Genomic DNA, 43799 nt, shown 5'->3' with positions numbered 1-43799 from the left:
TTGTTGAGAAAGGCACTCTTCAACTGGGCATCAAGGGTCTTGTACAACTCACGACGCGCCGCAAAGAAATCCCGGCTGTTCAAATGACCGTGGAGACTGAACGAGCGTTGATGCAATTCCTCCAGCGCACGCAAGGTACCTTCCACCTGCCTCAGTCCTTGACCCAGCATCACCGTGCTGACCCCCATCGACAGGCTCGCGCTCCCCAGCAACCCGGCAATCTCGCCTTGGTAATCGGCCATGAAGTTGGCCTCTTCCTCGCTAAGCCCCGCCAGCGCATCGCGCACCTGCGCAGCGGCGTCCATCAGCTGGGCTTCTTCGCGGGTACACGCCGTTCCGTTGTCCGGGTCGCCGAGGATGAACAGTTCACCCGCCTTGAAGTCCTGGGCGAAGGTCGGGTTGAGCCGTTGCAGGCGAGCTGGCAGGTAGGGGTTGCCCAACTGCGCCAGTACCTGCGGGCCGGACATGCTGCGGGGGACGATGTAGAAGCCCGGCTCCAGCGTGCCGGGGGTGGCGGTCATGACGGGCATGGAGCGGCTTGCAGGTGCAAAACCCGAGGCTGGCCCCGATGGCAACGCGGTACGGATGTGCCCCACCTGCTCGGCGACCTTGGCTGGGGCCGGGGCACTGGCAACACGCGTTGCAACCAACGGTGCAACCAGGCGGTTGCTGCCGGGCGGGCAACCGCACTGGATCAACACGTCATCCACCGCCATGGGTCGGCCATCAATCGTCCAGCCCGTTTCACCTTCAGCGATTTCCCCGGACACGCCGCATAACGGGCACGGCGTGGTGGCATCCCCCAGGCGCAAATGGGGAACGCCACTCTGGGTGGAATGAGACTGGCTGCTCAAGCAGGTGGCGCCGCTGGTGGTCTGGTCGCCGTGCTGCCCTGCACCGCGGCCATTGATGTTCATGCGATGGACCGACATGGGGAGATTCCTTGGGCAAATGGAGCCCGGAACCTAGCACGGCAGCATTGGCATTCCGCGCAGCCCGCTTGGAAAGGGAAAAACCCTACAAACTTTTCAGACCCAATCTGCAACCAGCACCACCACAGCGGTAAAAACACCCGGCTGACCTATGCTTCAACCGGTCATTCAAGCGCCGTGGAGCCCACATGAAACCCAGCCTCTTGTGCGGCGCGCTGCTGACGTTGCTGCTCTGCAGCAGCGTCCAGGCCGATTCCTGGCATCTGGCCAGGGATGAAGATGGCATCCGGGTGTATCTGGATGACGTTGCAGGCTCGCACTACCAGCGCTTTCGCGGCGTGGCGCTGATCAAGGCCAGTGTGCGAACCCTGAGCGATCTGCAGGAAAACCTGCGGGTGGCGTGCAAATGGCTCTACGGCTGCGCTTCGATGCGTCTGCTGGAGGTCGAGGGTGATAGCACCTGGGTCTACCTGACCACCGACCTGCCCTGGCCGGCCAGCCCCCGCGACATAGTGATCCGGGTGCAAACCGAGCGCACCGACGACGGCGGGATGGTCCGCCGACTCAGCGCCGAGGCTGATAAAGCCGAACAGGTGCCGGGGCTGATTCGCGTCACCCAGCTCAAGGGCCAGTGGATCCTGGTGCCCAAAGGCGACCAATTGACCGAAGTGACCTACCAGTTGGAGGCCGAGCCTGCCGGCGACATCCCGTCATGGCTGGCCAACCAGTTCGTGATCGACGCACCGATGGTGTCGCTGCGCACCTTGCGGGCAGTTGCCGAGCGTCAGGGGGTGCGTGAACAGCACACCGACCTTGGCGAACTCAAACCTCATGCGCCTCAAGCAACCCCGCCAACACCCCTGCCAGTTCCTTGACCATCGGGTCGGCCGTGGGCCGATGGACGATGACGATTTCATAACTGTCGATCTCCGGCAGCCCATTCTGTTGCCCCAGCACCACATGCTCGCGAGTGGCCGCACGCGGGGGCAGCAGGCTGATGCCCATGCCATCGGCTACTGCGGCCTGGATGCCGCTCAGGCTCGAGCTGGTAAAGCTGATGCGCCAGCGCCTGCCCATGCTCTCGATGGCGTTGATCATGTCATCGCGGTAAAGGCCACGGGGCGGGAAGGTCACCAGCGGGATCGGGTCCAGGTCGATCGAAGGGATGCTGGCGCTGTCAATCCATTGCAGTTCTTCCGGCCAGCAGGCCACGCCTTCACGACTGTTGCGCCGCTGTTTGAGCAGTACCAGGTCGAGTTCGCCGTTGTCGTAGCTCTGGCTCAGGTCACGGCACAGGCCACTGGTGACCTCCAGCTTGATCTGCTGGTACTTGCGATTGAACGCCGACAAGGCATTGGTAGTGCGCCCGCCGACAAAATCCTCGGGCACTCCCAGTCGCACCGTCACCCCTACCGTGGCGCCCGCCAGCGCCTCGAGCATCTGGTCGTTCAGCGCGAGCATATGCCGGGCATAGCCCAGTAGCGTCTGGCCAGCATCCGTGGGCAACACGTCACGGTTACCACGCACCAGCAAGCGGTGGCCGACCATGTCTTCCAGGCGCCGGACCTTCTGGCTCACCGTCGATTGAGTGGAGTGCAGCCGGGCCGCCGCTGTTGTAAAGCTGCCGCAGTCCGCCACCACGACAATAGCGCGTAACAAGTCCAGGTCGAACAAGGACCTATTCGGTTTTACACTGATATTCATACGAATATTTAACTTCTAAATGGGTGACTCGATTTCTATCATGCGCCCATTCATAGAACAACACACGGAGGCCGCCGAATGCGCCTGGAACACCTCAACATTTTCTTCGCCATGCTGCTGGCCATGCTCACTTCGCTCACGGCCAACGCCGAAGGTGGCGTGCTCGAAAACCAACTGCGCGAAGCTGCCGAGCGTGGCAATGCCACACAGGTAAAAAACCTGCTCGACCAGGGCGTCAACATCGAGGCCCGCGACAAACAGGGCCGCACCCCGCTGCTGCTCGCCACCCACGGTAACCAGATAGAGGCGGCCAAGGTGTTGATCGAAGCCGGCGCCGACGTCAATGCCAAGGACACCATCGACGATAGCCCGTACCTGTACGCCGGTGCCCGTGGCCTCAAGCAGATCCTGCAACTGACCCTGAGCCACGGTGCCGACCTCAAGAGCACCAACCGCTACGGCGGCACGGCACTGATCCCGGCGGCCGAGCGCGGGCATGTCGAGACGGTCCGTACGCTGATCGAGGCCGGCGTCGATGTGAACCATATCAACCGCCTGCACTGGACCGCGCTGATGGAGGCCATCGTACTCGGCGATGGCGGCGCCCGGCATGTCGAGATCGTCGAGTTGCTGGTCAAGGCCGGGGCCGACGTGAACATTGCCGACAAGGATGGCGTGACCCCGCTGGCCCATGCGCGCCAGCGCGGGTACACGGCGATGGAAAAGATACTGCTGGCGGCGGGCGCCCGCGCCTGATCGGCGGGCACCACCCCCTGGAGCGCTAGTCCTGGCGAGGCTGGCGCTCCACCGCCACTGGCGGCGTCGCCTCCTCGTCGCTGTTCACCGAGCGGCGAAAGCCCTTGATCGACTCGCCCAGGTCGGCACCCAGGGTTTTCAAGCGTTTACTGCCGAACACCAACAGCACCACCACCAACAGAACCGCCCAGTGCTTCCAGTCGAACACACCCATGATCCACCCTCCTTCACTTACTCGATGGCTTCGTAGGGCAGGCCCACGTAGTTTTCGGCGATGTTGACCAGACCGGCGTGAGAGTTGAAGAAGTACTCGCGGTCGGCCTGTTGCATCTTGTGGTCCCAGGCGTCCTTGTGCTCGCCAAAGTCATGCAGCAGGTTGGTCATGAACCAGCTGAAGCGCTCACCCTTCCACACCCGGCGCAAGGCCAGTTCCGAGTACTTTTCGAGCAAGTCGGTGCGTCCCTCGCCATATACCTTGACCAGGATCCGGTACAGGTAGCACACGTCGGAGGCCGCCAGGTTCAGGCCCTTGGCACCGGTAGGCGGAACGATATGCGCGGCATCGCCCACCAGGAACAGCTTGCCGTACTGCATCGGCTCCACCACGTAGCTGCGCAGTGGCGCGATGCTTTTTTCCAACGACGGCCCGGTAACCAGTCGCTCACCGACTTCCTCGGGCAAACGCGCCTTGAGCTCATCCCAGAAGCGCTCATCGGACCAGTCATCGACATGGTCGGTCAGCGGCACTTGCAGGTAGTAGCGGCTGCGGGTCAGCGAGCGCTGGCTGCACAGCACGAAGCCACGGTCGTGATGGGCATAGATCAGTTCATGATTGACCGGCGGGGTGTCCGACAGCAGGCCGAGCCAGCCGAAGGGATAGACACGCTCGTAATGGGTCAGCACCGACTCGGGAATGCTCTTGCGCGCGACACCGTGGAAACCGTCGCAGCCGGCAATGTAGTCGCAATCGATGCGGTGGGTCTGGCCGTCTTTCTCGTAGGTGACGTAGGGCTGCTCACCCTTCATTTCATGGGGTTGGACGTTGTTGGCCGAATAGATGATCGGTGCGCCGCAGGCTTCGCGGGCCTGCATCAGGTCACGGGTGACTTCGGTCTGGCCGTAGACCATCACCGTCTTGCCTTCGGTGAGAGCCTTGAGGTCGACGCGGATGCGCTTGCCGCCGACCAGCAGTTCGACGCCGTCGTGTACCAGGCCTTCGGCGTCCATGCGCTCGGAGACACCGGCTTCGCGCAGCAGATCGACCGTGCCCTGCTCGAGCACCCCGGCACGGATGCGGCCCAGCACGTAGTCCGGGGTCTGGCGTTCGAGAATCACGGTGTCGATACCGGCCTTGTGCAGCAACTGGCCGAGTAACAACCCGGAAGGGCCTGCACCGATAATGGCTACCTGAGTCTTCATTGTTCTTGTCTCGCGTGGGGGCTCCACACGCCGCCTGGGCAGCACCTTGGAGCTTTTGTTGTTATTGACCCCTGCATTTTTGCTGACAAAAACCGCCAGAAAAGGTGATATTGCTCCGGTTAATTGCACTTTTGAACAATCAGTTCGATTATCGAACAACGCTAAGCTACCCGGCAGGTTGCCCACAATGACAAGATCCAGCCTTCCCAGAATCCCCGTGTTCAAGCTGTACGGTGAAAACCAGGCCTGGCCGACTCCCGATCTGCTGCACTGCGAATCCATCCCCAAGCGCAGCAGCCTGCACCATTGGGAGATCAAACCGCACCGTCACGCCGACCTGTTCCAGTTGCTGTATGTGCGTCGCGGCCACGCCCGGCTGGAGATCGAAGGCAAGCGCAGCGATGTGCATGAGGCGGCGATCCAGGTGATCCCGCCAATGACCGTACATGGCTTTCAGTTTTCCGCCGACATCGATGGCTACGTACTCACCCTCGGTGCCCCGCTGGTGGCGCAACTGGAGGCCCAACTGGGCGCGCCCCTGACCGTCCTGGCTTCGATCGGCTGCTACCCGCTGGGCCGCGACCGCCAGGCCCTGCACACCTTGATCCATGTGTTGCACCAGGAGTACGAAGGCAGCGCCCCGGCACGCGATCTACTGCTGCACTCACTGATTACCAGCCTGATGGTATGGATCAGCCGCCAACGCCAGCACAACACACACCCGGGTAACCGCGACGAGCGCAACCAGCAATTACTGGGGCGCTACATCAAATTGGTGGAGCAGCATTACCGCGAGCACCTGTCGGTGGAGCACTTCGCCCACCGCCTGGGTATCTCCAGCGTGCACCTGAACATCCTCTGTCGCGAGCTTGCCGGGCAGACCGCTTTGCAAATCATCCACCAGCGCCTGCTGCTCGAAGCACGGCGCAACCTGATCTACACCAACATGAGCATCAGCCAGCTTTCCGACAGCCTGGGCTTCAGCGACCCCACCTATTTCTCGCGATTCTTCAGGCGACTGTGCGGGCAGACGCCCAACGCCTTCCGCCAGTCTGCACTGTAGGAGCGGGCTTGCCCCGCGCACAGCAGGTACCACCGGCACAATCCAGGTGCTATTGCCTGATTTGGAGTAGCCGCTGCCGAGGTACGAGGCTGCGATCGACTGCCAGGCAGTCGCCTATCTCGCGCTTCATCGGATTGAAAAGATTGCGGCCGCTTCGCGCCCGATCGCAGCCTGACGGCAGCGGCTGCACAGTGCTTGGCATCACCGCCAGATCCCAAACCCATCACAAAGGGCGCCAAAGCCAAGGGAATTACAATACTGGGTGACCAGGTATTCTACGGTAGGAGCGAGCTTGCCCCGCGATAGCAATCCGACTGCCACACCGCTATCGCGGAGCAAGTCGAGACCTCGCACCGCCGCGCCTGCCGAGACTTTTATTCACCCCGCTGAATTTTCTTAATAAATCCCGCCAAGTAAAACCCATTTAAAAACCTAACCTATTGATATTTAAAGCAATTAAACCTGGCACACATCTTGAGAGGGTCCCGAGCGAATCACACATAACAATAAGGCTGACCTCTCATGCTCAAACACTCTCCCCGCCACCTCACCGCCGGCCTGCTCCTGACCACCTGCGCCTTGCACGCCCACGCTTCCGAAGGCGGTATCTCCTCCTGGCCCAATGGCATCGAAATCTACGGCATGGGCATCCTCCCGCCCCCAGGCACCTACGGCCAACTGTTCGCCGGCAACTACCTGGCCGACACTCTGCGCGACAACAGCGGTGACAAGGCCGCCGACATCGACCTGCGCGTTACAACCCTCGCCCCTCGCTTCGTCTGGGTCACCGAGCAGAAGGTGTTCGGCGGCGACCTGGGTTTTCACGCCCTGTTGCCGCTGAACGATATGCGCCTGAACGTCAAGAACGGCCCTCATGACCACAAGCGCGGCATCGGCGATGCTCACCTGGGCCCGGTGATCGGTTTTCACCCCAGCGAAAAATTGCACATCGCGACCGGCGTCGATTTCGTCCTGCCCACCGCCAGCGAATACGACGAAGACGACCTGATCAACCTGGGCAACAATTACTACACCGTGCAAGCCGTACTGGCCATGACCTACCTGGACCCCGACGGCCTGAATGCCGACATCCGCCTGATGCACGACTACAACTTCGAGAACCGCGCCACAAACTATCAGTCCGGGCGCGAGCTGCACGCCGACTACACCCTCGGCTGGGGCCTTGGCAATGGTTGGGTGCTGGGCGTTGGCGGGCATGCCTACCAGCAGATCAGCGACGATAAATGCAGCGCCAGCGACTGCGACGCCGCCGCCCTGGTCGATGCCAGCGACGGCAACCGCGGACGCTCGTTCTCCATCGGCCCTGCCGTGCAGTACAGCAGCAAGCAGGGCTGGATGTTCAGCGCCAAATGGCAGGATGAGTCCGGGGTGCGCAACCGCGCCGAAGGTCAGACCTACTGGTTCAAGTTCACCACTGCGCTCTGACCCAGCGCCCGGTCAGCTGCCCTTGAGCCGGTAGCTGACCTGGGCACGGCTCATGCCGAGCATCTGCGCAGCGGCGGTGACATTGCCACCGGAGCGCTCCAGTGCCAGTTGCACCAGGCGCCGCTCGATCTCCTCCAGCGACGTACCCAGCACCCGCTGCTGGCCGCTGAAAAACGCCTGCAGGCTGGCCAGTTCCGGCGCCCCGCCATCGGCCGATTGCGCCGCGTCGCCCTCGCAGGCCGGCATCGGCGCAGACGGCACCTTGCCCATGGCCAAGCGCCCTTCCGTGGTCAGGCCTATGGCTGCCTCCATCAACGGTGCACCGGCTTCGGCCAGGTGCACCACGTCCATCACTTCGCCGTCACTGGCCGCGATCACGCCACGCTCGACCAGGTTCTGCAATTCGCGAATGTTGCCGGGAAAACGGTAGGTCAGCAGCGCATTGACCAGGCGCATGCTGAAGCCCGCCAACTGGCGGCCATGACGCTGGCTGAAGGTGCGCAGGAAATAGCTCATCAGCAGCGGGATGTCTTCGCGCCGCTCACGCAACGGCGGCAAGTGAATGGGAAACACGTTCAGACGGTAGAACAGGTCTTCGCGGAAGCGCCCCGCCTCCACCTCACGGCGCAGGTCCAGGTTGGTGGCGGCAATCACCCGTACATCCACCTGGATCGGCGCACTGCCGCCCACGCGCTCGATCTCGCCTTCTTGCAGGGCGCGCAGGATCTTGCTTTGCGCATGCAGGCTCAAGGTGCCGATTTCATCGAGGAACAGCGTGCCGCCGTGGGCCCGTTCAAAGCGCCCTGGCCGCGAACGTTCGGCCCCGGTGTAGGCACCACGCTCGACCCCGAACAACTCGGCCTCCACCAGGTTCTCCGGCAGGGTCGCGCAATTGAGCGCCACCATCGGGATGTGCTGACGACTGCTGGCCTGATGCAAGGTACGGGCGAACAACTCCTTGCCCACTCCCGACTCACCGGTAAGCAACACCGTGGCCTGGGTTGGCGCTACCCGTTGGAGCAACTGGCTGGCCGCCACGAAACTTGCCGAGATCCCCACCAGCGGCTTGCCGTCGGCAGGCACTTCAAGCTCCGCCACCGGTGTTTCGACACCGCTGTGATAGGCGCTGCGGCTGAGAAAGTCCCCCGGGTCCAGGTAAGCCAGGTCGATGTCGATATCGTCCCACTGCTCGGCAGGCTTGCCGACGATCCGGCAGGCGCCGTGGCCCATGGCCCGGCACTGGTGCTCGCGAAACACTACCAGGCGTCCGAGCAACGAGGAGGCATAGCCGCTGGCGTAGCCGATCTCCATCCAGCACGCCGGCTCCCCGCCCAGGCCGTAGGCGGCGATGTGCTCATCGACCTCCAGGGAGTTGTGCCAGAGAAACTCGGAATAGAAATGACCAATGCTCGAATCGATCTCGAAGCGCACTACCTCGACATTGACCATGCCCTCGAGCATGTGCAGCCGCGGGCCTGCGCTGTAGAGGCTAGCGTGATCGCCCTCGGGCCATTGCTCGCTGACCTGGGCGGCATCGCGGGCTCCGGCTTGCCAGCCAATGCGGGTGAGCAGGCCACGGGCCTTGTCCAGGCCCAGGGCGTCGATCAGCTCGCGGCGAATGGCACCAAAGGCCGAGCCTTGCAGCAGCATCATGCGCTGGCCGCACAGCCAGATGCTGCCGTCCTGGGGCGCAAAGGCCACCGACTCGGCCAGTTGCTCAGCCGAAGGCAGGCCTGTGCTGCCAAATTGATTGGTGCGATCGACGATCAGGCGCTTGTGACGGCCGAGCAGCTGCTTGAAAAACGCTTCGTCCACGGGCCGACCCGATTTGCCAGGTGTTGTAGGAGTCATAGGCAATAAGTGCAAGGCAGAAGGTAAGGCCTTCAGTATGCCCCCCGCCCCGGCCGGGTCAATCGGCAGTCAGTCGCGGGGCGCCTTCAACGCGGGTAAACGTCCGATAACCGCACAGATTCTTCCCCCTTCACCCGCGTTGCGGAGCTTTCTGCAAATGCCGGATTCTCTGCATAAATTTTCGCACCCCAGCGACTGCCACCGTGCTAATGAATGTTCAATCACACACTTAACACACTGTTTTTATTGGTTTTTTAGCAATTAACACGAGCTGGCACGATAGTTGTTAAGGGCTGTTCATCGCAATGTCACAACAAAAGAGAGAAGCCGATGACACCCTCCCGCCCTGCCTACCAGAACCTTCATCTGCAGCCCTTGGCCGGCCAGTGGCGCGCCGGCAGTGCCGAGCGCTCGCTGACGGTGACCGACCCTTTCAACCAGCAGGCCTTGCTGCTCATTCCCCTGGCCAACCGCGATGACCTCGACGCCGCCTACCGTGGCGCCCGGCAGGTACAGGCCGAGTGGGCCGCGCAGGCGCCCGCCGCCCGCAGCCAGGTGATGCTGGCAGCGGCGCGCATTTTTGATGAGCGCCGCGAAGAGATCATCGACTGGATCATCCGCGAGTCCGGCAGCACCCGGATCAAGGCCCAGATCGAATGGGGCGCCGCCCGCGCCATCATCCTCGAATCGGCCAGCCTGCCCAGCCGCGTACATGGGCGCATCGTCGCCTCGAACATTCCCGGCAAGGAAAGCCGCGTGTACCGCAAGCCCCTGGGCGTAATCGGGGTGATCAGCCCGTGGAACTTCCCCCTGCACCTGACCGCCCGCTCCCTGGCCCCTGCCCTGGCCCTGGGCAACACCGTGGTGGTCAAGCCGGCCAGCGACACGCCGGTCACTGGCGGCCTGCTGCTGGCGCGCATTTTCGAGGAAGCCGGGTTACCGGCAGGTGCCCTGAACGTGGTGGTCGGTGCCGGTGCCGAGATCGGTGACGCCTTCGTCGAGCACCCGGTGCCGGCGTTCATTTCTTTCACAGGCTCCACCCAGGTGGGCCGCAACATCGGCCGTATCGCCAGCGGTGGCGAACACCTCAAGCACCTGGCCCTTGAGCTGGGCGGCAACAGCCCGTTCGTGGTGCTGGCCGATGCCGACCTTGAGCAAGCGGTCAATGCCGCCGTGGTGGGCAAGTTCCTGCACCAGGGGCAGATCTGCATGGCGGTCAACCGCATCATTGTCGAGCAACCGCTGCTGGCGGCCTTCACCGAGCGTTTCGTCGAGCGGGTCAAGGCCCTGCCCTGTGGCGACCCGAGCCTGCCCGGCACGGTGATCGGCCCGGTCATCAACGAACGGCAACTGGCCGGCCTGCAAGACAAGATCGCCACCGCCCAGGCTGAGGGCGCCCAACTGCTGACCGGTGGCCTGGCCCAAGGCAACGTGTTGCCCCCCCATGTGTTCGGCAACGTCACCGCCGACATGGACATTGCCCACGAAGAAATCTTCGGCCCGCTGGTGGGTATCCAGGCTGCACGCGATGCCGAGCATGCCCTGGAACTGGCCAACCGCAGCGAGTACGGGCTGTCGAGCGCGGTGTTCACTGCCAGCCTCGAACGGGGCGTGCAGTTCGCCCAGCGGATCCAGGCCGGCATGACCCATATCAACGACATCCCGGTCAACGACGAGCCCAACGCCCCGTTCGGTGGCGAGAAAAACTCAGGGCTTGGGCGCTTCAACGGCGACTGGGCCATCGAGGAGTTCACCACCGACCACTGGATCACCGTGCAGCACCGTCCACGGGCCTACCCATTCTGATTGCCTTGCCCCAACCCCATAACAATAAGGAGTCCGCTATGTCCCTACTGCCCAACCACCCGGCTGTGCGACGGACCGTCAATGCCTGCCTTGCCCTGCCCCTGATCCTGCTTGCCGGCAGCGCCGCCGCCAGTGGCGACGGTGCATTCAAAAGCGGCGAGGACGTCTACGCCAAAGTCTGCGGCCACTGCCACGAAGGCCAGGTCGGCCCGCAGATCAAGGGCCGGCAACTGCCGCCAGCCTACATCAGCGCCATCGTGCGCAATGGCTTTCGCGCCATGCCGGCATTCCCGGCCTCGTTCATCGACGACAACGCCCTGCAACAAGTGGGCGAGTACCTGGCCAAGTCCCCTGCCCCTGCAGCCAAACCGTGAGGGCCCGCCCATGATGACTATCGAACGTCGCGCATTGCTCAAGGGCATGGCCGTGGGTGGGGTGGCCGGCATCGCCATGGCCAGCTCCGGCCTGGGCCTGGCCAACACCGTGCTGGGCCGTTCCACTTCGGGCCAGGTGCCCACGCGGGTGCTGGTCAGTCCCGAGGTGGCCGGCTCGGCATTTGTCCAGGGTATCCAGGCCAGCCCGATTGCACCTCAGGTGCAGGTGATGCCCATTGCCCCGGAACTGGGCGTGCTGATGCAAGTGCAGCAGCACCTTGCCAGCGGCCAGGCCCAGCGCCTGATCGGCCTGCTCGACGACGCCAGCGCCGCTCTGCTCATCGACCTGGCCCGCAGCGCAGGCGCCCGGGTGCAGTGGCTGGGCCAGCACAGCGCCACATCAGAGCGCACTGCGCACCGCTTGCTCAGCGCCCAGGTCTCGCATGGCTGTGCCCTGCAACTGGGCCAACATCTCAATGCCTGCGGCCAGGGTTTCAGGCTGCACGAACAACGCCTGCACAGCCCGGCGCCAACCCTGGAGGTGGCAACCGCCAGTCGCACCCGGGGCGGTGATCAATGGGCCGCCACCCTGGGTTACGCCCTGGCTGTACTGGGCAGCACCGACACTGGCCAGGCGCCGCTGATTGCCAGCCGCCCCTCGGCACTGGCCGGCACCTACGTGTCGTTCTCGATCGCAGTCTGAAGGATTCCAACATGAGCCAAGCAACCGCCAACACCCTGCTGCCCCGTGGCGTCAACGACGCCAATTTCCAGCAAGCCATCGCCCAGTTCCGCGCCTTGCTGGGCGATGAGAATGTCCTGGTCAAGGACGAGCAACTGATTCCCTACAACAAGATCATGATGGCCGTGGACAACGCCGAACATGCGCCGTCGGCCGCCGTCACCGCCACCACCGTCGAGCAGGTGCAAGGCGTGGTGAAGATCTGCAACCAGTTCAAGGTGCCGGTCTGGACCATCTCCACCGGCCGCAACTTCGGCTACGGCTCGGCCGCCCCCGGCCAACGTGGCCAGGTGATCCTGGATCTGAAAAAGATGAACAAGATCCTGCACGTGGACCCAGAGCTGTGCACCGCCCTGGTCGAACCCGGCGTCACCTACCAGCAGCTCTACGACTACATCCAGGAGCACAACCTGCCGCTGATGCTGTCGTTCTCGGCACCCTCCGCCATTGCCGGCCCCCTGGGCAACACCATGGACCGCGGCGTGGGCTACACCCCCTACGGCGAGCACTTCCTCATGCAGTGCGGCATGGAAGTGGTGCTGGCCAACGGCGACCTGTATCGCACGGGCATGGGCGGGGTCAAAGGCGACAACGCCTGGCAGGTGTTCAAGTGGGGCTACGGCCCGACTCTGGACGGCATGTTCACCCAGGCCAACTATGGCATCTGCACCAAGATGGGGTTCTGGCTCATGCCCAAGCCGCCGGTGTTCAAGCCGTTCGAGATCAAGTTCGACAACCAGTCGGACATTGCCGAAATCGTCGAATTCATCCGCCCGCTGCGCATCGCCCAGGTCATCCCCAACTCCGTGGTGATTGCCGGCGTGCTGTGGGAAGCCTCCACCTGCAACACCCGCCGCAGCGACTACACCCTGGAACCCGGCGCTACCCCCGACGCCATCCTCAAGCAGATCCAGAAAGACAAGAACCTCGGAGCCTGGAACGTCTATGCCGCCCTGTACGGCACCCAGGAACAGGTCGACGTGAACTGGAACATCGTCACCGGCGCCCTCAAGCAATTGGGCAAGGGCCGTATCGTCACCCAGGAAGAGGCCGGCGATACCCAGCCGTTCAAATACCGCGCCCAGTTGATGTCCGGGGTACCCAACCTGCAGGAGTTCGGCCTGTACAACTGGCGCGGCGGTGGCGGTTCGATGTGGTTCGCCCCTGTCAGCCAGGCGCGTGGCAGCGAGTGCGACAAACAGCAGGCGCTGGCCAAGAAAATCCTCAACAAGCACGGCCTGGACTATGTCGGTGAGTTCATCGTCGGCTGGCGTGACATGCACCATGTGATTGACGTGCTGTACGACCGCAGCAGCCCCGAGGAAACCCAGCGCGCCAATGCCTGCTTCGCCGAATTGCTGGATGTCTTCGAGCAGGAAGGCTACGCCGTGTACCGGGTCAACACCGCCTTCCAGGAGCGGGTGGCGCAGAGCTATGGGACGGTCAAGCGCAAACTTGAACACACCCTCAAGCGCGCCCTGGACCCGAACAACATCCTTGCCCCGGGCAAGTCCGGCATCGACCTGGCCAACCCGTTCTAGAACCACGACCGTTGCGCGGCCGATCGCAGGCTGTCGCCAGCGGCTACACCATCATCTGTAGCCGCTGCCGAGCAACGAGGCTGCGATCGGCCGCACAGGGGCCGTATCCAGATGCGCAGGATGCAAGGGCCTTCGCGGGGGCAAGCTCGCTCCCACAGCCTCCTTCACACGGTGCTGCGCAAAGCCTTGCGGTAGTCCCCCGGCGACCGCCCGGTCCACTTCCTGAAGGCCTTGCGAAAGTTGGCCGCTTCGGAAAAACCGACCTGGGCGGCCAGCTCATCCATGGGCATGTCACTCTGCTGCAAAAACTCGATGGCCAGGGCGCAGCGCACTTCATCGAGCACACTCTGGTAGGTGCGCTGCTGTTCGGCCAGGCGCCGGTGCAGTGTGCGGGTCGACAGCCCCAGGGTCTCGGCCACCGCGTCCACCCCCGGAAAACGCCCGCTGCGGCTCAGGCAGACCATGCGCACCGACTCGATCAGGTCGGATTCATCCGGCAGGCTGGCCACCAGTTGCTGGCAGAACCCCATGGTCATCGCCGAGGTAATCGGGTTGGCATTCGGACAAGGCAGTTGCAACACGCTCGCGTCGAAACGCCACTCCATCACCTCGCTGTTGAACACCACCGGGCAGCGAAATACCGCCTCATAACACTGCCAGTAGTCCGGCGCAGGATAGGGCAACAACAGCCGTACCGAGGGAAAGGGCTTTTCCAGCACGCACTGCACCAGTGAGTGAATGGAGGCAAACCAGAACTCCGTTGCCAGGGGCATCAGCTCGCCCAGGGCGAAAAAACCCTGGCCGCTGAACACCCCTTCGCTGCCTTCCAGGCGAAATGACTTCTCGAAAATAGGCCCCAGCAGGCGGATATGGCGGATACCGAAATCGACCGCCTGGGCAAAGGTCTCGCTGCTCATCATGGCGTAGCCAAAGATGCCGAAATCACTCAGGCGCTGCCGCCCACCGGCGCGCAGGCCGCTATCGGCATGGTGCATCAGGCGCTTCATGTTGGCGAAGATCACCAGCTTCTGGCGGTGCGAGATGCGGGTATTGGGGTCGAGCATCTGCTCGGGCGAAAGCTCGGTGCCCTGCAGCAGGCCGACCGGGTCTACGCCCTGGCTCTGCAGCTCGGCCACCAGGGCCGGCAAGCCGAGCATGTTGTGCTGCGGAATATCCAGGGACGTGCCATAGGCGCCAACGATTAGCTGAGTCATCACAGGGTCTCCCTTTTCCGGTGGCAGAAATTAACCCCCGCACTGGCGTATTACAACCTCCCGCCGTGCAACGCAGCGTTGCAGCATCAGCACCGTTGAACCACTCGACAACAATAATAAAACCTGAGGCTTTCATGAAACGACTGCTTGCTACCACGCTGGCCGCGTGCGTGCCGCTGATTTCACTGCCGTCGCTGGCAAGCGACGCACCGCTCAATATCGTGCGTATCGGCTATGCCGACATCCAGTTCAACACCGACTCGGGCGACATGACCGGCATGCCCGGCACCACCCCAGACTACATCCAGGCCACCGTGCGCGACACCGGCACCCTGGCACTGGTGTATGAGCGTAGCCTCGGCGGCCCCTGGTCGCTGGTGATGCAGGCCGGCGCACCGCCGGTCATCGACTTCGATGGCGCAGGCTCTGCCGCGCCCCTGGGCAAGGTCGGCAGCGCCCGGGCCTGGTTCCCGGCGGTGCTGCTGGCCTACAACTTCGACGTGTTTGGCGTCCAGCCCTACATCGCCCTGGGGGTCAATTACACCTGGTTCAGCGAAGAGAAAATGACCGCCGCCTACAACGCCGCCTTCGGCGGCCCGTCCAGTTCAAAGCTGGATGACTCGTTCGGGGCCGTGGCCAAGGTCGGCGTGGAAGTGCCCCTTATCGGCAACTGGACGGCCGGTTTCTCCTACGCCCGCTACTGGATCGACACCACCGCCACCATCAAGACCCAGACCCCGGGCCTGGGCCAGGTCACCCGCAAGATCGACGTCGAGGCCGACCCCGACGTCTATTCGCTGACCGTCGGCTACCGCTTCTGACCCCTCTGCCTATTGCCTGCGCACTCACGGAGCGCCACACATGACCACTGAACACATCAACAGCACCTTCGACTACATCGTGATCGGTGGCGGCTCGGCAGGTTGCGTGATTGCCAGCCGCTTGAGCGAAGACCCAGCCATCAGCGTCTGCCTGCTCGAAGCCGGCGGTGCCGACACCAGCGTGCTGATCCACGCCCCGGTGGGCATGGTTGCCATGCTGCCCACGCGGATCAACAACTGGGCGTTCCAGACCGTGCCCCAGCAGGGCCTCAACGGCCGTCGCGGCTACCAGCCACGGGGCAAGACCCTTGGCGGTTCCAGTTCGATCAACGCCATGCTGTATGTGCGCGGCCATCGCCAGGACTACGACCAGTGGGCGGCGCTGGGCAACAAGGGCTGGTCCTATGATGAGGTGCTGCCCTACTTCATCAAGTCCGAACAGAACCACAGCCTCAACGATGACTACCACGGCCAGCACGGCCCGCTCAGCGTCACCGAAGTGACCTGCCCCAGCGCCTTGAACGCGGCATTTCTCCAAGCCGCCAAGCTCAACGGCATTGGCCGTACCCCGGACTACAACGGCGTCGAGCAGGAAGGCGCGTTCATGTACCAGGTCACCCAGCGCAATGGCGAGCGCTGCAGCGCGGCCAAGGCGTTTCTCACCCCCAATCTCGATCGCCGCAACCTCAAGGTGCTGACCGGTGCCACAGTCGAACGGATTCTGCTGGAAGGTGCCCGTGCCACAGGTGTGCAACTGCGCCAGGGCAGCGAACGCATCGTGCTCAAGGTGCGCCACGAGGTGGTGCTCAGCGCCGGCAGCTTCGGCTCGCCCCAGGTGCTGATGCTCTCGGGTATCGGACCGCGCCATGAACTGCAAAAGCACGGCATCAAGGTCGCCCATGAGCTGCCCGGCGTCGGCCAGAACCTGCAGGACCACATCGACTACGTGTTCACCTACCGCAGCCGCAACAAAAGCGAAACCTTCGGCTTCTCGCCCACCTTCAGCTGGAAGATGCTCAAGGCCATGGCCCAGTGGAAGCGCGAACGCAAGGGCCTGGTCACCTCGCCCTTCGCCGAGTCCGGGGCCTTCTTCAAAAGCCACCCCGCGCTTGAAATGCCCGACCTGCAACTGATCTTCGTCCCCGCCATCGTCGATGACCATGCGCGCAAGATGCGCCCGGGGCATGGTTTCAGTTGCCACCTGACCCTGCTGCGCCCCAAGAGCCGCGGCACGGTCAGCCTCGCCAGCACCGACCCCAGCGCAGCACCGCTGATCGACCCGTGCTTTTTCAGCGAGCCGCAGGACCTTGAGGTGTTGATGCGCGGCGCCGACATCCAGCGCGCCATTCTCGACGCCTCGCCCCTGGCCCCCTACCGCGGCAAGCCGCTGTACCCGCTGGCCCAACAGGATCGCCAGGCCGTGGAGCAGGACATCCGCAACCGCGCCGACACCCAGTACCACCCGGTAGGCACCTGCAAGATGGGCCACGACCCACTGGCCGTAGTCGACGATCAACTGCGCGTACACGGCATCGCCGGCCTGCGCGTAGCCGATGCGTCAATCATGCCGACACTGATCGGCGGCAATACCAATGCCCCGAGCATCATGATCGGTGAAAAAGCCGCCGACCTGCTGCTGCGCAGCCGCCAGGAGGGATAAACCATGAATGATCTGTCACACGCGCCCGACACCGAAGAAATCGCACGCATGCACCCGATGCTGCAACGCCAGCGCCAGGCCTTCGACGCGCAGCCCCACGCCCCGCTGAACGTTCGCCTGAACAACCTCAAGCGCCTGATTGCTGTGTTGCGCCGCTACCAGCAGCGCATCGTCGAAGCCGTTGATGCCGACTTCGGTGGCCGCGCCGCATTCGAGACCCTGCAGATCGAAGTGCTCGGCCCAGTGCTGCATGCACGCCACGCCATTGCCCACCTGCGGCGCTGGATGAAGCCTGAGCGGCGCAAGACCGAACTGCTGTTTCTCGGCAACAAGGCCTGGGTGCAATACCAGCCCAAGGGCGTGGTGGGCATCGTCGGCACCTGGAACTTCCCTCTGTACCTGACCCTGGGGCCGCTGGTGACCGCCCTGGCCGCCGGCAATCGGGCGATGATCAAGGTCTCGGAATTCGCTCCGCACAGCCGCCAGCTGCTGCAGACGATGCTCGCCGAGGTGTTCGATGAAGACGAAGTGGCCGTGTTCGGCGGCCAGTTGGCCAGCGCCCAGGCGTTCACCGCCTTGCCGCTCGATCACCTGGTGTTCACCGGTGCGCCGCAGGTGGGGCACCACGTGATGCGCGCCGCAGCCGAGCACCTGGTGCCGGTCACCCTGGAACTGGGTGGCAAGTCGCCAGCGCTGGTCGGCGAGCACGCCAACCTTGAGGATGCCGCCTTGCGCATCGCCCACGGCAAAGGTTTCAACGCGGGCCAGGTGTGCGTTGCCCCAGACTACGTACTGGTACCCCAGGGTAAGGCCCGGGGGTTTGCCGAAGCGCTCAAGCAGGCGTTCGAGGGCCTTTACCCCGACCCTGCCAACAGCGCCGACTACACCAGCATCATCAGCGAGCGTCACGCCCTGCGCCTGCAGGGCTTGCTGGACGACGCCCGGAGCAAGGGCGCGAAGGTCATCAGTTGCCGAAACACCTCCAGCTCGCCTCGGCGCCTGGCGCTGCAAGTGATCACCGGGGTCAGCGATGAGATGCGCGTGGCCCAGGAAGAAATCTTCGGGCCGTTGCTGCCGATCATCGAGTACCGCGATCTCGACCAGGCCATTGCCTACATCCGTGCCCGACCCCGGCCTTTGGCGCTCTACCCCTTCGGCCTCGAAGCGCGGCAAACCGAGCGCGTGCTGGAACAGACCCACAGCGGCGGCGTGACCCTGGACGATTGGGCCTGGCATGCCTTCCAGCACGACCTGCCCTTCGGTGGCATCGGCAACTCCGGCATGGGTTCCTACCACGGTGAAGAAGGCTTCCGCGCCTTGTCCCATGGCAAGGCCGTGCTCAAGCGCCAGCGCTGGTTCCCCACCCAATTGTTCTACCCGCCTTATGGCCGCTGGGTACAACGCCTGGCCGTCAGGCTCTATCTGGGCAAACCGTGAGACATGCCCCACAGCCTGGCTGTGGGGCACCCGGCAGGTGGGCGGCTTCGATCTATAATCACAGCTTCCTCAGCAGTGGATGTACCCGATGCAGCCCAAGCCATCGACCGCGTCGCGTTCCCGCCTGTTCCTGCCCCTGGCCTGCGCACGTCCCCGGCGCACGGTAATCCTGTGTTTTCTGGCGGCCTTCGTCATCACCCTGGTGCTTGCCGGGCGCCAGTACTGGCAGCTGCACCAGCGTGAACTGGAAGACCGCCAGCACAACCTGCATTTGCAGGCACTGGCTATTGAAACGGTGGTGTACCACGGCAAGAGCCAGCTGCAGTTTTTGCGCAGCATCGCCGAGCGCGTGCTGGTGGAGGCCCAGAACCAGCCGTCGATGCGCCGCAATGATGCAATCGACCTGGCCATTCGCAACAGCCACCAGCCGGTCTGGGGCTTGCCGGTCCCCAAGTCGGATGCACCGATCCGCGCCATCGGCGATGCCCAGGTAGCGACCATTCATGGCCTGAGCCGCGACCACGAGCAACTGGTCGAAGACCTGCACCTGTCGCGGGCCATGAGCCAGGTGCTGCCGGCGCAGTTCCAGAGCGGCGGCAACCTTGAGCGAATCCTGTTCCTGACCACCTCCGGCATCGTCATTGCCTACCCCGGGGTCGAAGACGATCAACTGGAAGCAGTACTGCGCAAGTTCACCAGCTCGCCGCTGATGCACCTGGGGCGTGCCTACACCGAAGACCTGGACATCACCTTCTACCCCTTGCCCGGTGGCGACTTCGGCAAGATCCCGCACCTGCTGCTCAGCTCCCCGGTGTACCTCAACGCGGTGATGCGCGGGGCACTGATCTACGACCTGCCGCAGAACAAGGTGCAGGAGTACCTGTACCAGACCACCGAGGAAGACGAACACCATGCCCTGATCGATAACCAGGGCAACCTGATCGCCTCCAGCGACGAGGTTTTCTCGCCCCATGAGGGCAACTGGCTGAAAACCCTGCCGGCCAGCCCCAGGCCCCTGGCGTTGCCGACCTTGTTCCAGCGCGACCACGGCACAGTGGAGCTCGACCAGGGCTACCTGCAATACCGTGAGCTCGAAGGCATCGACCTGATGCTGGTCAACTACATCAGCGCCGCCGATTTACGCACAGCGGTCAACGGCCAGATGGACATCCTGTTCCTCGGTGTGTGGGCCCTGCTGGCCCTGTTGATGGCGCTGACCCTGTACATCGTCGACCGGTTGTTCAAGGGCCAGTTGCGCCTGAACCGGCAACTGCGCGAGATAGGCCTGGTCGACAGCCTGACCCAGTTGGCCAACCGCAGGCGCCTGCAGGCCGACTTCGGCGGTTTGCTCCAGCGCCTGCAGGACAATCAACCGGTGGCCCTGTGGATGCTCGACATCGACCACTTCAAGAACATCAACGACAGCTGGGGCCACAGCGCCGGCGACGAAGTGATCAAGCACCTGGCCACCCTGCTGCGCGCCCTGGTACGCAACAAGGACCTGGTGGTGCGCTACGGCGGCGAGGAGTTCTGCGTGGTGATGCCCGAAACGTCCCTGGCAGAAGCCACCCAAGTGGCCGAACAACTGCGCAGCGCCACCGCCCAGTCGGTGTGTGTGCCAGACGCCAGCACCCTGCTGGCCAGTGCGCCGTCCCTGGAGATCCACCTGACGGTGTCCATTGGCGTGGCCGAATTGCGCATCGATGCTTGCCAGGGCCTGGAAGACCTGATCGCCAGCGCCGACCGGCGCCTGTACACGGCCAAGAAAAGTGGCCGCAACCGCGTGGTCAATCACGACTGAGCCACGCGCCTGCATGTTTTTTGTCGTCTGCGGCTTGCTGGGCCGCAAAACCCGAGCCTTAAGCTCGGCCGGGTGTGCCATAACGACAATAAAACGGAGACACCATGCCCCTTTCCACCCTGTTCCCACGAGCTCGCCTGGCGACCCTGATTGCCCTCGCCTGCCTGAGCCAGGCTGTCTACGCCGCACCTGAAGCCAACCCAAGCCCGGCCAGCGCCCAGACCACCAGCAGCAACGCCGCCGTGCTCCAGCAGCGGCCGTTCAGCAACGATACCGACTACGCCGCCGTTACCCGCGGGCTGGTCGCACCGTTCACAGGCCAGGTGCTCGACGCCCAGGGCAAGCCCGTGTGGAACCTGGCGAGCTATGAATTCCTGAACAAAAAAGACAGTCCCGCCACCGTCAACCCCAGCCTCTGGCGCCTGGCCCAGCTCAACACCCACGCCGGACTGTTCGAGGTGACACCAGGCCTGTACCAGGTGCGCGGCATGGACCTGGCCAACATGACCATCATCGAAGGCGACGATGGCCTGATCATCATCGACCCGCTCACCGCCGCTGAAACCGCCCGCGCCGCCCTCGACCTCTACTACCGGAACCGCCCGCACAAACCGGTGGTGGCGGTGATCTACAGCCACACCCACACCGACCATTTCGGTGGTGTACGCGGGGTGATCGACGAGGCCGACGTCAAGGCCGGCAAGGTCAAGGTACTGGCGCCTTCCGGGTTCATGGAACACGTGATGAGCGAGAACGTCTACGCCGGCAACGCCATGAGCCGCCGCGCCCAGTACCAGTTCGGCCTGTACCTGCCGCGCGGTGAACAGGGCCAGGTGGATGCAGCCATCGGCAAGGCCGTGGCCATCAGCGGCACCATCACCCTGATCCCGCCCACCGACCTGATCAGCCAGCCTTACGAGACCCGCCGCATCGCCGGAATCGACCTGGAGTTCCAGCTCACGCCTGGTACCGAAGCACCGTCGGAGATGAACCTGTACCTGCCCAAGTTCAAGGCCCTGGGCATTGCCGAAAACGCCTCGCAGACCATGCACAACATCCTCACCCCGCGCGGTGCCCAGGTGCGTGATGCCAAGGCCTGGTCGCAGTACCTGGATGCCAGCCTCGGGCGCTATGGCGACAAGACCGACGTGCTGTTCGGCCAGCACAACTGGCCGACCTGGGGCGCCGAATCGGTCCGTACCCTGCTGGCCGACCAGCGCGACATGTATGCCTTCCTCAACGACCGCACCCTGCACCTGCTCAACCAGGGCCTGACGCCCATGGAAATTGCCCAGAACATGCAAAAGCTGCCGGGAGAGCTACAGAACAAATGGTATACCCAGGGCTACTACGGCTCGCTCAGCCACAACTCACGGGCCGTGTACCAGCGCTACATGGGTTTCTACGACGGCAATCCGGCCAACCTCAACCCGCTGCCACCGGTGGAAAGCGCACGCCTGACCGTCGAGGCCATCGGCGGCGCCGATGCCGTACTGGGCAAGATCCGTGCTGCCATGGACAAAGGCGAGTACCGATGGGCGGCGCAACTGGGCAACCAATTGCTGTTTGCCGAGCCCGAGAACGCCGGCGCCCGTACCCTCCAGGCCGAAGCCCTGGACCAGTTGGGCTACCAGAGCGAGAACGCCAACTGGCGCAACATCTACCTGACCGGTGCCATGGAACTGCGTAACGGCGTTCCGAGAAACCCGGGCAGCTCGGTTTCAGTGGACATGGTGCGCGCGCTGACCCCGCAGATGTTCTTCGACTTCATGGCCGTGCGCGTGGATGTCGACAAAGCCGTGGGCCACGACATGAACCTCAACTGGCGCTTCAGTGAACCGGACCAGGCCTTCAACCTGACCTTGCGCAACGGCGTCCTGACCCATCGCGAAGGCCTCAACCCCAAGGCCGATGCGGGCCTGACCATGAGCAAGGCGACCCTGGAACAGATCAGCCTCAAGCAACTGGACTTCCCGACAGCCATGCAAAAAGGCCTGATCAAACTGGAAGGCAACGGGCAGAAATTTGCCGAGTTGCTGGGGACACTGGACACCTTCAGCCCGCAGTTCAACATCGTGACCCCCTGATACCCCTTGCGGGACATGGCGACTGCTGCGCAGCCGATCGCAGCCTCGTTTCCTCGGCAGCGGCTACAAATTGCCGGTGTAGCCGCTGGCGCCAGCCTGCGATCGACCGCGTAGCGGTCGTGGTTCAAGACAGTTACTCACACGGACACCGCTGTACAGCAAGAGCGCAGCGAATTGTGCTCTTGATCTTCTGCCCCGTTAACCAGAAGGGCCGAGCGGAGGTGTCGTGGAGGGGCTGGCGCGAAGCGCCTTCGGCCTTGGCCGAAGATGCGAAGCGTAGAGTGGCTTGCAACGCGTAGCTCGCATTGCCCCGTAGCGACACCGGAGCGAGGGGACCCGAAGCGCAGCGTAGGGCACCTAGTGGTGCAGGCGGTTCTGCCTACTTTTTCCAAAAAAAAAGTAGGGCGCCGTAAGGGCGCAAGGGTGACTCAGCACCCCCCCAGATAATGGATAAACACACACAGCCAAATCGCGGGGCAAGCCCACCCCTACCGGCCCAAGCCGGCGGGAGCGAACCGCCTTTGGGCCTGACAATGCCGAGGTCACTCTGCTGACCGGGTTGCGACTGCTGCGCAGCCGATCGCAGCCTCGTGCCTCGGCAGCGGCTACAGAACCCGGTGTAGCCGCTGGCGCCAGCCTGCGATCGACCGCGTAGCGGTCGTGGCTCAAGACAGTTGCTCCACCGGGTCTATCGGGCTGCGCCTACGCGATATTGCTTGGGTGTAATCCCGAACTGCTTGCGAAAGGCGCGTATGAAGTTGCTCGGCTGCCGATACCCCAAGCGCTCGGCAATCCGCTCGATCGGCTGGTCCCCCGCCGCCAGCCAGTGCCGGGCCAGTTGCAGGCTGTCCTTGCGGCCATCGTCGAACGCCCCGCCTTGCCACTGGCGCAACATGCTCTGGTGCAGAAAGGCATTCGCCCCGGGCAACGGCAGCTCCAGCGCCCGGGGCGCCAGGTGCAGGCTCAACCATTGCCCCTCGGCGGTGTCCACGCCCCAGTCGCGCAAGCACGCCCCCGCCGCTTGCTGCGCCAGCAACCGGACCTGGGTGAACATCTGCGCGGGGGGCCTGCCAGCACGCCGGGCGATGTTGCGCACCAGACTCAGCACAGCGGCATCGAGCATGTAGTGATGGGGTTGGTGCTGGAACTTGCGCACATGCAGTACCGCCTCGGGGTCCGAATCGTCCAGGGTGACCAGCACACAGTTGGTCACCCGCGGCAGGTAACGGATGAAGCACTCGAGGCTGGCACGCACCGTGGCGGCCGAGTCCAGCAGAATATTCAGGCCTTGCAAGGAACTGGTGGCCATGCCAGGCACCAGCTCACAACCAAAGGTCGGACCGGCACCCGCGACCTCGCACTCAAGCAGCAATTGCTCGACCTGCAACGCCGGTATCTGGCGATTTTCGTTGAGCCAGGCAGGGTCGATACCGGCCCGTTGCAACAACTGTTCGACAGGCAGGCCAAAGCCCTTGGCATGGGCAACCAAGGTGTAGGTAAAGGCACTGGAGACAAAGGCACAAGCAAGCATGGCATGTCACAAAAGTGAATCTGGCCTTGACTTATGCCAGCCACTAACCTATCGATCAAATGCATAATAAGTATCTGCAACATGCAAGAGGTGCATGGTGGACCTTCGACAACTGCGTCACTTCGTGGCCCTGGCCGATTACCGTGGTTTCGTGCGCGCCGCCGATGCCGTCAATCTCAGCCAACCGGCCTTCAGCCGCAGCATCCAGACCCTGGAGCGCGACCTTGACTGCACGCTGGTCGAGCGTGGCAGCCGCGAGTTCCGCCTTACGGGCCAAGGCCAACTGGTGCTGCAGCACGCCCGACGCCTGCTGGCTGGCAGCCAGACCCTGCACAGCGAACTGCTGCAGTACAACGGCCTTGAAGGCGGTGAGCTGAGCTTTGGCAGTGGCCCCTACCCGGCCCAATTGCTGGTGCCCGAGGCCCTGGCTCAGTTCATCAACGATCACCCGTTGATCCGCACGCGCTTTCACCTGGCAGACTGGGAGCAACTGGGCATCTGGCTCAAGGAACAGCAGATCGAATTCTTCGTTGCCGACTCGCGCTACTTTGTCGACGACCCACGCTACCAGGTACAACTGCTACGCCGTCGTCGCGGTCGATTCTTCTGCCGTGCCGGCCACCCCCTGGCCGACCTGGGCTCGCTCGCGCTCAGCGCCCTGCTCGACTACCCCGTCGCCGGTACGCGTATCCCGCCGATGATCCGCAAGATCCTCGCCCGCACCCAGGGTGTCGAGGACTTTGTCACCACGGTGGAGTGTGCCCAGTTCGATGCCATCCGCCGGGTGGTAGCACGCTCCGACGCCGTCGGCCTGGCCACCGAAGAGTCACTGGCGGAGTGGGTGGCGTCGGGCGAAATCAAACTGCTGAGCTTTACCGACATGGACACCCGCGAGGAAGACTTGCTGCTGCGCTATGGCATCGTCAGCCGCGCCGGCGACTCCCTGACACCGGCGGCGCGCGCTATGATCGACACGATCCTGCGCGTGGACCAGCAACTGCTCACGAGCCATCCATGACTCGACACCCTGCCTCACCGCCCAATGCCTTCTACGCCCCCACGCTGTTGCCGGCCATCGAAGAGCTGCAGGCCCGGAGCCTGCCTCTGGAACTGATCGAAGCGATATTTCGCCGCAGCCTGTTCGAGTTGCGCACGCCTTTTCTGCGCGTGCCGCTGGTGATGTCACGGCGCTTCTGGGCCCTGGCCCTGGCGCATACCGGCGACCCGCTGATCGGCCTGGCGGCAGGCCGGCGTTTTGTCTCCACGGCCACCAACGGCCTGACCTACCTGTTCGATGCGGCTGCCTCGCTTGACAGTGCCTGCAACTACTTTGTCGAATACTTTCCATTCTTCAACGGCCACTTTCGCGCCAGTATCGACCGTAGCGACCAGTGCATCACCCTGCGCCTGCACGATTGCGGCAGCCTCAAAGCCAGTGCGCCGATCAGCGACTATATCCTCACCAGCCTGCTCAGCATGTTGCGGCGCAAGCTGTTGGCCAGTGGCGTGGAGCAGGACCCGATCGTCGCCATCCGCCTGGCCCACCCACCGCCAGCCAACACGGTCGCGCACCCACAGGCGTGGCGAGCACCCGTGAGCTGGGGCCATGCCGAGCACGGCATCGAGCTGAACCCGCAGTTGTTCGGCCAGCCCTTGACGCCTGGCAACCAGGCCCTGGAACAGATGCTGGTGGATCTGCTGCAACAAACTTTGCACAACAGCCGCCCGACCCTGCTGGAGCTTGCCTGCGATCACCTCGCCGTACACCTGGCCGACAGCGAGCGCTGGACACGCTTCTGCCAGCGCCAGCACCTGCTCGAACGCACTGCAGCCCGGCGCCTGAAGGCGCTGGGCTGGAGCTTTACCGAGCTGGTGGATGAGTACCGCCGCTACCGTGCCGAAGATTTGCTCCGCGGCAGTGACCTTGAACGGGTGCAGATTGCCGACCAGCTCGGCTACAGCGACGTGCAGAGCTTTCACCGCGCCTGCCTGCGCTGGTTCGACTGCGCGCCCGGCACCTACCGGACGCGCTGAGCGGCGCTAGAGCACTTCAAACAGCCCGGCGGCACCCATGCCGCCGCCCACGCACATGCTCACCACCACGTACTTGACCCCACGGCGCCGGCCTTCGAGCAAGGCGTGGCCGACCATGCGCGCCCCACTCATACCGTACGGGTGACCAATGGAAATGGCACCGCCGTTGACGTTGAGCCGGGCCATGTCGATGCCCATGGCCTGGGCGCAATACAGCACCTGGCAGGCGAAGGCTTCGTTGATTTCCCACAGGCCGATGTCATCCACCGTCAGGCCGTGCTGGCGCAGCAGCTTGGGGATCGCCAGCACCGGGCCGATGCCCATCTCCTCCGGTGCCAGGCCCGCCACGGTGATGCCGCGGTACAGGCCCAGCGGCTGGATACCCAGTTGCGCGGCCAGGGTGCCACTCATCAGCACGCTGGCACTGGCACCGTCAGACAACTGGCTGGCGTTGCCGGCCGTGATGCAGCCGCCCTCGAGCACTGGCGCCAGGGCCTGCAAGTCGGCCAGGGTAGTCTGCGGACGGTTGCCTTCGTCGCGGGCCAGTTGGACCTCTTCGTGGCTGATGGCACCGGTGTGCTTGTCGACGATTTTCTTGCGCACTGTCACCGGCGCGATCTCTTCGGCGAACAGCCCTGCCGCCTGGGCTGCAGCGGTACGCTGCTGGGACTGCAGGCTATAGGCGTCCTGGGCTTCGCGGCTGATGCCGTAGCGCTTGGCGACGATCTCGGCCGTCTGCAGCATCGGCATGTAGGCGTGTTCGGCCATGCGTATCACGGTCTCGTCCATCTCGGTGCCTGCCGCCTTCATGTGCGCGTTCTGCACCAGGCTGATCTGCTCCTGGCCTGCGCCGATGGCGACTTGCATGCCATCGACCATGATCTGTTTGGCGGCGATGGCGATGGCCATCAACCCCGAGGCGCATTGACGATCGATGGTCTGGCCGCTGACCGACAACGGCAGGCCCGCCGCCAATGCCGACAGCCGCCCGAGGTTGGTGGAGGCAGTTCCGCTTTGCATCGCGGTGCCCATCACCAGGTCATCGATCTGCCCAGGTTCGATCGCTACCCGCTGCACGGCGGCACGAATGGCCACGGCGCTCATCGACGGCGACTTGAAATCGTTGAAGGCCCCGCGAAAGGCCTTGGCTATCGGTGTGCGGGCGGTCGAGACAATCACGGCATCTTGCATGGCAAAGCACTCCAGGGTCAGTCACACAGCAAACGGCCCAATGCCGCCCGCACAGGTTCAGGAATGGGCACAGGGCGATTGCTGGCGCGTTCGACGAAGACGTGGACAAACCGCCCCGCCGCGCATGCCTGCTGCTCCCCGGCCTTGAAAATGCCCAGTGCGTAATGCACTGAGCTGTTACCCAGCTTGCTGACCGCCACCCCCACCTCGATATGCTCGGGAAAGGCGATGGCGGCGAAGTAGTCGCAGCTGGAGCTGACCACATAGGCAATAACCTCGCCCTGGTGGATATCCAGGCCGCCAGCATCGATCAGGTAGGTGTTCACCGCACTGTCGAAAAAGCTGTAGTAGACGACGTTGTTGACGTGGCCATACACATCGTTGTCGTGCCAGCGCGTGCTGATCGGCTGGAAATGGCTGAACGCTTCGCGCAGCAGTGGGTTCATCACAGGTTCATCTCGATGGGCGGCCTTTGTACGGGTGGGTAAAGGCCTCGATGGCGTGGACCATGACGTCGAGACCTCCACATGGGTGTGGAAACGGTATCAAAAAGCGAAATCCGCCTCTGCCATGGCCATCAGGCAATCGGCACCGGCCAGCAGCGCCTCGCGATGAGCACCGGCCCGTGGCAGCACCCGACGCAGGTAGAAGTCCGCCGACTGCAGCTTGGCCTGGTAGAACGCCGCCTCATCGCTGCCGCCGACCAGGGCGGCACGGGCCTTGGTCGCCGCCTGCAGCCACAGGGCAGCCAACAGCACATAGGCCGAGTACGCGAGGAAATCCACCGACACCGCGCCGATTTCCTGAGGGTTGCGGGCGCACGCGGCCACTACCGAGTCGCCCAGCGCTCGCCACTGTTCCAACTGAGCCCGAACCCTGGCGGCCATCGCTGCCAGCACCGGGTCCTGCGCTGCCTGCTCAACCTGCGCAGCCAGTTCTTCGATCATGCCGTTGAGCTCGGCAGCGCCGTCGCCCAGCACCTTGCGCCGGATCAGGTCCAGCGCCTGGATACCATTGGTACCCTCGTACAGCTGGGTGATACGGCTGTCGCGCATCAATTGCTCCATGCCCCACTCACGAATGAATCCGTGACCGCCATACAGCTGCACCCCGAGGCTTGCGACCTCTTGGCCGACATCGGTGAAAAATGCTTTGACGATGGGAATCAACAAGGACGCACGCCGTGCAGCGGCCTTGCGCTCGGCCGGATCGCTGGCACCGTGCTCAAGGTCGAGCTGGCGGGCGGTGTAGGCGCCGAGCATGCGGCACCCCTCGCTGAGGGTTTTCTGGGTCAGCAGCATGCGTCGCACATCCGGGTGGACGATGATCGGGTCGGCCGGTTTGTCCGGCGCCACGGGGCCCGCCAACCCGCGCGACTGCAAACGCTCGCGGGCATAGGCCAGGCCACCCTGGAACGCCGCCTCGGCAATCCCCAGGCCCTGCAAGCCGACCTGGAAGCGCGCATCGTTCATCATGGTGAACATGCAGGCCAGGCCCTGGTTCGGCTCACCCACCAGCCAGCCGGTGGCGCCATCGAAATTCATCACGCAGGTGGATGCCCCCTTGAGGCCCATCTTGTGCTCCAGGGCGCCGCAACCCAGCGCATTGCCCTCACCCGGCCTGCCATCAGCCGCCAGCAGGCGCTTGGGCACCAGGAACAGGCTGATGCCCTTGACCCCGGGTGGCGCGTCGGGCAACCGGGCGAGCACCAGGTGAACAATGTTGTCGCTCAAGTCCTGATCGCCGCCGGTAATGAAAATCTTGCTGCCCTCTAGCCGGTAGCTGCCATCGGCCTGGGGCTGGGCCCGGGTGCGCAGCAGCGCCAGGTCGGTGCCGGCCTGGGGTTCGGTCAGGCACATGGTGCCGCTCCACGCGCCGCTGACCAGCTGCGCCAGATAGGCCCGCTTGAGTTCCGGACTGCCGTGCCGGTCCAGCGCCAGCACCGTGCCTTCGGTCAATCCCGAATAGGCCCGGAACGACAGCGACGCCCCCATCAGCATCTCGTGGAAGCTGGCCGAGACCATCTGCGGGAAACCCTGGCCCCCAAAGTCCAGCGGCCCGGTCATGCTCGCCCAGCCCTGCTCGACATACAGCCGATAGGCCTCGCCAAAGCCGTCCGGGGTGGTTACCTTGCCGTCCTGCAGCCGGCAGCCCTGCTCGTCGCTGTTACGGTTGAGCGGCGCCACCACCTGAGCGGCAAAGCGCGCCGCTTCTTCCAGCACGCCATCAATGGTTTCGCGGTCCAGGCCCTTACCCAGATGCTCGCAGTGCCCCTGCACATCGAACAGCTCATGAAGCACAAAGCGCATGTCACGCAGCGGTGCCTGGTAGCTCATACCCGGCCCTCCTGCACATCGGCAAAGCCCTTGCCTGCGGCTACCAGTCGAACAATCAGGGGCGCGGGTTTCCAGTGTTCACCAAGCATGCGCTGCAAGCGCTCCAGACGCTCCTGGATCGACGCCAGGCCCTGGCCATCGGCCCAAGCCATCGGCCCGCCGACGGCAGCCGGAAAACCGTAGCCATTGAGGTAGACCCGGTCGACGTCATGGCTGTTGGCGGCGATATGCTCTTGCAGGATCTTCGCGCCTTCATTGACCAGGGCCAGCAGGCAGCGCTCGATAATTTCCTGGTCGCTGATGACGCGCCGACGCAGCCCAAGGCCCTTGGCGATTTCTTCCACCAGGGCATCGACCTCGGCATCGTGCAGCGCTTCACGGCTGCCCTCGGCATAGCAGTAGAAACCGCGACCGGACTTCTGGCCAAAGCGGCCCAGGTCACACAGGGCGTTATCAATCTGCACCAGCGGACTGTCCATGCCCTGCCCGGCCAACTGGCGGGCACGCCATTCCAGGTCGATACCGACCACGTCGTACATGCGAAATGGCCCCATGGCGAAACCGAAGGCTTGCAGTGCCCCGTCCACCTGACGCGGCAAGGCGCCTTCGAGCAGCATCTTGCGCGCCTCGTCGACATAGGTCTTGAGCATGCGGTTGCCGATAAAACCATGGCAGTTGCCGGCCACCACCGCGACCTTGCCCAGGCGTTTGCCCAGGGCAAGTGCAGCGTCCAGCACGGCAGGCGCGGTGTGCGCACCGCGAACGACTTCAAGCAACTTCATGATGTGTGCTGGGCTGAAGAAATGCAGACCCAGTACATGATCGGGGCGCGAGGTGACCGCGGCGATGGCATCGATATCCAGGGCCGATGTGTTGCTCGCCAGAATCGCGCCGGGTTTCAGGGTGTTGTCCAGAACGCTGAAAATGCTTTGCTTGAGTTCGAGGTTCTCGTACACCGCCTCGATCACCAGATCGACATCGGCCAGTGCCGCATAGCTGTCCACCGCCTGGACCCGGGCCAGGTTTTCCTCGGCCTGGGCTTCGCTGATACGCCCCTTGACCACTTGCTGGGCCCAGGTGTCGGCGGCCACCTTCCGGCCTGCAGTGACCATCTGTGCATTGCTGTCGAGCCACAACACCGGGATGCCGGCACTGGCCAGACTGATCACGATACCCCGGCCCATGGTTCCGGCCCCAACCACTGCTGCCTGCTGCACATCGAATCCGTTACTCACACCTGGCACTCCCAATCAGAAAGAAGGATTGCCGACACCCTAAGCAGCTGCCTACTATTTGAGAAATTTCATTTTCATATGCCTGATATTGGTTAGATGAATATATCCAACTTCGATCTCAACCTGCTGCGCATCCTCGACGTACTCCTGCGCGAGCAAAACGTCTCGCGCGCCGCCGAGCGCCTGGCCCTCAGCCAACCCACCGTCAGCAACGCCCTGGCGCGCCTGCGCGAACTGCTCGACGACCCGTTGCTGGTGCGCGTTGGCCGGCGCATGCAGCCAACCCCTCGGGCCCTGGCACTGGAAGGCCCGATTCGTGCCGCCCTGTTGCAGATCGAGCAGACCCTCAGCGTGGGCGACAGCTTCGACCCGCTGCACAGCCGCCAGCACTTTCGCCTGGCCATGACCGACTTTGTCGAACAGCTGTGCATGCCCAGCTTGTTGTGCCAGTTGCAGGAACGAGCCCCCCATGTACGCCTGGACATGATGCCGCTGGCCCCGAGCCTGCCGGTGGATGCGCTGGACCGTGGCAGCCTCGACCTGCTGGTGGGGCGTTTCGACGAAATACCGGCGCGCTTTGCCCGTCATCACTGGCGCAGCGAAACCTTGCAGGTAGCAGTGAGGCGGGATCACCCACGGGTGCATGGCGCGCTCGACCTGGACACCTTTCTCGGGCTGCGGCACTTGTGGGTGTATGGCGGGCAGACACGCGGCATGGTCGATCAGTGGCTGGGCGAACAAGGACTGACGCGGCAGATCGTCTACACCACGCCCAACTACCTGCAGGCCGCCCACCTGGTGGCGGCGACGGACCTGTGCGTGGTCTTGCCCACCCAGGTGGCACGCCAGTTCGCGGCGCTGTTGCCACTGCAACTGTTCGACCTGCCCTTTGCGCTGGAGCCATTCGAGCTGGAAGTGGTGTACCTGGCCCAGCGCGGGCGCGAGCGGGCGCTGGAGTGGCTGGTGAACGAGATCCTCAGCGTTTGAGCCGATTGTTCCAGGCGCATACAGAAACCGACGTAGCCGCTGGCGACAGCCTGCGATCGAGCGCGCTGCGGTCGTGCTTCAAGACCATCGCACCTGCCTGGCGACTGCTGCGCAGCCGATCGCAGCCTCGTGCCTCGGCAGCGGCTACAGATGATCGCGCCAGCCTGCGATCGGCCGTGGTTCAAGTCAGTTGCGCTTACCACTATCGCAACGTCTGCAACCCCTGAAAACTCGGCATCATCACACACGCCGGACAACTGCGGTCCTTGGGCGGCGTCACCGTCAACACTGCATACACCACGATCACAACACTCAACAGCGGTACACAGTAGGCTCGAAGGCTTTTTATTTTCATTGTCGGCACTCCCGCAACCAGGCAAATGCAACACACCGGCCCCAGGCTGCCCCGAGGCCGGTCGCCACTCAACGCTCGTCGACTGTCACGATCTCGCGACGCTCGGCCATGCTCGCCGGCACCAGGTCTTCGTCGGTGAAGAACTGCTGGTACCACTCGCGCAGCTGGTACACGGGGCCGTCATTCTCGGCCAGTACCGGCTTGTCGATACGGATCTTGTGCTTCCAGATGTCCACGTCCTGGTAGAACGAGGCCCGGTTACCCATCACATACGCCTGGGCCACTTCGCGGTTCTGCTCCTCGCTCCAGCCCGGCACACGCTTGACCATGCAGCCAAAGCGCAGTTGGAAGCTGTCTGGCGTCACCGGCACATGACTGTTGAGCAGGATTGCATGCACCCGCACGTCGCCGAACATCGAACTCAGGTGAGTGAAGTGGGTGGCCGGGCCGTAGTAGGCCGACGGTGCGATCAGGTCACCCCCCAGGCGCTCGGAGTCACCATGGAAGATCTGCCGGCCAATATGGCCTTCGAAGACGTTGGCAAAGTACTTGGTCGGTGTGCCATGCACCGGGCCGAAGTGCTGGGCATCGACCAGGTTGTCGACCAGCTCGCGCGGGTTGGTCTCGATGAGCATGGTGTCGATGTTCCACTCATGAATCCAATCGTCGCTGTCCATCTCCTCCAGGTGCGGGATCACCACACCCTCTTTGGGTGGCCGGCCCTCGGGGTTGTTCCACACGAACAGCAGGTTGTTCTCTTCGCAGGTCAACCAACTGCGGGTCTTGGCCTTGGGCGGGATGCGTTTGCAGTACGGGATCTCCACGCACTTGCCGGTGGTGTCGTACTTCCAGTGGTGGAAGGGGCAGACCACGGTGTCGTTTTCGATGGTGCCCTGGGACAGGTCGGCGCCCATGTGCGGGCAATGGGCATCAAGAATGCTGATCTTGCCCTCGCTGTTGGCGAAGGCCACCAGGCGGGTGCCAAAGATGTTCAGGGTGTGCAGCTTGCCATCACGGTAGTCAGCAGCATCGCCCAGGCAGTGCCAGCCACGCGCATAGCGGTGGGTGCGCTGGGTATTCTCGATGCTCAGTTCAGCGAGTTTCGTCATGTTCTTGTTCTTCCTCTGGTGGAAACTCCGGGTAAGCCATACCGGACCAGGCAGCCGGCACATTCCCTACCCGACATCATTGAGCAGCCCTTGCGGGCAGCTCATCGTTCAAACGGACTAGATCGACAACCCCCCGCTACTGCCCGGCCCGACGCGCAGCCTCCGGGCCGAAGTCACGCGGGCTGAAACCGCCCTTGTTGAGCATGTAGCCGTTGCGCTGTTCGTTGATCAGGTTGAACGCCAGGTAGCTGCCGGCGTTGAGGTCGTGGTACAGGCCAACCCCGGCCTGGGGCACCTGGGATTCGTAGGCGTAGAAGTAGTTGACCATCGACGTGCGCCACAGCTCGCCACGGTTGTCGTAGTTGTCGGCCAGCATCGGGAACCAGGTGTCTTCGTCGATGTACAGCTTGCGCTTGCCGTACAAGTGGCGATAACCCGGCTTGAGGGTGCCTTCAAGCTCCCACACCCGATGACGCTCGTAGCGCATGGCCTCGGGGTTGATGTGCCCCGGCGTCAGCAGATCGGCGTACTTGAGGTTGGCCGCGTGCAGGCGGTAGGTGTTGTAGGGAATGAACATCTCGCGTTTGCCGACGATCTTCCAGTCGTAGCGCTGGCCCGAGCCGTTGAACAGACGCACCTCGTCCACGGTGATCGAACCACCGGAGCCCGGGAAGGCCATGTCGAAGCCATAGCCCGGCGACTGGCGTACCCGGCGGGTGCCCGGGTCGTAGCGCCAGCTCTGGCGCGGCTCGGTCTTGTCGTTCCAGAACTCTGTGCCGGTGTTGATCTCGCCCTTGTCACGCTGAGGCAGCAGGGTTTCGTTGAGGTAGAACGAGGAGTTGCCCACGGTGTCGCCGACCTTGCCCGGTTGCAGCGCCGGCGCCAGGTTGCGTGAATGCACCCGGCCCCAGTTGATGTTGCCGTCCTTGAGCACGTAGGCGTTGTCGGAGACGTATTCCTCGGTCCAGGCCCGCAGGGTGAAGGTGGAGGCGTTTTTCAGCAGTTCCAGGCCGCTGCGCGGCACCGGGAACGGCGTGCCACCGGTCTTGCCCACTACCCCTTCGCCGTCATCCACCAGGCGCGCGACACTGGCGTTCTCGCGGGTCGCCTCGCACACCGAGTCGGCAAAGCGGAAATCCCGGTGAGTGGGGTAGACCGGCATCTTGTAGGTCTGCGGGTACAGTTTGAACAGGGCCTTCTGCCCGTCGGACAGGTACTCGGTGTACTGGGCAAGGTTGGCGGAGGTAATCACGAACAGCGGCTTTTCGTCCGGGTACGGGTCAACCGGATGATTGCCGGTGCCCTTGAACTGCACCTGTGGCGGTACCCCCAACCACTTGCCGCTGTAGGGCGGAATGCTGCCATCGGCGTTGCCGCTCTTGTCGGCGCCAACACAGGTCAGCTCGCTGCCCAGGCGTGCGGCGTCTTCCGGGGCTGCTTGAACAGCACCCACACAGGCAGCGCCAAGCACTGCTGCCAGCAGCCAGCGCGGGCGATTGCCAGGGGCCTTGAAGTGGGATGGATTACGCTCGGTCATTGTTGTTCTCCGTGGTTTTCCGATAGCGGTGGCCCAGTATTGGCAGTGGGTCCAAGCCCGGACATCGTCTGCTCGGACTAACGCATTTTTACCCCACGGCCTTCACCACCGGCGGCAAGGCCCCGGGCGGCCCCAGGGCGACCACGCTGTTGAGCAAAATGCGCACCAGTTCGGTCTGGCGGCGCACGCCGGTCTTGGAGAAGATCGAGCGCAAATGCGCGCGCGCCGTGTTGCGGCGAATGTTCAACACCTCGGAGGCTTCCTCCAGCGACAGGCCGTTCGCCAGTTCCATGGCCAGGCCGGTTTCCGCCGGGGTCAGGTTGTACAGCTGCGCAGTCGCCAGGTTGCTGACCAACGACTTGCCCACCGCATCGCGCACATACACCACCACGGTCGGCTGGCCCTTGCCTTCGACCCATTCCTGGGACGGGATCAACTCCACCACCACCCCCAGGTTGACCTGCCCGGAAGGCCTTGAAATCGACAGCGCGGCGGCATTGCAATGGCCGACATCGCCCAGCCGTGCGCGCTGGAAGGCGTCGCGTACCAGGCGTGTGAGCTCGCGGTTGTCACTGGGATAAGTGGCCTCCAGGCGCCCGCCTACCAGTTTCAGGCCATCGTTGCTGTCGAGGATGTCCCGCGCTACCGGGTTGAGTTGCAGCACACTGCCGCTCTCATCGAGCACGATGGTGGCCACCGACAAGCGGCTGATGGCCTGGAAGTACAGGCTGCCCAACGACTCGCTGCGGTCCAGCTGCGCATGCAGGTGCAGGGCCCGACGCAAGTGCGGCAGCAACATCGCGCACAGTGCCCGCTCGCAATCGTTGAACCGGGGCTGGTCGCGGCGGCGGTTGATGCGGATACGCAGCTTGCCGCCGTCGGGCATGCTGATATCGGCGCCGAGCATCTGGAAGCAGCCGTAAGGCTGGCAGTACAACAGGTAGAACGAAGAGCCCAGCCACTCGGCTTCGCTCATCAGGTCGTCGATGGTGAACACCTGGTCCAGCGGCAGGTTATTGAAGGGCGTCGACTTGCTGTAATAGGCATAGTGCTGAATCTCACCGGCGCCGCTGACCTCCCCCACCGCCAGCATCGGCGACAGGTAGGGTTCATCCACTGCGCGCAGGATCAACGTGACGATATTGGCCTGGAACAACAGCTGCAGCTTGCGCAGCGACTCGGCCACCCGGCGGGTATCCAGGGCGCCATCGTACAGCTCGCCGATCAACTGCTCATACGTCTCCATGTCCAGCCCCATCTGCGCCAGAACCTGCGAATTGGACATACGGCTTTGCATAGGCACCCCCATGGCACTGCGTTGGAATTATTGTTGTTCTTGTTCGTAGCCGCTGCCGCCAGGCTGCGATCGGCCGCAAAGCGGCCGCACAACGTTCATGGCGACTGCTGCGCAGTCGATCGCAGCCTGGCGGCAGCGGCTACGACGTCAATGGCTTCCCTATCAGCCCGCTCCTGGCGACCAGTGGCCGGCCCTGGTTGAACCAGGCCGCCAGGGCCGGCAGCAGGAATATCGCACCGAGCACGTTGACCAGGAACATGAACGCCAACAGGATGCCCATGTCGGCCTGCAATTTGAGCGGCGCAAAGGCCCAGGTACCAACGCCGATGGCCATGGTCAAGGCCGTGAACACCGCCGCCGTACCCCGTTGGCACATGGCCCGGTAGAACGCCTCGCGCAACTCGGCGCCCTCGGCCATTTCATGCTGGATGCGCTCGTACAGGTAGATGCCGTAGTCAACCCCCACACCCACCCCAAGGGCCATGACCGGCAAGGTGGCGACCTTCAGGCCGATGCCGAGCATGGCCATCAGCGCATTGCACAGGATCGCCACCCCCCCCAGCGGCACCAGGATGCACAGCACTGCCCGCAGCGAGCGGAAGGTCAGCAGGCAGAACAACGCCACCGAACAGAACAGCGCCGCCAGCATGATGACCTCGGCATGCTTGACCGCCTCGTTGGACGCTGCCATCACCCCGACGTTGCCACCCGCCAGCTTGAAGGCCACCTCCGGCGCCTTGATCCTGGCAATGATGCGCTTGGCCTCGTTGACCACATGGAACACCGTCGCCCCTTCGTGATCATTGAGAAACACCAGGATCTGCATGCGTTGGCAGCCTTCGGTCACCAGTCCTGAATCCGGTGAATAGGCCAGCGAGCCCTGCTGCAGGCCCCGCGACGACCCCGGAATGGCCGACCAGCGCGGGTTGCCTTCGTTGTTGCCGGCGATCATCTCCTTGCCCATGCCGGCCACGCTCTGTACCGACTGCACCCCGGCCACCGCGCGCATCTGGAAGTCAAAGGCCTCCACGGCGCGCATCACCTGCGGATTGAGGCACGCCTCGGTGCCGGCGTTGGTCTGCACGAACACCGACAGCACATCCAGGCCGATGGAATAGCTGCTGATGATGCGCTGGTTGTCCTGGTTGTAGCGCGAATCGGCGCGCAACTCCGGCGCTCCCACTCCGATATCACCGACCTCCAGCTGGCGCGCCTTGAGCACGCCGGCGCCCAGCAGCACCAGGCTGACCACGAACACCGCCAGCGCCGGCCGTGGCTCGGCCAGGGACGACAGGCGCCACCACAGCGCGTGCCGACGGGTCTGTACAGTGGCTGTGCGCTTGGGGGATGGCAGTTTCAACCCGGCCAGGATCAGCGGCAGGAGCATTTTGTTGGTGACAATCATCAGCATCACGCCGATGCAGGCGGTCACGCCCAGTTCATGAACGATGGGAATATCGATCAGCATGATCACGGCAAAGCCCAGGGCGTTCATCAGCAATGCCAGGGCGCCGGGAATGAAGATCGCACAGAACGCCTTGTGCGCCGCCTGGTGCGAGCCGCTGCCGGCCAGCACCTCCTGGCGCCAGGCATTGCTCATCTGCACCGCGTGGGAAACCCCGATGGAGAAAATCAGAAACGGCACCAGCACCGACATCGGGTCGATGCCCAGGCCCAGCAACGGCAGCAGCCCGAGCAGCCACACCACCGGCAGCAGCGCCACCACCAGGGCCACCAGGGTCAGGGCCAGGGAACGGGTGTACAGCCACAACAGCGCGGCGGTGATCACAAAGGCCACGGCAAAGAACATCAGCACCGTGTTCAGCCCCTCGACCACATCGCCCACCAGCTTGGCAAAGCCCACCACGTTGATGTCGATGGTGTCACTGTTGTAGCGGGCCCGGATGTCTTCCAGGCGCTGGGCAATCTCCACATACGACACCGGCTGGCCGGTCTTGGGATCGGTGTCCTGCAGGTCGGCGCGCACCAGCGCCGAGCGCTGGTCGTTGGCCAATAGCCTTCCGACCTGCCCCGCGCGGGCGGCGTTACTGCGCACCTTGGCCAGGTCCTCGGCGGTGCCGGCGTACTGCGGCGGCACCACCAGATCACCCACGTAGCCCTCTTCGGTGATTTCCACATAGCGCACGTTGGGGGTGAACAGCGAGGTCACGCTGGGACGGCTGACACCGGAAATGAAGAACACATCGTCGGTGACCTTCTGCAGCACCTCGAGAAACTCAGGGTTGTAGATATCGCCCTCGCCTTTCCAATGCACATTCACCAGCAAGCGGTTGGCGCCGGTGAACACCCGGCTGAAGTCGAGGAAGTTGAGCATGTACTCATGGCGCACCGGAATCTGTTTGTTGAAGCCGGGGTCCAGACGCACCTGGGTAGCGCTGTAGCCCAGGCCCAGGCTGAGCAGCAGGAACAGTGCCAGCCAGGCACGGCGGTGGTTGAGCAACAGATCGGCGCAGCCCTGCACGCAGCGCTGCAGCCGGGAAGTAGTCGAAGTCATGGAAAACTCACTGTACATGGGCGGCAAGGCCGCTATCCGGTCCCTGGGAAACACCGCGCTCACCGGCCACCAGCAGGTGCCGGGCATTGAGGGCCACGGCCGAGGTCAAGGTCCCCAGGCCGCTGCGTCGAGTGCTGTCGAGCAGTTGCCCCTGCGCATCGAGGTGGACCAGCTGACTGCCGGCGCCCACCAGCACCACCCCGGCCTCGCCCGGCAGACGCGCATGACCGTAGATCGGCTGGGCACTGTCGAGCTCGACATGTTGCCAGCGCTCGCCAAAATCCTCGGTGCGGAACACCTGGCCACGCATGCCATAGGCTAACCAGTGCGAACCCGAGAGGCTGACCACGCCAAACAAGGAACCGTTGTAGAACGCCGGCAGCTGCTGCCAGGTAGCCCCGCCATCGTCCGAGCGCAACACCAGGCCCTGCTCGCCCACCAGCATGCGCCGGCCCTGGCGGTCGCCGTCCATGCCGTTGAAGTGCGCGCCATCGCCCGGCAACTCGCGTGCCTGCCAATGCTGGCCGGCATCGCTGGACTCCAGGTACTTGCCGTAGCTGCCGTAAGCCACGACCTGCTGGCCGTCGCCACTCCAGACGCCCAGCAAGGGCTCGCCCAGCTCGGCGTCATAACGGCTTTCCTGCCAGCTGTTGCCACTGTCGTCCGAGCGCAGGATCCAGCCGTCGTGACCGACCGCCACCAGCACCTCGGGGCTCAGAGCGATCAGCCCGGTAAGAGTCGCCTCGCGTTCGGCCGAAACCCGTGCGGCCTGCCACGAACGGCCACTGTCGAGACTGCTGAGCAATGTACCGCGCTCGCCTGCCGCCAGCAGTTGCGGGCCGTTGATCAACAGGGCATTGACCTGCACCCGGTCGACCTGCAACTGAGTCGCGGCCAGCGGGACGGGATTGCGTGGGGCGAAGGCAAAAGCCACGGCGGCCAGGATCACGCCGCTGACAGCGTATCCGATCAGCTGGCGCATACCGGGCTCCGGGAATTGAGTCGTGAAGGGAGGCACATGGGGCGTTGATCCTGTTGTTATTGTTGACAGGATCATCAGCTCGCCCCACGCACCCAACATCGTCCAAATGGCTTAGTCAGTCCAGCTCGAACAGCCCTGCCGCGCCCATGCCACCACCAATGCACATGGCCACCACCACATAGCGCGCGCCGCGACGACGGCCTTCGAGCAAGGCATGACCGACCATGCGCGCCCCCGACATACCGAACGGATGGCCGATGGCAATGGCGCCACCGTTGACGTTCAAGCGCTCAGGCGGGATGCCAAGGGCGTCACGGCAATGCAGCACCTGGCAGGCGAACGCCTCGTTGATTTCCCACAGGCCGATGTCGGCCACCGTCAGGCCAAAGCGCTTGAGCAACTTGGGTACCGCCAGCACCGGGCCGATGCCCATTTCCTCCGGTGCGCAGCCGGCCACGGCGATCCCGCGGTAGATACCCAGCGGCGTCAGCCCCCGACGGCGAGCTTCGGCGCGACTCATCAGCAGGCTGGCAGCGGCACCATCGGAAAACTGCGAAGCATTGCCGGCAGTGACAAACTCGCCCTGTTCGACCCACTGGCCGTCCTTCCACACCGGTTTGAGCGCAGCCAGGTCTTCCAGGCGGGTGCTCGGGCGATTGCATTCATCGCGGTCGACCCAGATCGACTCATGACCGGCCGGTTTGCCTTCTTTGTCCAGCAGTAGCTTGTTGACCGTCAAACCGACGATCTCATCATCGAACAGCCCGGTCTGCTGCGCTGCCGCCGTGCGTTGCTGGCTCTGCAGGCTGTACTCATCCTGGGCGGCGCGGCTGATGTTGTAGCGCCGCGAGACAATCTCGGCAGTCTCGATCATCGGGATATAAGCACTGGGCATCACCTCCAGCACCGCCTCGGAGCGGGCCCGGTAGCTGTTCTTGTGCTTGGTCTGGGTCAGCGACAGCGACTCCACGCCGCCGCCAATGGCGACGTTCATCTCACCGGCCAGGATGCCCTTGGCGGCCACGCCGATACTCATCAGGCCCGAGGCGCACATGCGGTCCAGGGCCATGCCCGGCACGCTGTTGGGCAAGCCGGCGGTATAGGCACACAAGCGCCCGATGTTGTAGCCCTGGGTGCCCTGCTGCACCGCGGCGCCCATGATCACATCCTCGACGGCATCGGCCTCGATCCCGGCGCGCTCAAGCACCGCGCGCACCACATGGCCACCCAGTACCGGTGCCTCGGTGTCGTTGAACGAACCCCGAAAGGATTTGGCCAGCGCCGTACGGGCAGTGGCGACGATAACTACTTCTTGCTGGTCCATGGATGGGTTCACTCGCTGACTGGGTTGAAGGTGTAGCGGCTGATGGTGTCGACCACACAGCCGGGGCGCCCCTGGCCCTCGATCTCAACGCTCACGCGCACCACTTGCTGCACGGCGGTACCGACGGCCTCACTGCGCAGCACTTCAGCGCGCCCTCGCACTCGCGAACCCACCGGCACCGGCGCGGGGAAGCGCACCCGATCGCAGCCGTAGTTCACGCCCATGGCCAGGTTGTCGACGCGCATCAACTGCGGCAGAAACAGATTGGCCAGGGCCTGGGTCAGGTAGCCGTGGGCGATACAGGTGCCAAACGGACCGCTGGCGGCGCGTTCGGGATCGACATGAATCCACTGGTGATCGCCCGTGGCCTCGGCGAACAGGTTGATTCGTTCCTGGCTGATGGTCAGCCATTCGGTGCAGCCCAGGTCCATGCCCTGGGCATCGAGCAGCGCCTGGGCGCTGGTGAATACATGGGTCATCGGCGTGGCCTCAGGCTTGTTGGGAACTGACCGACAACACTTCGCCGACCATATAGGAGGCATAGTCGCTGGCCAGGAACATCATCACATTGGCCACCTCCCAGACCTCGGCGGCGCGGCCAAAGGCCTCGCGCCCGGCAAGGTTGGCCAGCAGCTCTTCGCTGGAAGCCTTCTTGAGGAAGTCATGCAGGGCAATCGACGGCGACACGGCATTGATGCGCACGCCGAACTCGGCGGCTTCCAGCGCACTGCAACGGGTCAGCGCCATGACCCCGGCCTTGGCGGCGGCGTAATGGGCCTGCTCCTTCTGCGCGCGCCAGCCGAGCACGGATGCATTGTTGACGATCACCCCGGTACCACGTGGCTGCATATGCGCGAGCATCGCGCGCGTCATGCGGAAAGTGCCGGTGAGGGTCACATCGAGCACCTTGGACCACTCTTGGTCGGTCATCTCGACTACCCGCTTCTGCCCGCCCAAGCCTGCGTTATTGATCAACACATCGACCCCGCGCAGCGCATTATCGGCACTGGCCACCAGGGCCTGGACCTGCTCCTCGCACGTTACGTCGCACAACTGGCCGTACACGGCCTGCAGACCGGTTTCGGCCTTGAGCCGTTCGACCGCCTCCTCCAGCCGGCGTGGGTGAACATCAGAAATCATCAACGCCCGGCAGCCCTCCTCGGCGCTGCGCCGGGCGGCGGCATAGCCGATACCGGCGCCGGCGGCGGCAGTGATCAGCACAGACTTGCCGGCCAGCAACTGGTGGCCGGGCACATAAGGGGGAGCTTGTTTCACAGCGGTAATCTCCAGGGGGCACTAAACGCAGACAGGTATAAAGCCTTGCCCTGGAGGGAGCATCGTCAAAACGGGGTATGGGTTGGCGGGTCGAACGCATCGCGGGGCAAACCCGCTCCCACCCGTAGGAGCGGGCTTGCCCCGCGAGAGGCCGATCCAGCCAGCCCATCAGAAATTGCCAAATCACCGCCGTTTTGCGACCGATCGCGGATAACTCCGCTCCCCCAGAGATTGCGCAAACACCGCAGGCCAGCAAGAGCGCAGCGAATTGTGCTCTTGCTCTTGCTCTGCTCTTGCTTTTGCTTTTGATCTTCCGGCCCCGTTAACCAGAAGGGCCGAACGGAGGTGTGGTGGAGGGGCTAGCGCGCAGCGCCTTCGGCGAATGCCGAAGATGCGAAGCGTAGCGTTGCTTGCAACGCGTAGCTCGCAATGCCCCGTAGCGACACCGCAGTGAGGGGACCCGAAGCGCAGCGCAGGGCCCCTGGTGGGGCAAGAATTTTTTGCTTACTTTTTTTTCGACTGAAAAAAAGTAAGGCGCCGTAAGGGCGCAAAGGTGACTGCGCATCACCCCAAATAACGGATCAACACACAAAACTGAATCGCGGAAAAAGCCCGCGCCTACCGAACCGGGCTAGCCAGCACCAAGTCCCAGGACCTATCCTACGCAACCTGTCGACCTCAGTAACTTGCCGGGGGAAAGACTTCACACTAGGCTCGCTCGGTCACTGAATATTTCGGTGATCGGGTTTGGCGACCCGGACAAGTTAATACATCCCCATGGCATCTTTTCATGGTGGCTGTGCGCGGGAGGGCTTCGGCCCTGCCGGGTTCCTAACTTACCGGTTCGCCAACCCGCGCACAGCTGCCACCCAATTTGTTTGGCGACGATGGCGTGGTAGCTCCATAAGTTAGGAGTTGACCATGAAAAAGCTCGTCCCCGCCCCCCCGCCTCTACACCTCGCCAAAACTGTTGAAACCAGCGTCGACAGTTGCCCGGAACACCCTCCACTTTTCAGCGTCCGCGCAGGCGTCAGTGCCGAAGATGCACTGGTACATGCCTTGCTGTACCTCAGATGCGCCAGCACCACCATCGCCCAGGCGGTGCAGCACACCAGCGAAGCAGGTCGTGGGTTTGCGTGGTCGACCCAACATTCGGTGGAAATGGCCAGAGCCTTGATCGATGCCTTGCTCGACGGCATCGAGCAGCACCAGGAAGTCAAAGCATAATCGCGGGGCAAGCCTGTTCCCACCCGTAGGAACGGGCTTGCCCCGCGAGAGGCCGATCCAGCCAGCCCATCAGAAATTGCCAAATCACCGCCGTTTTGCGACCGATTGCGGATAACTCCGCTCCCCCAGAGATTGCGCAAACACCGCAGGCCAGCAAGAGCGCAGCGAATTGTGCTCTTGATCTTGATCTTGATCTTGATCTTGATCTTG

General features: G+C 63.6%; 36 protein-coding genes. 17 read left to right on the top strand and 19 right to left on the bottom strand.

The genetic code is table 11. From position 1 onward, the window contains the following. The coding region (locus H621_RS0118470; protein ID WP_028944817.1) for a PAAR domain-containing protein at positions 1–932 on the bottom strand (932 nt) is incomplete at its 3' end. 188 nt (positions 933–1120) lie between these two features. Here H621_RS0118470 and H621_RS27255 point away from each other — a divergent pair. Then, positions 1121–1807, top strand: a complete 687-nt coding sequence (locus H621_RS27255; protein WP_084167995.1) for an START domain-containing protein — start codon at positions 1121–1123, stop codon at positions 1805–1807. Here the strand turns inward: H621_RS27255 and H621_RS0118460 are convergent. Further along, entirely contained in the window at positions 1755–2636 is an 882-nt protein-coding gene (locus H621_RS0118460) for a LysR substrate-binding domain-containing protein (RefSeq protein ID WP_028944816.1), read from the bottom strand. The two genes, H621_RS27255 and H621_RS0118460, sit on opposite strands and share 53 nt — an antisense overlap. A gap of 123 nt (positions 2637–2759) precedes the next feature. Here H621_RS0118460 and H621_RS0118455 point away from each other — a divergent pair, with 123 nt between their 5' ends. Further along, a complete protein-coding gene (locus H621_RS0118455) occupies positions 2760–3392 on the top strand; it encodes an ankyrin repeat domain-containing protein (protein ID WP_245219096.1) in 633 nt (210 codons plus the stop codon). A gap of 25 nt (positions 3393–3417) precedes the next feature. Here the strand turns inward: H621_RS0118455 and tatA are convergent, their stop codons facing one another. Together tatA and pobA are read right to left on the bottom strand one after the other, a co-directional pair. Further along, positions 3418–3606, bottom strand: a complete 189-nt coding sequence (tatA, locus tag H621_RS27250) for a twin-arginine translocase TatA/TatE family subunit (RefSeq protein WP_036990060.1) — start codon at positions 3604–3606, stop codon at positions 3418–3420. A 17-nt stretch (positions 3607–3623) separates the two neighbouring features. Beyond that, the gene (pobA, locus tag H621_RS0118445; protein ID WP_028944814.1) at positions 3624–4811 is read right to left on the bottom strand and encodes a 4-hydroxybenzoate 3-monooxygenase; all 1188 of its coding nucleotides are present in this window, start codon (positions 4809–4811) and stop codon (positions 3624–3626) included. A gap of 187 nt (positions 4812–4998) precedes the next feature. Between pobA and H621_RS0118440 the strand changes: the two genes are divergently transcribed. Together H621_RS0118440 and H621_RS0118435 are read left to right on the top strand one after the other, a co-directional pair. Continuing rightward, positions 4999–5874 carry a helix-turn-helix domain-containing protein gene (locus H621_RS0118440; protein WP_028944813.1) on the top strand — a complete coding sequence of 292 codons (876 nt, stop codon included), beginning with the start codon at positions 4999–5001 and terminating at the stop codon, positions 5872–5874. Between the two features lie 522 nt (positions 5875–6396). Continuing rightward, positions 6397–7320 carry a SphA family protein gene (locus tag H621_RS0118435; protein WP_036990058.1) on the top strand — a complete coding sequence of 308 codons (924 nt, stop codon included), beginning with the start codon at positions 6397–6399 and terminating at the stop codon, positions 7318–7320. Positions 7321–7332: 12 nt separating this feature from the next. On the opposite strand, the gene H621_RS0118430 is transcribed toward H621_RS0118435, so the two are convergent. Next, a complete protein-coding gene (locus H621_RS0118430; protein WP_028944811.1) occupies positions 7333–9171 on the bottom strand; it encodes a sigma-54-dependent Fis family transcriptional regulator in 1839 nt (612 codons plus the stop codon). 330 nt (positions 9172–9501) lie between these two features. Here H621_RS0118430 and pchA point away from each other — a divergent pair, with 330 nt between their 5' ends. From pchA to H621_RS0118410, 4 genes are read left to right on the top strand one after another with little or no spacing between them, the layout of a single operon-like run. Beyond that, the gene (pchA, locus tag H621_RS0118425; protein ID WP_028944810.1) at positions 9502–10977 is read left to right on the top strand and encodes a 4-hydroxybenzaldehyde dehydrogenase; all 1476 of its coding nucleotides are present in this window, start codon (positions 9502–9504) and stop codon (positions 10975–10977) included. 38 nt (positions 10978–11015) lie between these two features. Then, positions 11016–11351: a c-type cytochrome gene (locus tag H621_RS0118420; protein WP_028944809.1), complete on the top strand. Its 336-nt coding sequence runs from the start codon at positions 11016–11018 to the stop codon at positions 11349–11351. Between the two features lie 10 nt (positions 11352–11361). Next, positions 11362–12054: a hypothetical protein gene (locus H621_RS0118415; protein WP_342418295.1), complete on the top strand. Its 693-nt coding sequence runs from the start codon at positions 11362–11364 to the stop codon at positions 12052–12054. 11 nt (positions 12055–12065) lie between these two features. Continuing rightward, complete coding sequence (locus tag H621_RS0118410; RefSeq protein ID WP_028944807.1) at positions 12066–13634, top strand: FAD-binding oxidoreductase; 1569 nt, start codon at positions 12066–12068, stop codon at positions 13632–13634. 164 nt (positions 13635–13798) lie between these two features. On the opposite strand, the gene H621_RS0118405 is transcribed toward H621_RS0118410, so the two are convergent. After that, on the bottom strand, positions 13799–14848 hold the full coding sequence (locus H621_RS0118405; RefSeq protein ID WP_036990055.1) for an AraC family transcriptional regulator: 1050 nt from the start codon (positions 14846–14848) through the stop codon (positions 13799–13801). Between the two features lie 134 nt (positions 14849–14982). Here H621_RS0118405 and H621_RS0118400 point away from each other — a divergent pair, with 134 nt between their 5' ends. The 5 genes from H621_RS0118400 to H621_RS0118380 all read left to right on the top strand — a co-directional run bounded on the left by H621_RS0118400 (position 14983) and on the right by H621_RS0118380 (position 22654). Beyond that, the gene (locus H621_RS0118400) at positions 14983–15669 is read left to right on the top strand and encodes an OmpW/AlkL family protein (protein ID WP_028944805.1); all 687 of its coding nucleotides are present in this window, start codon (positions 14983–14985) and stop codon (positions 15667–15669) included. 40 nt (positions 15670–15709) lie between these two features. After that, the gene (locus H621_RS0118395) at positions 15710–17329 is read left to right on the top strand and encodes a GMC family oxidoreductase (protein WP_028944804.1); all 1620 of its coding nucleotides are present in this window, start codon (positions 15710–15712) and stop codon (positions 17327–17329) included. Between the two features lie 3 nt (positions 17330–17332). Then, positions 17333–18766: a coniferyl aldehyde dehydrogenase gene (locus tag H621_RS0118390; protein ID WP_028944803.1), complete on the top strand. Its 1434-nt coding sequence runs from the start codon at positions 17333–17335 to the stop codon at positions 18764–18766. Positions 18767–18854: 88 nt separating this feature from the next. Beyond that, positions 18855–20567 (top strand): diguanylate cyclase, encoded by a 1713-nt coding sequence (locus H621_RS0118385; protein ID WP_028944802.1) that lies wholly within the window; start codon positions 18855–18857, stop codon positions 20565–20567. 104 nt (positions 20568–20671) lie between these two features. After that, complete coding sequence (locus H621_RS0118380; RefSeq protein WP_028944801.1) at positions 20672–22654, top strand: alkyl/aryl-sulfatase; 1983 nt, start codon at positions 20672–20674, stop codon at positions 22652–22654. Between the two features lie 688 nt (positions 22655–23342). Here H621_RS0118380 and H621_RS0118375 read toward each other — a convergent pair. Then, positions 23343–24185 (bottom strand): AraC family transcriptional regulator, encoded by an 843-nt coding sequence (locus tag H621_RS0118375; RefSeq protein WP_028944800.1) that lies wholly within the window; start codon positions 24183–24185, stop codon positions 23343–23345. A 97-nt stretch (positions 24186–24282) separates the two neighbouring features. Between H621_RS0118375 and H621_RS0118370 the strand changes: the two genes are divergently transcribed. After that, positions 24283–25203, top strand: coding sequence for a LysR family transcriptional regulator (locus tag H621_RS0118370; RefSeq protein WP_028944799.1), 921 nt, complete (start codon positions 24283–24285; stop codon positions 25201–25203). After that, a complete protein-coding gene (locus tag H621_RS0118365; RefSeq protein ID WP_028944798.1) occupies positions 25200–26219 on the top strand; it encodes an AraC family transcriptional regulator in 1020 nt (339 codons plus the stop codon). Before H621_RS0118370 ends, H621_RS0118365 begins: the two co-directional genes overlap by 4 nt. Before the next feature lie 6 nt (positions 26220–26225). On the opposite strand, the gene H621_RS0118360 is transcribed toward H621_RS0118365, so the two are convergent. From H621_RS0118360 to H621_RS0118345, 4 genes are all read right to left on the bottom strand, one after another. Then, complete coding sequence (locus tag H621_RS0118360; RefSeq protein ID WP_028944797.1) at positions 26226–27410, bottom strand: acetyl-CoA C-acyltransferase; 1185 nt, start codon at positions 27408–27410, stop codon at positions 26226–26228. A gap of 17 nt (positions 27411–27427) precedes the next feature. Next, complete coding sequence (locus H621_RS0118355) at positions 27428–27856, bottom strand: acyl-CoA thioesterase (protein ID WP_028944796.1); 429 nt, start codon at positions 27854–27856, stop codon at positions 27428–27430. A gap of 99 nt (positions 27857–27955) precedes the next feature. After that, positions 27956–29746 carry an acyl-CoA dehydrogenase C-terminal domain-containing protein gene (locus H621_RS0118350; RefSeq protein ID WP_028944795.1) on the bottom strand — a complete coding sequence of 597 codons (1791 nt, stop codon included), beginning with the start codon at positions 29744–29746 and terminating at the stop codon, positions 27956–27958. After that, on the bottom strand, positions 29743–30930 hold the full coding sequence (locus H621_RS0118345; RefSeq protein ID WP_413694623.1) for a 3-hydroxyacyl-CoA dehydrogenase: 1188 nt from the start codon (positions 30928–30930) through the stop codon (positions 29743–29745). The genes H621_RS0118350 and H621_RS0118345 overlap by 4 nt, the downstream gene beginning before the upstream one ends. A gap of 147 nt (positions 30931–31077) precedes the next feature. On the opposite strand from H621_RS0118345, the gene H621_RS0118340 reads away from it, so the two are divergent. After that, on the top strand, positions 31078–31968 hold the full coding sequence (locus H621_RS0118340; protein WP_028944793.1) for a LysR family transcriptional regulator: 891 nt from the start codon (positions 31078–31080) through the stop codon (positions 31966–31968). Positions 31969–32391: 423 nt separating this feature from the next. Here H621_RS0118340 and H621_RS0118335 read toward each other — a convergent pair whose 3' ends face one another. From H621_RS0118335 to H621_RS0118300, 8 genes are all read right to left on the bottom strand, one after another. Continuing rightward, on the bottom strand, positions 32392–33432 hold the full coding sequence (locus tag H621_RS0118335) for a 3-ketosteroid-9-alpha-monooxygenase, oxygenase component (RefSeq protein WP_028944792.1): 1041 nt from the start codon (positions 33430–33432) through the stop codon (positions 32392–32394). Positions 33433–33568: 136 nt separating this feature from the next. Continuing rightward, entirely contained in the window at positions 33569–34969 is a 1401-nt protein-coding gene (locus H621_RS0118330; protein WP_084167993.1) for a DUF1329 domain-containing protein, read from the bottom strand. 88 nt (positions 34970–35057) lie between these two features. After that, the gene (locus H621_RS0118325) at positions 35058–36266 is read right to left on the bottom strand and encodes a helix-turn-helix transcriptional regulator (protein ID WP_028944790.1); all 1209 of its coding nucleotides are present in this window, start codon (positions 36264–36266) and stop codon (positions 35058–35060) included. A 139-nt stretch (positions 36267–36405) separates the two neighbouring features. Then, entirely contained in the window at positions 36406–38781 is a 2376-nt protein-coding gene (locus tag H621_RS0118320) for an efflux RND transporter permease subunit (RefSeq protein WP_028944789.1), read from the bottom strand. A 7-nt stretch (positions 38782–38788) separates the two neighbouring features. Then, positions 38789–39763 carry a WD40/YVTN/BNR-like repeat-containing protein gene (locus H621_RS0118315; protein WP_028944788.1) on the bottom strand — a complete coding sequence of 325 codons (975 nt, stop codon included), beginning with the start codon at positions 39761–39763 and terminating at the stop codon, positions 38789–38791. A gap of 115 nt (positions 39764–39878) precedes the next feature. Next, positions 39879–41087, bottom strand: coding sequence for an acetyl-CoA C-acyltransferase (locus tag H621_RS0118310; protein ID WP_028944787.1), 1209 nt, complete (start codon positions 41085–41087; stop codon positions 39879–39881). Between the two features lie 8 nt (positions 41088–41095). Then, positions 41096–41566 carry a MaoC family dehydratase gene (locus H621_RS0118305; protein ID WP_028944786.1) on the bottom strand — a complete coding sequence of 157 codons (471 nt, stop codon included), beginning with the start codon at positions 41564–41566 and terminating at the stop codon, positions 41096–41098. Positions 41567–41576: 10 nt separating this feature from the next. Continuing rightward, positions 41577–42362 (bottom strand): SDR family oxidoreductase, encoded by a 786-nt coding sequence (locus tag H621_RS0118300; RefSeq protein ID WP_028944785.1) that lies wholly within the window; start codon positions 42360–42362, stop codon positions 41577–41579. Between the two features lie 921 nt (positions 42363–43283). Here H621_RS0118300 and H621_RS0118295 point away from each other — a divergent pair. Beyond that, a complete protein-coding gene (locus H621_RS0118295; protein ID WP_028944784.1) occupies positions 43284–43589 on the top strand; it encodes a DUF6124 family protein in 306 nt (101 codons plus the stop codon). The last annotated feature ends 210 nt before the right edge of the window (positions 43590–43799 follow it).

The organism is Pseudomonas vranovensis DSM 16006, from assembly GCF_000425805.1.
In the GTDB taxonomy this organism is placed as follows: domain Bacteria; phylum Pseudomonadota; class Gammaproteobacteria; order Pseudomonadales; family Pseudomonadaceae; genus Aquipseudomonas; species Aquipseudomonas vranovensis.
Note: the sequence above shows the minus strand (reverse complement) of the source record. Positions and strands in the feature narration are given on the sequence as shown.

Bases quoted from the DNA above. Each gene is read 5' to 3' on its own strand.
- H621_RS0118405 (WP_036990055.1), bottom strand. From the start codon at position 14,848: ATGACTCAGCTAATCGTTGGCGCCTATGGCACGTCCCTGGATATTCCG.
- H621_RS0118365 (WP_028944798.1), top strand. From the start codon at position 25,200: ATGACTCGACACCCTGCCTCACCGCCCAATGCCTTCTACGCCCCCACG.
- H621_RS0118390 (WP_028944803.1), top strand. From the start codon at position 17,333: ATGAATGATCTGTCACACGCGCCCGACACCGAAGAAATCGCACGCATG.
- H621_RS0118380 (WP_028944801.1), top strand. From the start codon at position 20,672: ATGCCCCTTTCCACCCTGTTCCCACGAGCTCGCCTGGCGACCCTGATT.
- H621_RS0118355 (WP_028944796.1), bottom strand. From the start codon at position 27,856: ATGAACCCACTGCTGCGCGAAGCGTTCAGCCATTTCCAGCCGATCAGC.
- tatA (WP_036990060.1), bottom strand. From the start codon at position 3,606: ATGGGTGTGTTCGACTGGAAGCACTGGGCGGTTCTGTTGGTGGTGGTG.
- H621_RS0118420 (WP_028944809.1), top strand. From the start codon at position 11,016: ATGTCCCTACTGCCCAACCACCCGGCTGTGCGACGGACCGTCAATGCC.
- H621_RS0118310 (WP_028944787.1), bottom strand. From the start codon at position 41,087: ATGGACCAGCAAGAAGTAGTTATCGTCGCCACTGCCCGTACGGCGCTG.
- H621_RS0118435 (WP_036990058.1), top strand. From the start codon at position 6,397: ATGCTCAAACACTCTCCCCGCCACCTCACCGCCGGCCTGCTCCTGACC.
- H621_RS27255 (WP_084167995.1), top strand. From the start codon at position 1,121: ATGAAACCCAGCCTCTTGTGCGGCGCGCTGCTGACGTTGCTGCTCTGC.
- H621_RS0118325 (WP_028944790.1), bottom strand. From the start codon at position 36,266: ATGCAAAGCCGTATGTCCAATTCGCAGGTTCTGGCGCAGATGGGGCTG.
- H621_RS0118415 (WP_342418295.1), top strand. From the start codon at position 11,362: ATGATGACTATCGAACGTCGCGCATTGCTCAAGGGCATGGCCGTGGGT.
- H621_RS0118305 (WP_028944786.1), bottom strand. From the start codon at position 41,566: ATGACCCATGTATTCACCAGCGCCCAGGCGCTGCTCGATGCCCAGGGC.
- H621_RS0118375 (WP_028944800.1), bottom strand. From the start codon at position 24,185: ATGCTTGCTTGTGCCTTTGTCTCCAGTGCCTTTACCTACACCTTGGTT.
- H621_RS0118430 (WP_028944811.1), bottom strand. From the start codon at position 9,171: ATGACTCCTACAACACCTGGCAAATCGGGTCGGCCCGTGGACGAAGCG.
- H621_RS0118315 (WP_028944788.1), bottom strand. From the start codon at position 39,763: ATGCGCCAGCTGATCGGATACGCTGTCAGCGGCGTGATCCTGGCCGCC.
- H621_RS0118330 (WP_084167993.1), bottom strand. From the start codon at position 34,969: ATGACCGAGCGTAATCCATCCCACTTCAAGGCCCCTGGCAATCGCCCG.
- pobA (WP_028944814.1), bottom strand. From the start codon at position 4,811: ATGAAGACTCAGGTAGCCATTATCGGTGCAGGCCCTTCCGGGTTGTTA.
- H621_RS0118295 (WP_028944784.1), top strand. From the start codon at position 43,284: ATGAAAAAGCTCGTCCCCGCCCCCCCGCCTCTACACCTCGCCAAAACT.
- H621_RS0118410 (WP_028944807.1), top strand. From the start codon at position 12,066: ATGAGCCAAGCAACCGCCAACACCCTGCTGCCCCGTGGCGTCAACGAC.
- H621_RS0118455 (WP_245219096.1), top strand. From the start codon at position 2,760: ATGCTCACTTCGCTCACGGCCAACGCCGAAGGTGGCGTGCTCGAAAAC.
- H621_RS0118440 (WP_028944813.1), top strand. From the start codon at position 4,999: ATGACAAGATCCAGCCTTCCCAGAATCCCCGTGTTCAAGCTGTACGGT.
- H621_RS0118395 (WP_028944804.1), top strand. From the start codon at position 15,710: ATGACCACTGAACACATCAACAGCACCTTCGACTACATCGTGATCGGT.
- pchA (WP_028944810.1), top strand. From the start codon at position 9,502: ATGACACCCTCCCGCCCTGCCTACCAGAACCTTCATCTGCAGCCCTTG.
- H621_RS0118400 (WP_028944805.1), top strand. From the start codon at position 14,983: ATGAAACGACTGCTTGCTACCACGCTGGCCGCGTGCGTGCCGCTGATT.
- H621_RS0118360 (WP_028944797.1), bottom strand. From the start codon at position 27,410: ATGCAAGATGCCGTGATTGTCTCGACCGCCCGCACACCGATAGCCAAG.
- H621_RS0118460 (WP_028944816.1), bottom strand. From the start codon at position 2,636: ATGAATATCAGTGTAAAACCGAATAGGTCCTTGTTCGACCTGGACTTG.
- H621_RS0118385 (WP_028944802.1), top strand. From the start codon at position 18,855: ATGCAGCCCAAGCCATCGACCGCGTCGCGTTCCCGCCTGTTCCTGCCC.
- H621_RS0118340 (WP_028944793.1), top strand. From the start codon at position 31,078: ATGAATATATCCAACTTCGATCTCAACCTGCTGCGCATCCTCGACGTA.
- H621_RS0118350 (WP_028944795.1), bottom strand. From the start codon at position 29,746: ATGAGCTACCAGGCACCGCTGCGTGACATGCGCTTTGTGCTTCATGAG.
- H621_RS0118335 (WP_028944792.1), bottom strand. From the start codon at position 33,432: ATGACGAAACTCGCTGAACTGAGCATCGAGAATACCCAGCGCACCCAC.
- H621_RS0118320 (WP_028944789.1), bottom strand. From the start codon at position 38,781: ATGACTTCGACTACTTCCCGGCTGCAGCGCTGCGTGCAGGGCTGCGCC.
- H621_RS0118345 (WP_413694623.1), bottom strand. From the start codon at position 30,930: ATGGGCCGGGGTATCGTGATCAGTCTGGCCAGTGCCGGCATCCCGGTG.